Below are 57,671 nucleotides of genomic sequence, written 5' to 3'. Positions count from 1 at the left end.
GCCCATATCACAATGTGTTTTCCGTCCGGAGTCCAATCATAACTGGGATAGGTGCCAAAAATGGCCCAAGCTTCTTGTTGATCTTTAGACAAATCGTCGTAGATCGGATACATTTGGCCAGACTCAATATGATATTTATATAAGACGGTTTTATTGTCCACTCGTCGGATAAAGGCCAGATATTTACCATCGGGACTAATTTGTGGTCTAGAAGCACCGCCTGATAGGCTGATTAATGTTTTGGATTCCCCTTCTTCAAACGAGTATTGCTTGATGCAATAAATGGTTTTATTGACGTCTTTATTGTATTGAAAACTTCCTCCAGGGTAAACATCTTCACTGTAGTATAGGTATTTTCCATCTCGAGAAACACTGGGTTCGTTGACATCTTGTTGATCATTTTTTCTCGTAGTCAAACCGATACCTTTTCCGCCCTCTTTGTGATACAACCACATCTCTCCAGCACCCAAAGAACGACCTGATGTAAAATGTTTTCTCGCTACAAAATAATTGCCATCAGGCATCCATTCGCCATTGTTCAATAAGCGAAACGATTCCTTGGTAACCATATGTGGGTTTTTCCCATCGCTATCCATCATCCATATATTGTCCCCTCCACCGGCATCACTGGTAAAGAGGATGGTTTTTCCATCAGGACTGTATTTGGGTTGAATATCCCAAGAAAATCCCTCCCTAATCGGAGTGGCCTTGCCTCCTGATATAGGTAGGGTGTATATGTCGCCCAGAATATCGAAAACTATTGTGGATCCATCAGGACTAATGTCAATATCCATCCAAGTCCCTTCTGTCCATGTATAGGTATGAGTCGTTAAATTTAATGGTGGCTTATTGACATTCCATTTAGAAGTGTCTGATTGGGTATAGCCAGATTGGATGGATATCAACAACAACGATAAGAGTACTATATTCTTCATTCTGGTTTCGCTTAAAAAGTAAAAAAAACAAAGATAAAAAATATAAATCCATCCTCATCAATGGGAATCCTCTATTAGTTTTTCTTATTTCCCTATTATTCTACCTGCTGTTCCAACCATTCTACGTAAGAGCTATTTGCTTCCACTGTGTAGTTGAGGATGCAGGGAATATCATAGGGATGGAGTTCCCCAAGCCGGTCTATGGCTTTTTCTTTTAGGGGCAATATGGTTTTCATCCACAACACCCACTCTTTGTCAGAGATTATATCACCCATCCAATGGTATTGGCTATTAGCTTGGGTGGTCAATCCACAGCCTATTATTCTCTCATTCAATAAAGTACGAATCAATTCTTGACCAGTAGATTGACGGTCAATAGTCGTATAGATGATGAGGATGGTATTGGCTTTCATTACATGGATAGTATTTCAGCCATTTGAATAAGTGATTGTTTTGGTTTTTTGGCTTCGCTAATGGCTTTTTCAAATTCCGTATATACTACTTGATTATTGATAATGCCAACAGCTTTGTTGTATGTTCCTTCTAATAAAGCTCTAACTGCTGCAGCTCCGAGTCTAGAGGCCAATACTCTGTCGTGACATGAAGGTGCTCCTCCACGTTGTAAATGACCTATAATAGATACCTTGGTTTCTATTTCTGCATATAATTCATTCACTGCTTTTGCAATTTCTGTGGCTCCTCCATTTTTATTCCCTTCTGCTATTACCACTAAACTAAAGAGCTTACCTCTTTTATGACCTTTTTTAATTTGGGCCACTAATTCTTCAATGGTTTTATCTGCTTCGGGAATCAGTATTCCTGTCGCTCCACTTCCGATACCAGCATGTAAAGCTATATAACCTGAATGTCGCCCCATTACTTCAATAAAGAAAACTCTACTGTGACTATCTGCCGTATCTCTAATCTTGTCTACAGCATCTACTGCTGTATTCAATGCAGTATCAAATCCTATGGTAAAATCACTTCCGAAAATGTCGTTGTCAATGGTTCCAGGAATGCCCATCATGGGGAAATCGAATTCTTTAGAGAAAACATCTGCTCCAGTATAAGTTCCATTACCACCAATAACGATACAAGCATCTATGTCGTGTGCTTGAAGTGACTCATAGGCGCGTTGTCGGCCTTCTGGAGTATAAAAGTCCTTACTTCTCGCCGTTTTAAGCATAGTTCCACCGCGATGGATAATATTCCCCACATCATTGGTTTCAATACGCTTAATGGATCCTTTAATCATGCCCTCATATCCTCCGTATATTCCATAGACATGTTTATTGTGAAAGGCAGCTGTTCTAACTACACCTCTTATGGCGGCATTCATTCCCGGTGCATCTCCACCAGATGTAAGAACTGCTATTCTGTCTATATTTCGTGTTTTCATAAGCTATAAATCCTTTTTATGGTATGACTCCAGTTCAACCATTGGTTTTAGAATAATTTTCCCTACTTTATATCCTTTGCTTTCCATGACTTCTACTAAATACTCCTTAAAGTGCGTAGAAATAGAACCCACAAAATTAACGGGAAGTACGGCAATTTTAGGATATTTTGATAAATAATTTTTAATTAAACATGAAAAAGCATCTTTAATTTCATCACTTACCACTGGATAATTCCTATGACTGCCTGCAAATTTAGCAAATGTAGCCAAATATCGATTTGGTTTGGGATGATTATACAATTTATTAATAAACTTCGACCGATCTTGTAGTTCTTCGTCCAATTCACTGGCTATTTCTCTAGGCAATGAATTGCTATTGTATAGTTTTATCATTCGAATACCTAAATCCACACCACTGCCTTCGTCTCCTATAAGGTGACCCAAACCATTGTAGTTGGCTGCAATTTTTTCACCGTCAAAATAACATGAATTCGACCCAGTACCCAGAATACATACTATGCCTTCACTGTCACCAATCGTCGATCTAACCGCAGCTAGTACATCGTTGTTGATTTCTATCTGTACACCAGGTAGGAACTTGGCAAATATCGATTCTAGTATTTTTTGTTGTTCCTTACCCGACACTCCGGCACCGTAATGGAATATTTTGGCTATCGCTTTTGGATCTTTGATCTCCATTATTCCTGCACGAATATGGTCTTCTAATAATTCAAGAGAAAGAGTAGACGGATTGATACCATGAGTGGTAAAACGCTGTTCAAGTCCGTTTTTAGAAATTATACTCCAGTCACTTTTGGTTGACCCACATTCAAGAATAAGAATCATTTATTAATTATTTATGGGGAGACAACTTGTCTTTACCTGTTCTTAAAAACCAACAATATTAAAATAAAAATCAGAAATTTCGGCTGTTTTAAGTGGAATATTCCATTGGCCATGGTAAGAAATTCGAGATGGGTAGTACTTATTTTGATGTTCTGTAATATTTATTTTCATTTTTACATCGTATGAGTACAAAAGTGTTTTGTCCTTTAATTCTATTTCTCTGCCCATAATTTGATAATTTTTTTTATCAAAATGTGTTTTCAAGGAATGAATGGCTATTTGGTTAAATGGACAATCGACTTTGGGTTTTACGTGAAAAGTGTAGACTTCTCTTCCCTGTTCCAAAGTATCAACGTATAATATATAATCATAATAATCCTTTAGGGGGGCTGAAAATATAGTGAATTTGTCTTTAGTCAATGGTATATTGACCTCATGACCAGGCATGAATATCAGTCTTTTTAAAGATTCTATATAGCCTTCCATTCTAGAAGTTGAACTCTCTTCGCCTTTGGAATTATCGATATACACAGGAGTGGGAGAGGGCGTTAGAAAGAGTCTATTGTAGAGTACCGCAGTATAGTATCTGAATTCACCGTTTCGTTTATAATATTTGGGGTGGACGGTTTCTTTTAATATTGTATTTTGCCTTAAGGAATCTAATATTTCCTGCCTGCGCAATGAGTAATAAGTGGTTTTTGTTTCCCCTCGTTTACTGTAAAATAGGAGGTTGGATTCAAAATCATAGTTGGCAGTTCTCAAATTTTTAAAGGCGGAATAAAAAGTACTGTCTTCCATGCTTCGCCTAATAAAGGACGAAACATCTGTGGACGATGCTCGAATGGTAATGGAATCCATGATCAACACCGCTTGGATTTGTTCGATCATGGCTTCATCTACTGTCTGACTGTGGGTAGAATCAATCGAAAGATACTGAATGACAATAATAAATAGAATTGGGGTTAAAATTCGTCCCATCCCTTAAATTCATCTAAACTACGACGGTCTTTTTTGGTAGGTCTACCCAAGCCTTTTTCCCTAGTTTCTATTTTTCCCTTGCCGATGTAGTTGGTGTCAAATTTTCTTAATTCATCTTCTGGGGTAATATTTTTATAGCAATTCACTGCTATGGTGGCAGATACGCGTTTGTCAATTATTTTTTCGACTCTAAATTCGTAATTGTATCCATTTTTTTTAACCAATAATTCATCGCCTTCTTTGACCGTGGATGAAGGCTTTGCCTTGTCACCATTGAGTAATATATGGCCTTTTTTGGTAGCGGTATTGGCTTGTGTACGAGATTTGAATATTCTGGTAGCCCAAAGCCACTTGTCTATTCGGGTTTCTATCATGACCGGTTATTTCTTTCTATCTTTCAATGTAGGACGAACCATATCCAAACCTTGTAAGGTTTCCAAAATGGTTTTTGTCACCAAATAATTTCTGTACCAGGCGTTATCGGCAGGTATTATATGCCATGGAATGACACTTTCATTTATCGCATATTCATAAGCTTTGCGATATTCATCCCAATGCTTGGCTTCTTCCCAATCATTGGCATTGTGTTTCCAATTTTTACTCGGATCATCTATTCTCTCCTGCAATTCTTTTTGTTGTTCCTCTTGAGAGAGGTGGAGATAAAATTTTAAAATCGTGGTTTGATTGTCGTGTTGTAATAGAGTCTCAAATGCATTGATGGCTTGCATACGTTGATGAACCTGTTCTTCTGTGATCCATTTATGTACACGCTGGATTAAGATATCTTCATAATGGGATCGATTAAAGAGTTGGATATATCCTTTTCTAGGGACCTGCTTGTGTATTCGCCAAAGAAAGTCGTGCTGCAGTTCTTCTTCTGTGGGTGCTTTGAAAGAATAACTATCCACACCTTCTGGACTGCATTGTTCGAAGGCCGCTTTGGCAGAACTGTTTTTACCGCTGGCATCCATGCCCTGTAAGACCACCAATAGACTGTGTTTTTGTTCGGCCAACAAGGTGATTTGCAATTCAGCTATTTCCTCAGCCATTTTTTCGGTTTTCTCCTTTATCTTTTTTTTGCTGAGATCTTTGGGAGCTTCTGTAGATATTTTGTCTAAATAAATCATATTCTCGTTCTTTTTCGTTTTAGAAGAAATGCCCGTAAGACATCGTTAAAATCCGAATTGATGTCCGCCAATTGATAGTCAATCCCAAACTGAAGACATTTTAATTCTAGCTTTTTCATAAAAGACGTCATATGTTCATTGTATAATTCTTTTATTTCACCGGGTCGCAATTTTACTTTTTCACCGGTTTCATAATCCACAAATTGAATGGGCTTATTGGGAAAATCAAAAGCTACCTCTTTTTGTTTGTCCACTACATTGAAGATAATGACTTCATTTTTATTGTATTTTAAATGCTGTAGGGCAGCAAAAATGGGTTCCAATTCATCCATATGGTCAAAAAAATCACTGAATATTACGACCAGCGATCGTTTGTTGATTCGTTCAGCTATTTCGTGAAGAGATTTGGCTATATCGGTGGACTTGGATTTGACTGGTTCTTCTGAGAAGAATTTTTCAAGATAAGACAATAGCAATCTCGCTTGTTTTAGACTGCCTGAAGCAGGAGTGTGCTGACTGACCTCGGCATCAAATAAAGTAAGGCCAAAGGCATCTCGCTGCTTTTTCAAAAGGTAAATCATAGCGGCAGTTCCCAGTGCTGACCACTGCAATTTACTCAGTTTCTGCATGCCTTTGAGCCGATTGTCAAGTGCCATAGACGAAGAAATATCGATGACAAATTGACATCGAAGATTGGTTTCATCATCGTATTTTTTATTAAACATTTTGTCGGTTCGGCCATAGACCTTCCAATCTATATTTTTCGTAGTCTCACCAGGATTGTAAAGTTTATGTTCTGCAAATTCGGCAGAAAATCCGTGATAAGGACTCTGATGCAAACCAATGATAAAACCTTCAACCACTTGCTTAGCAAGTAATTCAAAGTTTTCAACACTGTGTAATGCGTATTTTTCTATTGATCCCATACTTTCAAATATATAAAAAAGCCTCTACATGAATCAACTGTAAGAGGCTTTTCTATATTTTACTTTTATCTCGATATTTTAAGATAAATGCTGTTCTACTTTTCCAGCTAATACTTGTTTCGTAGTTGCACCTACCAATTTGTCAACGATTTCTCCATCTTTCACAAATAAGATTGTAGGAATGCTTCTGATACCGTATTTAATAGATAAGTCAGGATTGTGGTCAACATTAACCTTACCTATCAGAGCTTTACCATCATAATCTGTTGCCAGTTCTTCAATGATTGGACCGATCATTTTACATGGTCCACACCATTCTGCCCAAAAATCAATAACGGTTAAGCCACCTTTTTCCAAAACTTCAGTTTGGAAGTTTGTATCTGTTAATTCGAAAGCCATTTTAAAATTTTTATTTAATTTCCAAAATATGTACAAATATCGAAGATTTAACGCATAATTTATCCAGAAGGTTTTCAAAAGATTGAATTATTCCTCGATGCTATAGTTTAAATAACTGTTATTGAGTAGTTTGTGTGTGTAATAACTTTATTTTTTTTATTCTAAAATTTACTGTATCGACTTTTCAAAATATAATTCATTGCCACAATTGTCTATGACGCGCAAGGTAAATAGATGTTGTTGTCCATCCACCAATTTATTTATTCCTTCGAGAATGAGTTGATTGCTTTTGTAAACTTCTCGCATAAGGGTCCACTCATCGTCTATTTTGGCATAATAGGTCAAGGAAGAAAAGGGAAATAAATTGTCTTTTAAAGTAAAAGTCCATCGATTACTCGTCGCGTGAAATTTTTCAATTGTGGGGGGAATAGTGTCCTGTACCAAGGTAAAGTCCCCCAATGACGAGGCTTGTGCTATAAAACTATCTTTTTTTCTAACGGTATGTATCAACGGTCGTATACTGTTTCCTTTGTATTGAGCTAATGTCCATTTTGCTTTTTCTTCCAAGCTGCGATTATCTTTGAAAGAGATTACAAAATCACGGTATAGGGGCATCTTGTCCTTGTCCAAATGCAAAAGCCATTGTTCTTCATTGTCTGTTATATTCATTTCTTCAAAAACATATAGTTTACTGGGATGAGTAAAGGTATTTTTGGGGAATATTATTTCATATAAATCTAATTTTATCTTATTGTTTTTCCCCGGTTCTATGAGGTAGTTATAGATCTTCTGGTAATCGATTTTTACAGGATCCTGCTGATGAATATCACAGGTATATGTAGAAGTATTGCCTTGGAAGTCAGTGGCAATCATTTTTATATTTTTAGGACGGTGTGGATTGAGTTTTATCATCTGATCGATCTCCGTATATTCTTTTAGAAGCAAAAGGGGAGTAGATCTTTCCTCGTTGGTTAAATAATCGATTTGGCTGGGATAATATTTTCGTTGGGTAGCGGTCAATGAATCAAATGCCGTAGCGAAATACAAGGAATCGTTGACATACATTTCCAAACTGTATATTCCATTTTTGTTATGGGTTAAGTTGTGTAAATCTATTACTTCTATGGCTAATGAAATTTGGAAAGCATTGACAGTAATATTGGTATTGGCATATTTTCCCGGGCTGGGATTGTTAATTCGGAGGGTTTTATCTTTGTATTCTCGACCATTGGCATCCAAGTAGTTAATTCGTAGATTTTTAAAAAATGGACTCTTATCGTCCTTTAATGCCGGGATGAGGTGTTGGGGATTGATGATGTCTCCCTCCCGATTATGTGCCTCAAAATGAAGATGTTGTCCAAAAGAATAGCCTGTGTTTCCCATATAACCTATTACATCACCCTGAGATACTGGTAGTACGGTAGAATCCAACTCCACATTGATGGCAAAACTAGTATCTCTTTGCTGTATAGACCGAGCTACAGAGTCTATTTTTTCTTCGAAATGATTCATGTGACCATATAGGGATTTCATCCCGTTTTTATGGGCGACGATAAGTCCATTGCCATATGATCCACCATTGATTTTTATGGTTTGTATATAGCCATCGGCGACAGCTAGTATAGGTTGATGTCCCCCAATATTGGGCTTGATATCAATGCCTCCGTGAAAATGACTTCCCCTCAATTCCCCAAAAGTCCCCGATAATAGTACTTGACCCTGAATAGGTGATATCCACGGAGTTGATTGACTATGGGCCGATACCTGAATAAAGATGAAGAATAAAGTAAAGCTTAATATTTTTTGAAACATGTTTGAATGAATTTTTCTTGGAGTTTAATAAGGGCATCGGTGTGGGATAATTCTCCGCGGTTAACTTGGTCGATGACTTGAGTTGAAATATCAGCTATTGCCGGATGATTAGTAAATTGTTCTAAGATCCATTGCTGCCATTGTTTTTTTAGCCAATACGAATAATCTTCCGTGTCTTTACTCTGTATCGAAGCAATGGATTTCGCTATAGGGGCAAAGCCCTCACCACTCAAGTTGGAAACCTTATAGATGGATTTACCTGTCTTGCCAGTACTGGATATTAGTCCTATTATATTTTTGAGTTGTTGTTGTGATTGATGAGCCAAATCCTTATCTAAATCGGATTTGCTGATTACAAAACTGTCGACTACTTCCATTATTCCTTTCTTAATTCCTTGGATTTCATCGCCAGAACCAGGTTGCAACAGCATAAATACATGGTCCACTAAATGGGTGATTTCTATTTCAGATTGACCAACCCCTACCGTTTCTACAAAAATATAATCAAAGCCAGCATATTCACATATTTTAACCGTTTCCCATGTTCTAGTATTCATCCCACCGAGATCGCCTTTAGACGGACTGGGGCGAATGAAAATGTTTTTCATGTCCATGACATCAGACATTCTGGTTTTATCTCCCATAATACTTCCTCCATATAAACTGCTGGAGGGATCTACAGTTAAGACGGCAACAGTCTTGTTCATAAAGTAGGGTTGTTGCAAGAGGGTATTGAGAAAACTGCTTTTGCCCACACCAGGAGAGCCAGTAATGCCAATTTTCACGCTTTGCCTCCTGACATCAAGCAGTAAATCGAACAGCTGTGCTACGGAATCCCTATCCTTGGACAGACTGCTTTCTACCATGGTAATGACCTTGGATAGAGCTTTGCGATCTCCACGGATTAGTTTTTCTTTTATGTCGATAATTGCTTGCCGTTTCATTTAATTACAAATATTATAAAAATATACTATATGAGTAATGATTCCACGAAATTTATTTAATACGGGTATTGGGTTTTAACTCTTGTTTTTCAATTTGTTTTTATGGCAATTGAGTAGGTAATTGTATTGGATTATCAACGGATTTTGAATCCTATAAATTCTTGAAAAACATTGATTTTTGAAACTCAAGTTGTTCTCAATTAGAATATTTTGTTTTAATAATTAGTATTTAATGCCTTAGCTGCGTAATTAATCATTAATAAATATGGTTTTAGTCAAAATTTTTTACTTTTGCAGCTTGGATTTTTAACCTTTTGATTAGAAGACCCTAATACATGGTATTTAAAGTGAAATTTAAATATAAAAATAACCTAAAATTAGGTCTAAAATTAAGAGGGTCAATAAGGTAATTTAATATCGTTTACAGCAATTATTAAAGATGAAAAAAGTTTTAAACTTATTCGATTTTTCTCAAAAAGTAGATTACAAAATTGAGATATTAGCGGGACTTACCGTTGCATTAGCATTGATCCCTGAAGCCATAGCCTTTGCTTTTATGGCTGAACTATCTCCATTGACGGGTTTGTATGCCGCTTTTATGATGGGATTGGTGGCTTCTATTCTCGGTGGACGTCCAGGTATGATATCGGGAGCAACTGGTGCTGTGGCGGTGGTTATAGTTTCATTATCCATCAGTCATGGACCGGAATACATATTTGCCACTGTGATTTTTGCAGGTGTTTTGCAAATTTTGGCTGGAGTGTTTCGACTGGGTAAATTTATGCGATTAGTGCCCCAGCCTGTAGTCTATGGTTTTGTCAATGGATTGGCTGTCATCATTTTCATGTCTCAGCTCGATCAATTCAAAAACGAAGAAGGCGATTGGTTGACTGGTAGTCCGCTCTATATAATATTGGGATTGGTATTGGTTACTATGGTTATTATTTGGGCATTGCCCAAATTGACTAAAGCTGTTCCCTCTTCTCTAGCAGCTATATTAGTTGTTTTCGGTATAGTGATGTTTTTTGGTATTAATACCAAGTCTGTTGGAGATTTGGCTTCCATAGAAGGAGGATTTCCACCGTTTCATATTCCAATGGTTCCATTTAATTTGGAAACGATAATATTGATTGCACCCTATTCCTTAATTATGGCCGGAGTAGGTTTGATTGAAAGTTTATTGACTTTAAATATTATTGATGAAATTACTGAGACACGGGGTCGCGGCAATAAGGAATGTGTGGCTCAAGGTACGGCTAATATTTTGTCTGGATTTTTCTCTGGTATGGGAGGATGTGCTATGTTGGGACAGAGTTTGATTAATATTTCTTCTGGGGCTAGAGCCAGGTTGTCCGGTATTGTGGCAGCTATTATGCTATTGGTATTTATAATGTTTGGTTCTAGTTTAATAGAAAAATTACCTATGGCGGCATTGACCGGAGTAATGATCATGGTTGCAATAGGAACCTTTGAATGGGTAAGTTTTAAAATGATAGGGAAAATACCGACGGCAGATCTATTTGTTGGAATTACTGTGGCGGTAGTCACTATATTCTTGCACAATTTAGCATTGGCTGTATTAGTAGGAGTCATTATTGCCGCATTGGTATTTGCATGGGATAATGCCAAGCGCATTAGAGCCAGAAAGTATATTGACGACAATGGCAAAAAACACTACGAAATATATGGACCATTATTTTTTGGTTCTACTGCTATATTTGCAAGTAAATTTGACATTTTAAATGATCCTGAGGAAATCGTAATTGATTTTTCAGAGAGTCGAGTAGTAGACATGTCTGCTATTGACGCTTTAAATAAATTGACAGAACGGTATTTAAAAGTAGGAAAAAAGGTACATTTAAAGCATCTAAGTAATGATTGTCGCAAGCTGATCAAAAATGCAGACGCATTAATAGACGTTAACGTGATAGAAGATCCTACCTACAAGGTCATGGTCGATAAAATCTAATTTCATAAAATATATTTAGGTTATGTCTTGTCCACTTTGTTTAGAAAAAAAAGCCATCCAGCCGGTTGTAGGTAAGGATAAGAGAAAATACTATTGGTGTAAAAACTGTTTTTTGATATTTGTTGATAAAAAACATTTACCGGACCAAGAAAGTGAAAAAGAAAGATATTTGTCTCACGACAATGGCCAAGAATTTCCCGGATATGTAGAGTTTTTAAATCGGGCCATTCAACCGAGTTTGGATTATATTGACGATTCCATGAATGGACTAGATTACGGATGTGGTTACAGGCCTACGCTGTCCAAATTGTTAACTACATACGGAATTAAAACCTATGATTATGATCCTATATTCTATCCCAAGGGGATAAAATTAAAGGAATATGATTTTATTTTTGCTACGGAGTGTTTTGAGCATTTTTTCAAACCGAAGAAAGAGCTTAAAATTATCGATAAATTGGTTAAGCCTGGGGGCTATATTGTTATGATGACAGCACTTTGGGAAACTCCTAAACAGTTTAAATCATGGCATTATACTCGCGATTTTACCCATGTTGTCTTTTATCATGAAAAGACTTTAGACTATATAGAAAAACGCTATCACTGGAAGCGACTAAAGACCGACGACGAGCGCGTATTTATATGGAAGAAAAAGCGGAATAGCTAATTCCATATCGATTAAGAAAATTATTGATTAAAATGCAATCCCTGTTTCAATAAATCTTCCATTACTCTATTGGTTCTAGTAGCCGATTCACCCGTACTTGGACATTGACCTTTGCCGCGCAATTCATCGACTATGGTTTCGATCAAAGGTTGCTGTATATGTTGAGGTTGGTCGAATGATTTACGACTCACCTCACCGTTTTCACTAGTTAAAATCACTTCAGTGGTAGAGAAGTAAGAAAATGATATACTGCCTTTGCTACCGACAATGGTGGTAACATCTTTTTGTGCATTTTTTGAGGCAGTAAAGCACCAAATGCCTTGACCGATAATATTTTGATTCCATCCAAAATGTCCCGATACGATGTCTTCCGCTGAATATAGACCGGCTTGATTGCTGTGTAACCCCCTAACTTGATGAATGGGGCCCAATAAATAATCCAAATAATCTAATTGGTGAGAAGCCAAATCATAGAAATAGCCTCCACCGGCAATATCTGGGTCGATTCTCCAATTTTTTTCTAGTTTGCCTGGATCTAAATCATTTTCATTGATGGATTGAATTAATTGAATTTGCACATATCGAATATCGCCAATAACTTGGTCATCGATCAGTGATTTTACATAGAGATAATGGGGTAACATTCTGCGGTAGTATGCGACAAATAAAGGAAGGTCGTATTGCTTGCAGATATTAGTCATGGCTTTACATTCTTCATAGGTTCGAGCCATTGGTTTTTCAACATAAACTGGCTTTCCGGCTTTTGCGGCAAGCTCGGTATAGTGAAGATGCATGTGAGGAGGAGTGGCGATATAGATGGCATTGATGTCGGGATGATGGATCAATGCGGCTGCATCGTCAAACCACATGGGTACATTATGTCTACGGGCATAGTCTTTAGCTAAGTCTCCATTGCGACGCATAACGGCAACTAAATTGGAATGCGGAATTTTTGAAAAGGCAGGTCCGCTTTTTACTTCACAAACATCACCTACACCTATAATGCCCCAATTTACAGTTTCTAATGTCTTCATGTGGTAAAGAATTGGTCTTGATTAAATTAATATACTTTGGTTACCACCCTTTATATGAGGGGGGCTTCAATTGATTGAGCCTGAGATAAACAATGACTTGACCTCGGTGATGGGCTAGATGGTCATTCATTAAAAAAATGATTTGTCTTCTTGATTTTGGACCAGCAAAAAAGTTATTTGCCATTTTATTTAAACTAGTCTCATCTTGACTCTCTATCGCCGATCGGGAAAACGAATAAGCGGCTTTTAAATACTGTTTTACCTCACTGGGATCGGCATTTTCAGCCTTTATTCTTTCTGGTGGTTCTAACTCGGAAAAGCTGAGGTAAGCATGTGATAGCCTAACCATATTGCCAGCCATATGAATGAGTTGCTCTTGAAAACTCATTTCTTCTCCAGTAGGTCGAAAATCATACAATTCATCGGGCATGATTTCGGCAATTTCCATGATGTATTCATAACTATTGTCCCATTTAGTCGTTGCATCAGCAACAAAATTTTGTGCATTTACCATGTATGTGGAAATAAAAGAAATAAAAATAATGAGTCTTAAAATCATATTGTCTTTAGTTTAAACCTAAAACTATATTCTTGTTGGGAAGCTTTTGATTCGCTTCAAATCCTAAAAGTAAGATAAATATTTTAGCCAAAAATGAATTTTATAAAGATATATACATCACTGAATTGATTGTTAAGGACTTAAATAGTTGTAATTTAATTTGTATATTGTAATAACTGGTCGTTTCGTTTAAAAAAATGGATAGTGCTATGGCCAATTGTTTACAATGTGGAAAAATTCTAATAGGGCGTGCTGATAAAAAATATTGTGATGCGGATTGTCGGTCTACCTACAACAATCAACTCAATAGAAGCCAAAACAATCTAGTACGTCAGATTAATAGAATCTTAGGTCGGAATAGGAGGATATTGAAATCCCTCAATCCCACAGGTAAAACAAGAGTTCATCGTAAAACCCTGCTTAAAGCTAAATTCGATTTTAATTACTTTACCAATATATATAAGACTCAAAAAGGACATATATATTACTTTTGCTATGATCAAGGATATATTTTATTAGAAAATGACTATTGTGCCTTGGTAGAAAGACAAGATTATGTTCAATAAGTGATGATAATGGAAAATATATTTGGTGATAGAGTAATGACATTTTACAATAACCTCCATCCTCCTCAAAATTTGCCCTCTGAAATTGAATGGATAATGAATATTCGACAGCCTGAGACACAACGCGTCATGAAGTTGTTTTACGATAAATACTATGGGGATACTGAACGGCGATACTTTTGGTTTGGTATTAATCCAGGTCGCTGGGGTTCTGGTATGACTGGAATTGGTTTTACAGATCCTCTAAATTTGGAGATAGCCTGTGGTATTTCCAATTCCTTTCCCAAAAAACATGAATTATCTTCTCAATTTATCTATACTGTCCTGGAAGAATATGGTTCGGTTGAAAATTTTTACAAACAACATTATTTTACTGCTGTCTGTCCACTGGGTTTACTGAAGAATAATAAAAATTTTAATTATTACGATGATAGTGAGGTTTTTAAAGAAATAACCCAATTTGTGATGACAACTTTAGACAGTCAAATTAAGGGTGCTGCTTATTCTTCTGCTGCCGTATGTATAGGGCAGGGAAAAAACAATAAAATATTAAAGGAATGGAATAAGACTCACCAATGGTTTGACCAGATCATAACATTGCCTCACCCTCGGTGGATAATGCAATACAAGAGAAAAAATTTAGGAATGTATATTGATATGTATTTAACCTGTATCGACGACCTTTGTCGATAGTTTGACGTTTTTATTTATTAATATAAATTCTTGATTGTTTTTTATGAAAACAATTTCCTTGTACATCGATTAAATACCTTTAGAGAAAATTGGATTAAGATGGTTATAGGCTTTGTATTTGCTTTGATAATTGGTTTTGTACTTGGAATTATTGGAGGGGGAGGTTCTATTCTAGCTGTTCCAGTTCTCGTCTATTTTATTCAATTAGATCCAGTTTTGGCGACGGCCTATTCTTTATTTATTGTAGGAACCAGTTCATTGGTTGGAGGAATTAAATATGCCATGCGCGGTGGGGTTGATTTTAAGACGACTATTATTTTCGGCATCCCCGCTGTGATTTCTGTGTTTTTCACCAGATATAAATTGATACCCTTACTGCCAGATCATTTGTTCAATATTTTCTCCTTCCATATCACTAAAAATTTTGCAATAATGATATTGTTTGGCGGTCTTATGATAGCTGCCGCCTACAGTATGATAAGAACTCCTTCGAAATCAAAGGTTGGAAATTTACAAGATTCCCCCTATAAATATTTTTTTATTTGGTTGGAAGGGATATTGGTCGGCATATTGACAGGATTAGTGGGAGCAGGAGGAGGCTTTCTCATTATTCCAGCATTGGTAATTTTAACCAATATTCCTTTTAAAAAGGCTATCGGAACTTCTCTATTTATTATCGCCGCTAAGTCTTTAATAGGATTTCTGGGCGATGTGAGTCACCAGAATATTCAATGGTCTTTTCTAATACCATTTACTGCAGTAGCAGTATTGGGAATATTTCTCGGCTCTAATCGCGGCAAAAATTTGCCGGGAAAAGTGCTTCGCAAAGGGTTTGGATGGTTTACTTTGGTGACGGGATTGTTGATTTTTATGAGTGAATTGTATTTTTTATCTCATTAAGATGTGTTGTAAAATATTGGTTGTTAGAGGGTTGCATGAAGCTAATCTCTGTGATGTCGATAAATTATTAAAAAAATTTTAAAATAAAAAAATAAATTATATAAAAGGAACTATGAAAGTCGTTTATATATTATTATTGGTAAATATGATAGACAGTAATAATATTAAAGATTAGTTCTAGTTTGGTACTCTCTAGCAAGTTTTAAACCATGAATTATTGTAGTCCATCAAAATTCTCACAGTTTCTGTGGGAATTTTTTTTGCGATTTTCACATCTTTTTTTAATTTTTTATGTTAATTCATTTTTAAACTATCATGGAATTAAAGATCATGACAGAGAAAATATTAACTTTGCACCGTTGATGAATCATGGAATGAATAGAATTGTGAAATTTGGAGGTAAATTCTTCGCAGCCACTATGGCTTTGGTTTTGGTCAGTCAGGCCATTACCTTTTTCTACCTAACTCTAAATGTCAGTAACAATTCAAATAATACAGAGTTCGTATTTTTAATTGCCGATGAAGAAGTAGAAGAATTAAATCTCTTTGCTTCTCTATTAGCGGCAGAGGAAGAGTTGCTACATGACTATGTAGATCTCGAAGCTCCTGCTTATGTTTCGGGAAAAATCTTATCCTCTAATTTTTTTGATTTTAGTCCATTCTGTGAATTTGTAACCCAAGTACTCCTACCACCTCCTGAATATATAGGATAATTCCGTTTGGTTTCATACGTGTAGGCTGCACTTTAAATGGTGTTGGCTCTATGTGCCTATTATACCTCTCTAGGTATACCTTCTAATTATATATATCACTAACCACAATGGCTATTTATTCATTGAGCCATTGTCATTAAAATACATAAACTATGAAAATTTTCAATTTTAAATATATTAAAGACGATATTTTTGGTGGTGTTACTGCCGGTGTTGTTGCTCTGCCTCTAGCCTTGGCATTTGGTGTGCAATCCGGTATGGGAGCAGAAGCTGGATTATATGGAGCTATTATTTTAGGGTTTTTGGCCGCATTATTTGGAGGTACGAATACTCAGGTTTCTGGGCCTACCGGGCCAATGACAGTAGTTTCTGCGGTATTGGTCGCTACATTAATTAGTGAAAATGGTGGCTTGGAGCAAGCTCTGGGACTAATCTTACTCACGTTTTTGTTGGCTGGATTATTTCAAGTCTTGTTGGGTGTGCTGAAAGTGGGACAGTATATTAAATATATACCTTATCCTGTAGTTTCTGGCTTTATGACGGGGATTGGTGTAATTATTATATTACTACAAATATTTCCATTCTTTGGCAAGAGTTCTCCCAAAAAGATAACCGATATTATTCTCAATATTCAAACAGCAGTAACCGATATTAACGTGTCTGCAGTTATAATTGCCGGTTTAACCATTGCTATCATTTACTTATTTCCCAGAATTACCAAAAAAGTACCTTCTACACTTGTAGCTATCATTGTGATGCCTATTGTAACTATATTTTTGGGATGGGAGGTCCCTAAAATTGGTAATATTCCCAGTGGATTACCTCAAGTTCAATTAGGATCTTTTTTGAATATTGGATTAAGTGATTTGAGTTTAGTGATTGTTCCAGCTATAACATTGGCTGCACTGGGAGCCATCGATTCCTTACTTACTTCTGTGGTTGCTGATAATATTACTAAGACGAGTCACAATTCCAATAAGGAATTATTAGGACAAGGTATTGGTAATATGGGTGCAGCATTATTTGGAGGTATCCCAGGTGCTGGAGCTACAATGAGAACTGTGGTGAATATCAATGCAGGTGGAAAAACCAGAATTTCAGGTATGATGCATAGTGTGTTATTGTTGGTTATTATGTTGGGCTTAGGATCATTCGCCTCAGAAATTCCATTGGCTGTTTTGGCTGGTATTTTGATTACTGTAGGAATCGGTATCATTGACTACAAAGGATTTAGACACCTTAAGGATGTGCCTAAGTCTGATGCTGTCATTATGTTAATAGTATTGGTGGCCACTGTATTTGTAGATTTACTTCAAGCTGTTGCCATAGGTATGATTCTAGCTACTTTCTTGTTTATGAAGAAAATGAGTGAAATATCAGAAGAGGAAACTACTGTGGAGAATTTAGATCAAATGGAAGCGGACAATAAAATAGAGAGGGTTTGGGAAGACGAGAAACAGTTGAGTTCTGAGTTTTTAAATAAGGTTTACATAAAACATTTATATGGCCCCATCTTTTTCGGATTTAGTTCTACCTTAAAGAAGTTTTTAGATGAAGTCAAAGGAATTGATCATATGATATTTAGGTTTGAGAAAGTGCCTTTTGTCGATCAATCTGGAATTTATGCATTAGAAGATATTATTGCTGAAATAAAGCGTAAAGGAGGTAAGGTATACTTTACAGGGATGAACGATAAAGTGGCCGATCAATTGAAACGGATAAAATTGTTTCCAGAATTGCATTTGGAAGACAAAATGTTTATCCATTTTGAAGATTGTGTTGAGTTTATTAAGCAACAGGAAAAATCTAATATGTTGTTAGAGCACGCATAAAGTTGTATTTCTACCGTGGTATTTTCCTAATATTTAGGTAGGAAGTTGTATTAATTTGATAAAATATTGAAAAGAGAGGGGATGAGAATCTCCTCTTTTTTTATGTACCTTTGCTAGACTTATAACAGAAATCATACTATGATAAAGACTACGGAACAATCCTCATTGCACCATGACTTGGAAAAAAAGTCGGTATTAGAAGTATTACAAATCATTAATAGTGAAGATCAGAAGGTTGCATTGGCTGTAAATAAGGTACTGCCTCAGATAGAACCTTTGATTTCCAAGATTATTGAAAAGATGAAGCAGGGGGGGAGATTATTTTATATAGGTGCAGGAACTTCAGGGCGATTGGGAATATTGGACGCCAGTGAATGTCCTCCAACCTATGGAGTGCCGAGAGATTATGTTATTGGAATAATTGCTGGAGGAGAAAAAGCTATCCAAAGTTCTGTAGAAAGTGCTGAAGATGACGTGATGCAGGCATGGAATGATTTAAGTGAATATCAAATATCAGACAAAGATGTTGTGGTAGGTATTGCTGCGAGTGGGACTACACCATATGTGGTGCACGGTTTAAAGATGTGTAGAGAAAATAATATTGCCACCGGTAGTATCTCTTGTAATATAGGCGCACCTATTTCTGAAAATGCTGATTTCCCTATAGAAGTGGTGGTCGGGCCGGAAGTGGTTACAGGAAGTACTCGGATGAAGTCAGGTACGGCGCAAAAGTTGATTTTAAACATGATCAGTACTACAGTGATGATCGGGTTGGGAAGAGTGGTAGATAATCGAATGGTCGATATGCAGTTGAGTAATGATAAATTGGTGGATAGAGGGGCAAAAATGATTCAACAAAGCCTCAACATAGATTACAAGGAAGCATTGCGATTATTGGAATTGCACGGTAGTGTTAGAAAATCTATTGAATCTTATCAATAAATAAGATGGCTATTTATTTATAGGAGGGCAGGGATCTTTACCAATGCAGTATCATTGGATCTTATTTCTTTCTTTTGATTGAACATAAATTTTCTTTCTGGCTAATATCTTTTGTGACCGACCATGACCGAATATAACTGAATGAAGTCACGTATTGACCAAATACCTTTAATGGATGACCGAATGCAGTCATGTTCAGTCATGCTCGTTCACCCCTTGTGGCATGACGACGCTTCATTATAATTAGTTAAATTATTGCTATCATAAACAAAATAATAAGTCTCAATCTAAAATATTTATGATGCAAGCCAACCCACCTACGATAACGGTGTGAACGAGTGAAGTGCTTGCACAGTAAATCTGCAGATTTTTACTTAATAATGTTATGTCGTCCCTTTAGGACTCAATTTCTTGGTAACAAATCCTAAGACAGGACTTCGTCCTGCCCTGACATATTTCGTCCCTTCACGACTATTGTATAACATTGGTATTTACACCCATGGTCATGTGTATTCACTACCGTGGCCACCAAGATCCACACACAGGTCATAATTAGCGTAACGGCTATAAAAACAGACCATCGCAGAGACGTATAACTAGTGAGACTCAAAGACGAAGTTAAAGGAATGATTTGAAGGACTTTTTGCAATATCAAAGGCCTGAACCAGAAAGTTTTCGTATTAAAAATATCCTTATCAATGTATTGTCATTGAGTTCCCTATGGTTAAAATTGTTTTTCAATATTATGTTTTAATTCTAAATTATTGCAATTATAGCAATGTATATATGGATGTGATAGGGATTATGTGAAGGAATAATTCTTTTATTGTATTAAAAATAAATTATAATATTTGACATAATATGGTTATATTATTCCGTGTAAGAAACTAGGGTAGTATTGAATTTGTGATTTCGAGGGAAATAAAAATCTAAATCAGTAGGTGTTATTTTTTTCATAATCGGATGTTTTTGTAGAAAGAAAGAATTTAATTTTACACAGTTTTCTATAATGTATGGTGCAATTCCAAAATCTAGTTGTGGTAGATGGAGAATCTTCTTCGATCTCTGTGGTTTGTTTAATTAACTTACCGAGTTATACTATCGCTATAGATGTAAAGAATACATATCTAAGTAGTGAGTATTATCAGGTGAAGATGGAAGAATTCGAATTTGAAAAATCAGCTAGCCACTTTTTTCTATCTGGTATTTATGATTTGTTTTTTCTTGATCCAATTATATCTATTTTACAATTTGATCAGCTATACTATGATAATCATGGTTCAAAAATTTATTTTGACGACTATAATATATCTTTTATAGCAATTAACTTACTTATAATTCAACCATATATTGATTACTTGGATATCGCAGGTGGATTGAGATTGAATTATATCATAAAGCAAACAGAAATTTATCGAGGTAAATCCTTTCAAGCATTGTTTTCTTATGTTTATTATCAGTTTCATATTACCACTATTTATACTGAAGGAGACGGGCCAAATTTATTAAAATTTTATCCTAGCTGTACCGATAAAACCGATGATTGTATTACCCTTAAGGATTGTGTTGATGGTAGATTTTTAATTCCAACGAGATTTGAAATACTTGATTCAGATGGTTTAAGGAATAAGAATCTTGAGACAATCAATGAAAAAATAGTATGGCTTATAGAGGGAGAAATTAAGTACGATGGAATTGTAACTATGTCTACTGAAGTCAATGGTTTTGTCGACCATTATCTCTGTGTCATAGGCAATAATTATATACAGAGTAATACATTATTCCAGCCTTTGAATTTGAGATATAGATTATAAAGTGAAAATGTAATTAGGCCATTTTATTATGCGGAGTTGACATTGTCTAGGTTTGAAATTTCAACTAGATTAAATTTCAGGTAATTTTCTTCATCACCTATAAAGAATTCAATATGAAAGAGATTTTTGATAATGTAAGTTATGATGTAGGCCGGGTAATTACCAGGTCTTACAGTACTTCTTTTTCTATAGGTATACGAATGTTGCATAAATCAATACAGCCTTATATTTATACCATTTATGGTTTTGTGAGGTTGGCTGATGAAATAGTAGATAGCTTCGATGAATTCGATCAGCGTCAACTTTTATTGCGTTTTGAAAATGATTATCGGTCAGCTCTAGAAGAAAGGTTTAGTTTAAATCCGGTATTAAATGGATTTCAACATATAGTGCACCAATTCGATTTAAGTAATTTGGTGGATGACTTTCTATTAAGTATGAAATGGGATTTAGAGAAAAAAACCTATTCTTGTGACGAGGAATACAATCAATATATATACGGTTCTGCTGATGTAGTAGGACTAATGTGTTTAAAAGTTTTCGTCGATGGAGATCGACAACAATACGACATGCTTAAGCCCTATGCAATGAGTTTGGGATCGGCTTTTCAAAAAGTAAATTTTTTAAGAGATATAAAAGATGATTTTCAGAAATTAGGCAGGGTTTATTTTCCCGGTGTTGACTTTTTAGCTTTTTCAAATACAGAAAAGGATAGGATAGTAAGTGATATTCATCATGATTTAGAAATTGCTTTGATGGGGATAAAAAAATTGCCTATCAGTTGTCGATTTGGGGTTTATATATCGTATAAATATTATTTATCTTTGCTCAATAAGCTTTCTAAGAAATCGTCTGAGCAAATTATAACCCATCGAATAAGAATATCTAATTACAGAAAACTGTTTTTATTAAATAAGGCTTATATAAGATACCAAATGAATGTATTATAAAATAATATTGCTTCTTTCTGTGTGGATGATGTCAAATATTGACAATTGTGAAGATATGAATACTTTAAGAATGTCTTATCATGAAGTGAATTCTAAATTAGAATTGAAAGAATTTATAAAAACATATCAAAATATTGAATGTTCATATAGTCTGCCGTATTTGGCTTCCGCCCATATGCAGCAAGCAGAATTTACTATGATGCCTCATCTAAAGTTGAAGTATTTTAAGGAGGGGAAATTGGAATTAGAATCCTATATAGAAGAATATCCCAATGATATTGAAGGTAGATATGTACGATTTTTAATTCAGAGTAATCTGCCTTCTTTTTTGGGTTATAGCGAAAACATCAGCTCAGACAAGGAATTTATCATGCGAAACTTAAATTCGTCGACATTGTCTGAAGAATACAAGGAGGTAATTAGGGATACTATAAATAAAATCGATAAGGAATGATGATATTGAATTATATTTTACTGACATTATTGGTCTTTCTAGCAATGGAAGCAGTAACTTGGCTTACTCATAAATATGTTATGCACGGTTTTCTATGGTATTTGCATCGCGATCATCATCAGCCACGACAAAATGCGATATTCGAGAAAAATGATTTGTTCTTCGTTCTTTTTGCCATTCCCAGCATTTACTTGTTTTACGTTGGGATTAATCCTGAATTAAATTATAAGTTTTTTATAGGTTTAGGTATTTTACTCTATGGTATTGCATATTTTTTAGTTCACGATGTGTTGATACATAGACGGTTTAAATGGTTTGATAAGATTAAATCACCATATCTACGAGGACTGCGCAAAGGACATAAGGTGCATCATAAACATTTAAATAAGGAAGATGGAGAATGCTTTGGAATGTTGTATGTGCCTTTGAGGTATTTTAAACAATATATGAAATGAGGTCATACCTGTATTTAATTATCGATATTTCATGTATACTTATTCCTTTTTTAGCTAGTTTTTATTCCCCACGAGCCTTTTATAAAGAATGGAAATCTTTTTTTTTAGCAAATTTTATCGTTGGTCTTCCTTTTTTAATTTGGGATGCCATTTTTACAGATCTTGGTGTTTGGGGTTTTAATCCAGATTATTTAACGGGTTGGAATATAGGTAATCTCCCAGTTGAAGAAGTATTGTTTTTTCTTTGTATCCCATATGCCTGTACCTTTACCTATTTTGCCTTAAAATATTTGCTTCAAAAATTTCAGTTTAACAGGTCTCATACTTTGACCCTAACTTTACTATGGTTATCGGCTTTGACTTTTTTAATATTGGGTTACGACCAATCCTATACCTTTTACACCGGGCTATTTGGCTTTCTACTTGCTCTTTATTTTTCTATAAAGAAAGTATCATTGGGGTTGATAGGAATAACTTACGCAGTGATTTTCCCATTTTTCCTAATAAGTAATGGTTTGTTGACAGGAAGTTTTTTGGCAAATCCCATTGTTTGGTACAATGATATCGAAAACTTTGGCTTGCGAATTTTCACTATTCCCATCGAAGATAGTTTGTATGGTTTTATATTAATAGCTTTAAATATCCATATTTGGGAAGTGGTTAGAAAGGTAAGCGACCAAGCAACTACGTATAAATTCTACAATGAGGATTCTCCAGGCAAAAGTTCATGAATTCGATTCACAGGATAAGATGAGATTTTCTCTAACGTATTTTTTAGCCATTCCGCTGGGTAGATGTCATATAGTTTACACTTTCCTAGCAAAGAATACATCTTGCATCTTAATAGCTCCTTTTTTTGGAATTTCTCCCAATCAATCAAGGATATCCAAAGTGGGATAACACTTCCAACCGTGGTAAATATTTTACGCTTGAGTCGGCTGGTAAACTGACGTCAAGGTTGGAGGGATGATTCTAATTTTTCCTAAAGCGTAAATAAAGATCCTTGAACTCTTCATATGTGCGCTGCTTATTTTGATAGCTCAAGGAAGACTGGCTCGGAGCTTTTCTGACACCCAGATGATTTAGATTGCCTGTTGCACTCCGGATTCCATTACTAATATCCCTCAAGGAGCTTACATCAGCCTACTACATAAACACCATACATACAAAATGAGTCCACGTATCAATCCCTTTTCTAAACTTGACCGTGTTATGATTTTTGACTACTCTCGCAAATTTGGATGGAACAATTAATCCTAACATTTGAGCAAAAAGTCTTATCTTAGGTTTAGACGTGGGTGTTGTTTTATTTTAACCCTAAGATAGGGAAAACTACACCATGTCCTTTCTATTTATTTTTGGACGCTTTTGATAATAACTACAAACAATCACTTCTAAAAATAAAATAATTATGATCATTTCAAATTCAAAAGCACCACAAATCAAATTCGACAATTACGTACAAGACTACTGGACTGAGCGAGAAGTCAAAAACGTAAAAGTAGTAGTCGATTTTTTTCAACACTTGATGAATGAACACGATTTTGAGTACACCTTAAAAACATTTGGTGGAGGTTCTTACATTCAGCATAACAGAGCCATTCCTAATGAGATTGAAGGATTGGTGAGATATGTAAAAACAATGGTTAAACGTTTCCCTGAATATTCATTTGATGTGAAGAAAATTTTTGCCGATGGAGATTTCGTCATCTTACACAGTCATACTACAATGAAAGCAAAACATAGGGGCAATGAAAATAAAGGCTTTATCATAATGGATGCTTTCAGGTTAGAAAACGGTACATTAGCAGAACACTGGGATGCCATACAGCCAATCGACTTTTTTTCAAGATTTTTGATGCTAGCAACAGGCGGAACAATAGGTAATAACAATCCAATTTTTTATACTTGATTAAAATAACTGTCTACAACAATTTATATAAAATTATAGCACCATGCGGGATGCTACGACACCATACACATGGTCGTTATTTACCAAATAGAAAAAATGAATCAGAATAAACTATTAACTGATATATGCCTCATATTTGGGAATTACTCTAGAAACATTAAGCAGAATTAGAAGTCCATAAAACCGAATTTGTTCTATATCAAATGTGAATTTTTCTATTAGATATACCTTTACATAAAATATTAATAATGGAAAAAAAATCCGTATTGGGAGCATGGTGGGATTCTATATGTGGATATTCCGTACAAAGCTGACCCAATAAATCCGGAACGCAAAAGAGCGGATATATTTCTTTGCAAACGCAAATTACTCAAACAGAGAGGCCAATTAATACTCCCAATAATGTCAAGAGTAGAATTGTACTTATGCCTAATGAATTTATACATGACAGTAATATTGCGATTTATACAAAGTATGTCAATAAAATCAATGGTCAGCGACCAAGCAAATACGTCTTTAAGCAGTAATTAATCGAGATCAACTTTTTGTAAAATGAACAGCTTAATTAATTTTATAATAGAATACTCAGTCATGGCGGTCATTTTTATATATTATTCCTGAAAGAACCAAGGCATTCATTACTATCGGCAGGAATTATCCATACCTTAGTTTGATTCGCGAATATTAACAGATTAAATGATATGAAAGGATTTGTCACACTTTTTGTCCAAATTATCTTAATATATCATTACAAGGAATGAAAAGATATGATCTCTTCGTGTCAGCAGATTGACAATGCAAAAAGTCCGCCAAATCAACATTGTTTGATGCCAATACCGTGGTTTTTCAAACCACGGCTATGACATATCATCCCTGACTGAACGTAGTTGCCCGAAGGATGACTGAATGAAGTTGCTCGAAGAGCAACCAAAGGTCGTAAATCGACCTTTGATGAGGGAACCGAAACCTCCGTGTTTCGGGTGGGTTAGCCTGAATGAAGCTCACGACCGAATGTAGTTCGAAGAACCGTAGACCTTAAATAGGTCTACGATGAGGGAGCCACGACCACTGTGTCGTGGGTGGGTAGACTTCATCTCGTCATCGAATATAATGGAATCTCGTCATGCCACAGTGGGCATGACTTCACTCGCCAGAGCCCCATTTACGGGCTCTGGTGCAAGCACCTTGCTCGTTCACCTCCGTGTTTCGGGTGGGTAGGCCACTGTGCTCCGGCGTGACTGCCCCGTAATTCGAAAGATTTTATCCACTGGCTTCGGCGTGACTGCAATGTAAATCGTGAGGATTTCCCCTTAATCTTTTATGTCGTCCTTTCAGGACTTCTTTTCAAGATGACAATTAATTCATAGGGTTTCACCCTATGCTGACATATTTCGTCCTTTCAGGACTTTTTTATCAAGCTGATTTGGCGTAATTACACTTCAATTCGGCAGCGAATTTTCACTGCGTCTACGCGTGATATTTTAATGCATTTTGACGACGTAGAGCCCCAATGTCTTGCGTCTCAATTAGGTGGTTTTGGGAGACGCAAGGCATTGCGTCTCTACGTTAAAACGTGACTGCCCCGTAAATCGATTGGATTTTAGTAAATGTGCTCTGGCGTGACTGCCCTGTAATTCGTCATCCGATAATCTATGGCTTTGATCTGAATCACTGATGTATTTACATTGATTTGTCATGATATTTGCAATTAGATATTGTGAAAACCATGGTAATATTATCTGTAGATCTAAAAATAATTAATTTCAACTCGGTGGATATTACGGATCGTTTTGTGCCATTTTTGGGGTTCAATTCATTCCATAGCGGTTCGTTTTGTGCCACCGGCTGACCAGTTTTCCCGGCCACTTTGAAAGATCAAGTACAAGTATCTTGTCGCAAAAAAGCGGTTAGATATGGCAAATACACTTGATCTTATTGGACCTTAAACAAATTATCACATTACACTTAGGCGGTCACAGTAATCGTAAAATAAGCGACATTCTAGGCATATCCCGGAACACGGTGAATACCTACATGAAGCGTTTCTGGTAGTAGTATGTTATATAGAGGACAGTCTTAGACACGGATTAATTTATAAGGATAAACTTTATCAGCATTCCATTGACAGACATATAAATTCTCATCATTGTCGATACAAACGTCGTGGCAGTGTTTAAATATGGGTTGATCTTGAAGCACTAGCTTTAGCTTTCCATTTTTATACCTTGGTTTACTTCCCCCAGGATTGGATACCACCACGTTGTTTTGGTCTAAAATAGTGACAAATCCTCGATTGAGCTGCATTTGATAATTGTCTTCTGTCATTCCAAAACATACACCGGCATATAACATTTTATCGTGGATTACCGGTCGACTAACAAAAGCACCGGGAATATAATAGGATTCTATGTATTCCCCGTCGAGAGAGAATCTTTTAAATTCATTTTTAATTCTAGCGCTACACAGTAAAGTAATATTGTCGGTATCTCTGTCATCGATAGCTACTCCGTGAACTTGTTTGAATTTGTCCGGTTGCAAAAAACTACTGCCTCCAAATTTACTTATAAATTCACCTTGTGCATTATATCGCAGTACAAATTGATCTCCATAGCCATCAGCGATATAAATATCACCATTGGGAGCGATAGCGGTTTCAGTCGGGTGGAATATGCCATTTTCGGGGTAGACTCCAGATTGACAAGGATGTTGAATTTCCATAACCATCCTGCCTTTTAAGTCAGTTTTGACCACTTTTCCACTTCCAGCATCGGTGATATATAGATATTCTTCTCCTCCTTCATCTTTTAGGGTTAATCCATGTCCTCCGGGAAAATTTAAAGTCCAACTATCTATGTATTTTCCTGATTTATCGTAGATCAGAATATTGTTTTTGGGATGATCAGTGAGAAGAATCAAGCGATGTTGACGATCCATGACCATTTCATGACAGTTGTTTACCGGAAATTTTGCAACATCAATTTTACTCCATTCCCTATCTACCTTATACTTATAATCTCCGTGTCCAATGGTAGGTCCAGAGGGAGGATTGACCGTCGTGATAATATTGAATGAAGATGTAGTAAGAGCAATACTGCCCAACACTGAGGTTTGCTTAATAAAATTTCTTCGGCTTGGAATATTAGACATCTCGATAATTTAAAGTGAAGAATCGAAGATAGGTATTTATATGGTTATAGCTGTTTCGAGATATTATTTTTATTATTACAAACATCTGTTTCCAATTAATTGCAGTGTGTTTTTGCAATTTTGGAAATATAAATCTGAATATATGTATTTGTATCGATGTAAATATCGGTATGGATATTGCGGAATCGCTGGTAATGATTTATTATATAAAAAAAGCACTGCCTTGTGATAAAGCAGTGCTGTGAACATGTTTTAAGTAGCTTAATTCTTACAGTAGTAATTTATCAATACTGGTTACAACGGAAGCAATCCGTATGGCATCGAAGATTCTTTGTTCTCCTGAACCGAAACTCTTTACAGATTTTTCATGTGATTTAACGCACATTTCACATCCATTGGCAGCGGATACAGCTAGACTGATAAGTTCAAAAAATTCTTTACCCAAAACTGGTTTAGCCATAATATTCATTCTAATCTTAGCGGGAATAGAATCGTATTTATCGGAATCTACAAAGTGGCGGAACCGATAAAAGATATTATTGGCACTGAGTAAAGAAGCACAGGCAATGACTTCAGCGATTTCAGCTTCTGTAGCTTCCAATTCAGCACATTTCTTCTGAAAAAAGCTGATTAGTTTACTGCTCTTATTATTTACAGCAATTGCTAATCCTGTTAGGTGGGCCTCCTTGGCCGTCATATGTTCGACATCTAAAGCCGTCTTAAAGTTGAGCTTAATGTCTTTGATGTATCTACTTGAACCATCTACTAAGAAATCCAACAAATCGTTTTGTTGGTCCAAGCCCAAATTTTCTATAATGTCATTTTTTACTTCTTGTAACATAGTCTTATTTTAAATTACTAGTTAGCAGCCAATGCAGCTGTCAATGTTTCTTCTCCCTTTTCCCAATTACAAGGACATAATTCATCAGTTTGAAGGGCATCCAATACACGGATTACTTCTTTTACATTTCTACCTACATTTAAGTCATTAACAGCTACCCATCTGATAATGCCTTGAGGATCTACGATGAAAGTGGCTCTTAAAGCAATCTTTTCTTCGGCTTCCAATACACCCAATTCTTCAGCTAGTGATTTGCTGGTATCGGCAATCATTGGAAATTTAAGACCTCTTAAATCGTCGTGGTCGTTTCTCCAAGCCAAGTGTACAAATTCAGAATCTGTAGATGCTCCCAACAATTGAGTGTCTCTATCTCTGAATTCTTCATAAGCAGCATTGAATTCTGCGATTTCAGTTGGGCATACAAAGGTGAAATCTTTTGGCCACCAAAACATTACCATCCATTGGTCATTTTTTTGATGGTCTTCGTTGCTTACATTTGCAAATTCTTTACCTTTTTCTAAGCTTACACAAGCGATTTTGTTGAATGCTGGAAATTTGCTTCCCACGTTTAATACACGGTTACTCATATCTGTTTTTTTTATTTGAAAATTTGATGGTGCAAATATGATTAAATATCTTTATAAACAATATTGATTATTTTGATATTGTTATAGATATTATATATACCAACTATGTTTTCATTTGCACAATTAGAATACGTCATCGCCTTACACACCTATGGTAATTTTCAATTAGCCGCAGATAAGTGTTTTGTTACTCAGCCTACTTTGTCCATGCAGATTAAGAAGTTGGAAAGAGATTTGAATATTATTTTGTTTGACCGGTCCAAAAAGCCGGTTAAACCCACGGATATTGGTTTGGCTTTTATTCAACAAGCACGGATAATTCTTTCTGAACGAGATCATCTTCACGATGTCTTAGATTCTTTTCAAAATAAGATTGAAGGGGTGCTTGAACTCGGTATTATCCCTTCGGTATCTCCTTATTTACTGCCCCTCTTTATTGTAGAATTCAATAAAAAATTCCCCAAACTCGTTATCAATGTTCACGAAATGATGACCATGCAGTTGATAGAAGCTTTAAAAAAGGAAACCATTGATGCTGCAATTTTAGTGACACCCATCCACGATGACCAAATTGAATGCGATGCTCTATATTACGAAGAAATTGCTGTATATGTTTCGGAAAATCACGAGTTTATGGATTTGGAAAAAATTCCACAAAAGGATTTAAATAGAAACGATATTTGGACATTAAAAACTGGACATTGCTTTAGAGATCAGACTCTAAACCTCTGTGGTCGCGATAGTTTTCATTCTGAACATCGTCAATTTACCTTTGAAAGTGGAGCCATTGAAACCCTAATCAAGATGGTGGATTTACAAGGAGGATTTACTTTGATTCCAGAGTTGTTAATCGGTAATATCCAACCCGAACATCGAAATCGGGTCAAATGGATTGCTGGTGATGCGCCAGTGAGGGAAGTGAGTGTGGCCACTTATAGAAATTATGCCAAAAAACGATTGATTGAGTATTTGCGAAATGAGATTCGGAAGTCACTGCCGGATTTTATGTTGAAAAAAAATAGGGGGAAGGTGGTCGAATGGATGTAGACTTTTATCAAAAATGTCAAGCTCATTATTGAAAAAATTATGAATATACCAACGGATTCAAATTTATCTTCGTCTTGTATTTGTTAGATATATTTTTTTAATCAACTTTTAATTTTTAAAAGATGTATAATTATTTTTTTCTGTTTTTAGTATTGATTTTTACCGCATGTGACAAAAACCAGACCAGTGAATTAAGTGTACAAGAGACTGATCTAAAGCTCTTAGTCGAACAATTGGAAGAAGTAGACAATCTCGTCGATAATCAAGTTTGTGACAATGAGGCCGATTGGCAGTTTCGACCTATAGGGTCTAAGGCCTGCGGCGGTCCAGCTGCATATATTCCCTATTCGATAAAAATGGATACCGCAACTCTTTTTGCTCTAGTAGAAAAATATACGGAAGCTCAAAGAAAATACAACATCGAATATGGAGTTTACGATGACTGTGCTGTAGTTACACCTCCTTCATCGGTGATATGTGTAGATGGTAAACCAGAGTTGTTTTATGAATAATTGGTAGTTAAATTGATTTTATTTAATGTGAATCTCTGGTGAATTATATTTTTATAGTGTTTTAATATTTCAGTATGACAGAAATATTGCTTATTTTGAGTGTATTGAATATATTGAAATATGTTAGTTCAATCAGAAATTGGATCTTTGAAAATGGTGTTAATTCACCGGCCAGATAGTGGAATAGCTCGTGTTAGTCCCAAGCAATCCGACGATTTACTTTTTGATGATATTGTATTTTATCCTCAAATGTTGGAAGAGCATCGGGTTTTTGTAGATGTATTGGCATTGTTTTTAGGACTTGAAAATGTTATTGAGATTGAGGATTTACTATGCGAATCCTTGGTAAAAGAAGGAGATAATAAGCATTTATTTTTAGGTGAAATACTACAGTCTGAAGGACTACCTCCTTTGTATTTGACTTATTTGGAGGAATTATCCGATGTCGATTTAGCTCAAACTTTGATCACTGGTTACCATAAGAAGAGAGACCATTTTCTATTTGATCCTATTCCCAATTTTATATTTACCAGAGATATTGCCGTCATGGTCAATGATCATTTAATATTGACCAAAGCCGCTAAGAGGGCTAGACATAGAGAGAATCTTATAGTAGAATTTATTTTTTACAATCATGAAATTTTTAAACCCCTAGTCAATACCGATAAGATTATAAATTTAAATAATGGGGAATTGTTTATGCCTTCAAAGATGGGTGAACCAATTGCCATAGAGGGGGGAGATATTATGATGCTGGATACCGACACATTGCTTGTGGGCTGTAGTGAACGATCCAATGCATACACCATTGGACGATTAAAACAGGAATTGTTCAAACGAAAAGTGGTTGAAAAGGTTGTCCAGATTAATATTCCTCCTAGCCGAACCTATATGCATATTGATACGGTGATGACATGGGTTTCAGATGATGTATTGGTCAATTATAAACCCTTAATCTATGAGGGTATTGGTTCCAGTGTGCAAGTAAATTATAGGAATGGAAAAGTATTGGACTTCGGTTCAGTAAAAGAATATATTTTAAGACAGGTCAATCCACACACCCAGTTTGTTTTTTCTGGAAATGGCTTGAGTCCGTACCAAGAGCGGGAACAATGGACAGATGGTTGTAATTTAGTGGTGATTAAACCAGGAGTAGCCCTTACCTATGATAGAAATACACATACTGAATTAGGATTTAAAAAGTTGGGTTTTAAAATAATGCCGGCTAGGGAATTATTGAAACAAGCACAAAGTCCTAATTTTGACATAGACTCGATTGAGAGGACAATCATCACCTTACCTTCCGCTGAGTTATCTCGAGCTCGTGGTGGCTCTCATTGTATGACTTGCCCACTGCATCGGGAGATCTTACCTGAATAAAATACCCTTGTATAAGAAGTAGACACTAGGTCATTAATCTGGTTGTCAATATTAAATCACCAACATTAAGATTTTCTAATGATATTTTAATGTTTTGTAAGCTATTATTTATCAATCAAAAATATAATTTTGTCGCTTTCTATTTTTGTTTAATAAACACATATAAATATTTTATCATCTCTATGTCTGAAACTGTATTACTTATAGAAGATGAACAAAATGTAGCTGCTTTTATCCAGCAGGGTTTGCAAGAAGCAGGATATGAAGTTTTTCTTGCATACAATGGTCATCAAGGTCTTGCCCTATTGGAACAAAAAAATATAGATATCATTATTCTCGATATCATTTTACCTGGAATGGATGGTATTGAAATCTTAAAACATATTCGTTCCTCGAAATTACACGAAATTCCTATTCTTTTACTTACTGCATTGAGCAATACCGATAGTGTGGTTAGTGGTCTTGACAATGGAGCTGATGATTATCTTACAAAACCGTTTAAATTTAAAGAACTTATTGCTAGATTGCGCGCATTGACACGGAGGAGAGGCAATGGTGTTCAGCAATCTGATATCTTGGATATAGCCGATCTCGAATTGGATCGAAATGCAAAAAGTGTTCAGAGAGCAGGCCAAGAAATAAAATTGACATCAACAGAATTTAGATTACTCGAATATTTGTTGATCAATAAAAATAAAGTCATGTCTAGAATTGATATTTTGGAAAATGTATGGGATATCAATTTTAATATGGGTACTAATGTTGTTGATGTTTATGTAAATTATTTGAGAAACAAGGTAGATAAAGGATACGACAACAAACTAATTCAAACCGTTATTGGAATGGGGTATATTATGAAAGAATAACATAGTCTATGAAACTTCAAAATAAGCTTACTTTAGTCTTTGTTTTATTGACTACCCTGATTCAAATTCTAGAATTTTTACTGATCTATCATTTTGCCCGTCAATACACTGAGAGGGAATTTTATAATCGATTGCAACAGCGAGTGACCATTGCCGCCCAAACCCTATTGGGAGAGGATGAATTAAGTGTAGAAATTTATGAAGAAATCAGAAGAAAACATTTTCAAACATTGCCCTTCGAAAATGAAGTAATCTTTCAACTGGATTCCAATAATAATGTGATTCACGAGGAGTGCCTAAATTCCAATTACGATCCTGTATTCATTGATGAAATTATGAATAAGGGAGAATCGAATGTTCGGATAAAAGATACCTTTTTCTCCGGTATATATTATCATGATAATCAAGGTGATTTTATCATTATTCTATCAGCTCACGATGTATATGGTAGGGGGATGTTGTTGAATTTAAGGAAGATATTGACAGTGAGCTTTATGTTTAGTTTGCTGATAACTTGGCTATTGGGTAGAAATATGGCCAATCAAGCATTGTCGCCCATCAGTAGGATAGTCCACAAGGTCAATACAATTAGCGCTACAAATTTGCATTCGAGACTAGAAGAACCCAAAAATAGAGATGAAGTAGGTGAGCTCACCGTTACATTTAACGATATGTTAGATCGCCTCGAAACATCATTTGAATTGCAGAGTAATTTTGTCAATAATGCTTCCCACGAACTCAGAAATCCCCTAACTGCAATTTTAGGTCAAATTGAAGTAGCTCTTAATAAAGAACGCAGTGGGGAACATTACGTCGATGTATTAAAAGGAATAGAAACCGAAGCCTTGAGACTCGATAATTTGGTTAATGGATTATTGAGGTTGGCTCATACCGATTATGAAAATAAAGGTTTTCCCGTAAGTCCAGTAAGAATAGATGAAGTCATAATTGATGTGAAACAGCGATTGGATCAAGCCAATCCCAATAATAAAATTTCTCTGGGCTTCAATGATTTGCCAGCCGATGAATCCAAAATTATTGTCATGGGCAATCGCAAACTCTTAGAAGTGGCCTTTCACAATATTCTCGACAACGCTTGTAAGTTTTCAAACAATGAAAAGGTTCTAATCAAACTGGTTAGTCAAGAGAAAGGGTTACGCGTCATGATATCTGATGACGGTATCGGTATCCCCCCAGATGATTTGAAAAATATATTCGAACCTTTTTATAGAGGTTCTAATGCCAGAGGCATAGGGGGATTTGGTTTTGGACTGCCATTGGCCTATCGAATTATAAAAATGCATCACGGTCAACTCCGTCTGAGTTCCCAAGTGGGCAAGGGTACAATTGTCAAAATTTTGCTCCCCAATCAGTTTACTTAGAGGGTCTTTAGAATTTTCTAATTTCATTCTAATATCAATCTTCTTTGTTGAAATAACAAAATGTAGATTGAATATGGCCTCATTTTCAATTATTAAACGAATAATTCTTAATTTTTGAAATTCACAAAAAATACAAACCTGAGTTGAATTTTCTAATTTGACTCTAATTTTCCTCTTATTTCTCTCTAATGGTTGGCCAGTAATTTTGACATCAAAATAAACAGCCACCATGGAGAAAATCTTAATACCCAGTGATTTTAGTAACCAGTCTTTGCAGCTGATTGAATATGCAGTTTTAAACCACCCCAACAAAGTATTGGATATTGTTCTTGTTCATGGATATTCAATGCCAGTAAACTATTGGGATCAGATTAATTTTTCACAAAAAGCCGTCATTCAAAACCTAACTGATGAAGGCTTTATGGAACAATTAGATATACTGTTGTTGGAGCACGATTCGGAAATCAACACTATAAAAATTGAACTCTTTTTGGGAACCAACAATCTTGCTTTCAAGCGTTTTGTCGAGCAACACAAGATAGTGTCAGCTATTATCCCCACAGAAAGATTGGGCAACTTTAATCGAAAAGGAAGTTTCGATCCGACCAGTTACATCGTAAAGTGTATAGACAATACCCTTGAGGTATGTCTTTCTGAAAATGAATTCGATATTTCAAATCTTCAATTTTCAATTTCAGATCTATTCTAAAAATAAGATAGTAATCCATTGATAATAAATCTTTTAGTAATTCATATAAAAATATAAAAAATGAGTTTATTTAGCACAAAATATCTAAAATCTGATCTGCTTTCTGGATCGGTCGTTTTTCTCGTTGCATTGCCCCTGTGTTTAGGTATAGCACTGGCTAGTGGGGCGCCATTATTCGCTGGGATTATTGCCGGTATAGTTGGTGGAATTGTGGTTGGGAGTTTAAGTAATTCTCAACTTAGTGTGTCAGGACCAGCGGCAGGATTAACGGCGATTATTCTGACGGCCATCGCAACTTTAGGATCTTTTGAAGCCTTTTTGCTTGCCGGTATAATTGCAGGGGGAATTCAATTATTATTGGGATTTGCCAAAGCCGGTATTATTTCAAATTATCTTCCCTCAAATGTGATTGAAGGGATGCTAGCTGCCATTGGTATTATTATTATCCTTTCTCAAATACCACATGCTGTAGGGTATAATTCCATTCATGAAAATCAATTTTTCAACATCGGTTCCAGTGGCGATATACCTGTCATCGGATCTATAGTTCAGAGTATCAATTTTATGCATCCAGGAGCCTTGGTTGTTGTATTGGCTTCCTTGGCTGTAATTATTCTATTTCAGAAAAACAAGACTTTACAAAAGATCAAAGCTATTCCCGGAGCACTTGTTGCTGTATTAACTGGAGTATTGATCAATGAAGGTTTTAGAATAACTGGTTCAAGCTTATACATCAGTGAAAGATTTTTGGTAAGTCTACCTGTGCCAAGTTCATTCTCTGAATTTTTGGGTCAATTTGCAGTTCCCGATTTTACAGCTATTTCAAATCCACAAGTTTGGATAGTGGCATTGACTTTGGCTGCAGTTGCCAGTATAGAAACTCTTTTATGTATTGAGGCAGCGGACAAAATGGATCCATTGAAAAGATATACCAACACCAATACGGAGTTGAAAGCTCAAGGTATTGGAAATATGGTTAGTTGTTTTATAGGTGGACTTCCTGTAACCTCTGTGATTGTTCGTACATCAGCAAATGTAAATTCTGGTGGTAGAACAAAATTGGCAGCCATTTCACACGGTTTTTTCCTATTGATTGCAGTGGTTTCCATCCCTCATTTGCTCAATAAAATTCCATTGGCTTCACTTGCGGCTATATTGTTCTCTATAGGATTTAAATTAGCCAGTCCAAAGGTATTTGTTCACATGTGGAACAACAGTAAAAAATTCCAATTTATTCCCTTTGTAGTCACTGTTGTAGCCATTATTGCCACAGACTTACTCGTTGGAGTAGGGGTTGGACTAGCCGTAAGTATCTTCTTTATTCTTAAAGGTAATCTCAAGTTGGCTTACTTCTTCAAAAGAGATGAATTTAAGGAGGGGGAGACCATTCATATGGAATTGGCACAAGAGGTATCTTTTTTAAATAAAGCTGCCATTAAGCAAACTTTTGCTCACTTGCCTAAGTCCAGTAAATTGGTTATTGATGCTTCTAATACCATATATATTGACCACGATGTATTGATGCTCATTAAGAATTTCTACAATTTTGGTTCCAAGGATATGGGAATTGAGGTAGATTTGGTAGGTTTCCGAAAGGAGTATAAAATGGAAAATACAAGACATTATGTTACTTCAGTAGTAGATCCAAATGCTAGTATTGTCTCACCAGTGGAAGTAGAGAAAGGACAGCGAGTTCCCAATCACATTTTGTCGATGAAGTCGTTTACCATGGCTGAAAATTAATATACCCTAGTATTAAACAGTTCGAATTGAGAATAGCGAGTACATTTGTATTCGCTATTTTTTTTATTAGGTATATAATTTTTTTTTATGTGGCGATAAATATGGTTTGTCCCACTTTTGAATGAGGATTTATGTTGAATATTGTACGACATACAAATGTTAATTGTTCAATATTTTTTGATTTCATCCTCCACTTTAGTCTATAATTTTCTCTCCCTCTATTTTACCAAATGTATTAGTTTGTATTCCAGTTTTTGCTATCATCGTATAGTTTGAAATAAAGATTCTAATCCGCCTAATTTCTATCCTTGATCTTGATAATTATTCTGGTAAATCATGAAATCCTATAGAATAAATATTTTATTTGTTTGCATTTTTTAAAAATTGCACCCTTTTCTCGAGGTGATTATGCCAAATATCATGATTTATTAAATGTTGTATGTATTTTAATATATACATTAATATATGTATTTTTAAATAAATTAATTTAACTTAATGATCTTGTATTGTAAATTAAAATACTGATCTTGTTGAATTTGCTTGTTTTCAGGGCGGAAGTTACTCCATTTATTCTTTTTTATATAAATATTGATAGGCGTAACTATGTTTAGACTCGAGTATTGAAGAGCTAGTGAAGTTTATCTAATTTTTTACTAGTTTATTTAGTTTATTTTGTCTTTTTTAATTAGTTTTTAAAAAATATTAAATATAATTGTTTGCATTATTGAAAATATAATTAACTTAATGTTTTTAATTATTTAAACTTGAAATTATGTTTACAGTCAAAAAGTCAATTAGGCTATTGCGTTCAAGTGTTTTACTAGCTTTATTCCCCTTGTTTATGGGCTGTAGCAAAGAAGGTCCTTTACTGAAATCGTCAAATTCTACAACAACTTATCTAAGCTTTGAGAATGAAGAAGCCATGCAGTCTTTCAATAGACAAATGCAAGTTGGCGAAATAACTGGTCATGATATAAATCCAAGATTTATAAGTGCAAGTCAAGCATTTGAAGACAAAATTAAAGTTTTGAAAAGTATAGAAGAACAAGGTGACGGTGAAGCCTATTGGAATTTTATCGATCTCCATGAAGATGAAATATGGTATTTTGATACACAAGAGCGGATGCATCCAGTATATGCATTTGAAGGTTTTTCTTCCATAGCCAACGATAAAGGCTTGGTCAAAGTGGGAAATGAATTATTGAAAATATACAAAAATAAGCTATATCTATTCCCTTTAGAAATGGAGAATAAAGTAACGAATATAGACGAAAGTGAACTCGGACAATATTCAGATTATTTAGATGCTGATGGCAATCAATCTGAATTTACATTAAGAGGAAATTGTTCCACCAGCTATACCGCTCGAGCTTTCAATCCTGACATTACAAGAGAAGTTGAATTTAAAGTGAGCTTAAATGATATTAGGGATTCGCAGAGAGGGCTTTATCGACCACAAGTTTTATTACAAACAGTAACTCGTAAAAGGAAGGGCAAGCTATTTGGTGGCTATAAATGGGTAAATTATAGCAATGTTCACTACCACCAAGCAAGCAATATTGAGACAGAAGATTTTAATCTAGTCTTTAATGGTCAAACGATAAAATCCAAAGTTAAAATTTCATTTAGTAAAAAAATAGTGAATTATGGAAATAGCATCGCAAAACAAACTTTTGAACCCGAAGATGCTGGACACATTGTACTTAATTCTTATAATCCAAATCTTGGAATTCCAGATTTAAAATTGGTATATGCGGGGGGAACTTCGCAAGGGGTTATTACTGGTAATCCAGAAATATGGGCCCAACTTTGGCAGTCTTGTAATTAATTAAAATATCGTGGCTGGGTTCTGCCCAGCCATTTTTAAATATATAATAATCATGAAAAAATTAATAATAGTTATTGGGTTAATGATGATGTCACAGCTATCTCAGAGTCAATCTCGTTTTGAATTTAGTCTCGCATTGACGGGAAGCGATGTTGAACCTTATCTAGATGGGGTAAACAGCCCTAATCAGTTTATACCTAGGATATGGGACAATTACCGTAATAATATATTACCCATGGCTATAGGGGTAAATCTTGGAGCTGATTTTGCCATTGTTCAGAATAAATGGTTATCCATTCACACTGGGCTTAAGTATAGTTTAGTGGGGAGTAAGGTTGATGCCAGAATTGGCTCATTTGGTGAAGAGATTAATAAATCAATATATAACCATTACGCGCAGGTTCCATTGAAGATTACCTTAGAAAAAATGAATCCCTTCTACTTTTATGCAGGAGCATCGTTTAATTACGCCCTTCATTTCGACAAAGATTTTGAGAAATTATATGGAGGAAATCAAATTAGACAGGATTGGCGGTATATGACTGGATTGGGATGGCGATTGAATCATTATTCTGTCTTTGCTCAATTTGAGGAAAGTCTTATGGATTTTGGAAATAAAAAACTTATGAACAATCAAAACTGGAGTAAACCTAAGAATACAATCATAAGTCTTGGGCTTACTGTTAATATGGATGGATTGAAAAAGGAGAGTGTGGTGGTAAAAGAGTCAAAGTGAGACGAGATAAGCAAAGTAAACAATAAGGTGATGTTGAAATAAAATGGAAATAGTCTGTACGGCTAGGACCAATGTTGAAATAAAAAAAATAATATTATATATAGTATGAATATTAAACGATGGCTAATGACGATCGCAGGTATGGTCTTGTCATTCTATGGTCTAAGTCAAAATATGAAGATGTAGGCATCAATAGTTGATGGTTGTCAGAGCTAGGTTATAACTATTTATACCAAATTCATTTGTAACAGTCGGTTATATTTTTATTTATCATAGAGAAACAACTGAATGAAGTAGTCTTTTTTAAGGCTAGTCAGTTGTGTCTCTATGGTGCTGTACACTATTCTCATTCACATCCACTGCACAGTAGTCGTCTTCCTTCACTTTGACTGCCACAATTCAACTGCGCTCATCAGTGTAAAGACTTAGAATGCAGCGACTCAAATGCCTATTTAAGGTATTTGGATCTTCACTCGGTCATATTATGAACCCCAAGGTCTAGGGATATGACAAAAGAAAGAACATTTAACCACGCTAGATAAAACACGGATACATAAATTGTAACCATTTATACATTAAACCTGAAATGCATTACATCTCCGTCCAATACTACGTATTCTTTGCCTTCAACACCCAATTTACCAGCTTCTTTAACTGCCGATTCTGATCCATATTGCATGTAGTCTTCATAATGGATAACTTCAGCCCTGATAAATCCTTTTTCGAAATCAGTATGAATGACAGCTGCAGCTTGCGGAGCCTTGGTCCCTTCTAAAACCGTCCATGCACGAACTTCTTTTACCCCTGCGGTGAAATAAGTGATTAGATTGAGCAACTGATAGCAAGATCGAATCAATCGATTGACGCCGGGCTCAGTTAATCCCATTTCTTCTAGAAACATCATGCGTTCTTCCTCATCATCCAATTGGATAATTTCGGCTTCAATTCCAGCTGATATAAGGACGACTTCCGCTTGTTCATCGGCTATACTCTTCATAAAAGCTTCGGTAAACTTGTTTCCCGTTTTTACCGAATTTTCATCGACATTGCAAGCATAGAGGACGGGTTTTGCTGTGAGTAGCATTAATTCATTGAGAAATAGGTTTTGGTCTTCTGACAATTCTAGGGTTCTTGCCGGTTTGCCACTTTCCAAATGTTCTAATATCAAGGTAGCCGTATCCACCAATTTAACGGCATCTTTATTTCCTGTTTTAGCATTTTTCTTAAGGCGGTCCATTCTTTTTTCGACCGTCTCCATATCTTTAAGCAACAATTCTGTATCGATAATTTCTTTGTCCCTAACTGGATCTACATTGCCATCTACGTGAATAATATTGTCATTTTCGAAACAACGTACAACATGGACTATGGCATTTACCTCCCGAATATTGGCTAAAAACTGATTGCCCAATCCTTCACCCTGGCTGGCTCCCTTAATTAATCCAGCTATATCTACGATCTCTACTGTTGTGGGCAGTACGCGTTCTGGATGAACGAGTTCAGCCAGTTTATCCAATCGGGGATCAGGTACTGTAATAATGCCCACATTGGGGTCTTTGGTTGCAAAGGGAAAATTCGCTGCCAATGCTTTTGCATTGGTTAATGCGTTAAATAAAGTTGATTTTCCTACATTTGGTAATCCGACGATGCCACATTGTAATGCCATGGTTGCTTTTGTGTTTTGATATTATCGCGCAAATATATATTTATTACATCGATATTCACTAACAGAATGAATTACTTAGCCCATTTATTTTTATCAGATAACCAAGACGACTTGCGTTTTAGCAATTTTCTCACCGATATGATGACGATAAAAGAGGTGCGCGCATTGCCAGAAAAATTTCAGAAAGGCGTTAATCTACATCGCTTTATTGATGAGTTTACCGATCAACACCCTATTAATAAAGAATTGGTAAAACAAATGCATCCCTATTTTAAAAAATATGCCAGTGTGGTTTTAGATGTTTTTTTTGATTATTTTTTATTTGAAAATTGGTCGAATTATTCTACCCTTAATTTTTCAGAATTTTCAACCATGCAGTATGATGGCATATTAAATCACAAAAAATATATACCCATTCGACTCGAAAAAACGGTAATGTCTATGGTCCAGCATCAATTTCTCAACTCTTATACCAGTGTGGAGGGCATAGATCGGACTTTTGAAAGGATTGATAAGCGGGCGAAGTTTGAAACAGGATTCTATCAGGCTTCCAACGTAATGATGGAGATGAAACAAGATTTAAATAGGGAATTTAATTTATTTTTCCCGGAATTACTAGAAGCATGCCATCAGTTTATAAATATAGAAAAACCATAAGGTTATTACTACCTATCTATGCTTTTACCCAATGAAAATATCTAACTAGCCCTCAAAATGAAGTGAAAGCGTCAGCATTTGCGACAGGGCACGTTGAAGTAATCCAGCATCTTGTCCGGGGATATTATTGATTAGGATATTGGATATGCCTCTAGAAATTTTGATTTCAGGAGAAAGTATAAAATAGGGAAAGAAAAACTGAAATCCTATTCCACCTTCAAGGGCATAATCCGATGCTGAGATATTGAGTTCATTGGCTTCACTTTGGGTCCTCGATTTACTCGAGATGTCAAAGCAATATTTTGCTCCAGCAAATACATACACCCTCATATCTTTATAGGGATGAGATTTGTATCTGATGTGAAAGGGAAGTTCCCCATATACATATTCCAGGCTGACAGGTGCTTCTACTGCGGTTTGGTTTTTTTGATACATCAATTCCATTTGTCCAAAGGAAAAGCCGGGTAATAGTCTAAAGTCCCAATATTCTCCGACCTTGAGATTACCTATAACCTTGATATCGTAACCGGGATTTTCATAGGATTCTATGAGTTTAACCCTATTTTGATCTTGAAACGATGAACCGTGCAATACTTTTAAGTTGGATTTATGTAGTCCGAACGAAATCCCAAAATAATAATCCTTGAATTGCTTGTTGCGGTAATTGCTATGGCCATTTTGTGCTTTACCTGATGCGCATACAAAGCTTGAGACCAAAAGGACAAAGGCTATTTTTTTCCAAAGTATATATGACATATTCCCCAAGTGAGTTCTTTTAATTGAACATTGTTAAATCCTACTTCTTGTAGAATGGTTAAAAAGTTTTCTCGATCTGGAAAAGCCTGTACCGATTCGTATAAATAAGTATATGCTTTTGGATCTTTGGATTTTAAACGACCGATTGTCGGAAGTATTTTTTTAAAATAAAAATTATATCCCTGTTTGAGTGGAAATATTTTTGGTTTGGAGAATTCTAAGACGTATATCATACCTCCGGGCTTGGTTACTCTATACATTTCAGCCAGGCCTTTCTTCAGGGTTTCAAAGTTTCTTACCCCAAAAGAAGCCGTGGTAATATCGTAGCTGTCGTCTGCTTCATCTAAATTTTCAGCGTCGGCTACATTTAAGGTAATTCGATTCCCCAAATTTTTCTTGTCAACCTTAATTTGACCATATTTCAACATGTTTTTTGAAATATCTACACCTTTTATACTAACCGTCTTCGATTTTTCTGCCAATGTTAAAGCGACATCGGCTGTACCTGTAGCAACATCTAAAATCTTTTCCGGATTGTGGGAAAGGATGAGTTGGGTCAGGGTATTTCGCCATTTTACATCGAACCTTGCAGAGAGGAATCGATTGAGGAAATCATATCCACCAGCAATATTATCAAACATTGTAGTAACTTGTTCTTTTTTACCGCTAGGGACAGAATCGTATGGTTTAATTTGTTTTTCCATGGAAAAATTTATAATTCTTTGGATATTCCGTAAAGAAAGTCAAAAATATTCAACTTGTAAACAAATCAAGTAAGTTATATATATTAGATACTATTTATTTTTAATACATTTGCATCGCTTAAATAAACATGAATACCATTTAAATGGCAGATACACAAAAGATTATACCTATTAACATAGAGGATGAGATGAAAACAGCCTACATTGATTATTCAATGTCGGTTATTGTTTCAAGGGCTTTACCGGATGTTAGAGATGGTTTAAAGCCAGTGCATAGGCGGATACTGTACGGTATGCAAGATTTGGGCTTGGTTTATTCAAGAGGTCACAAAAAATCCGCTAGAGTAGTAGGGGAGGTTTTGGGTAAGTACCACCCCCATGGAGATTCATCGGTGTATGAAGCTATGGTGAGGATGGCTCAGGATTGGTCATTGCGATATCCATTGATTGACGGTCAAGGTAACTTTGGCCATATTGATGGTGATAGTGCTGCGGCCATGCGTTATACCGAAGCCAAGTTGGCTAGAATAGCCGATGAAATGCTTTCAGACATCAAGAAAGAAACCGTAGACTTTGCTTTTAACTTTGACGATTCACTGAAGGAACCGACGGTTTTGCCAGCTCGGATTCCCAATTTGTTGATCAATGGTGCCTCAGGGATAGCCGTGGGGATGGCGACGAATATGTTGCCCCATAATTTAACCGAAGTTGTCAATGGCGTTATCGCGACTATTAAAAATCCCGATATTGATACCGAAGGGTTGATGGAGCACATCAAGGCTCCGGATTTTCCGACTGGTGGTATTATATATGGATTGGAGGGCGTGAAGGAAGCTTTCGAAACGGGACGAGGACGTGTCGTTGTAAGAGGTAAAGCGGAAATCATTACCGATGGCAAAGGCCGTGAAACCATTATTATTACTGAAATTCCTTTTCAAGTCAATAAGAGTTCACTGGTTATAAAAATGAGTGAGCTGCGTCGCGATGAGAAAGTTGAAGGAATTTCTGAAATAAGAGACGAGTCGGATCGCGAGGGGATACGTATCGTGGTAGAAGTCAAACGAGACGCCATGGCTCAGGTTGTATTGAGTAAATTGTATAAATACAGCCAATTGCAGAGTTCTTATGGGGTCAATAACGTGGCATTGGTCAAAGGACGACCTCAGATATTGTCTCTTAAATCCTTGATCGAAGAATTTATTGAGTTTAGAATAGAAGTTATCGTTCGACGAACGAGATATGATCTTCGCAAAGCTCAGGAACGGGCTCATATTGTCGAGGGATTAATCATTGCCGTAGACAATATCGATGAAGTAATCAAAATAATTAGAGGGTCCAATACTGTAGATGAAGCCAAGACTGCTTTAATGGAACGATTTGGCCTATCTGAACTTCAGACCAAGGCTATCTTGGAAATGCGTCTTCAGAAATTAACAGGTCTGGAGATCGAGAAGTTAAGAGCGGAATACGATGAATTGATGAAGAAAATTCAATACTTCCAAGAAATTTTGGCCAGTGTGGAATTGCAAAAAGAAATCGTAGTAGAAGAGTTACATGAAATACGCGATAAGTTTGGTGACGAAAGACGTACTCAGATTACTTTCGCCGATGGAGAAATCAGTATAGAAGACTTGATACCCAATGAAGAGATGATGGTTTCTATATCTCATCTCGGTTATATTAAGAGGACCAAATCAGATCAGTATAAGGTTCAAGGCAGAGGTGGAAAAGGATCCAAGGGCAGCAAGACTCGGGACGCCGATTTTATCGAACATATTTTTGTAGCCAATGCACATAATTATTTACTCTTGTTTACCGAACAGGGTAGGTGTTATTGGTTGCGGGTATTCGAGATTCCGGAAGCCAATAGAAATGCTTCGGGACGAGTGATACAGAATATTCTTCAAATGCCGAAAGAGGATAATGTAAAAGCTTACATTATTGTTCAAGATTTGACCGATAAGGATTTCTTAGAAAATAATTTTATTGTATTTTGTACAAGAAATGGTTTGATTAAGAAAACCTCATTGATGGCTTATTCTCGACCTAGAGTAAACGGTATCAATGCCATTACCATTAACGAAGGTGATCAATTAATCGAAGCCAAATTGACCGATGGCAATAAGGAAATTATTATCGCCAATAAATTGGGACGAGCTATTCGATTTAACGAACAAAAAGTTCGATCTATGGGTCGAAATGCTGCAGGGGTGAAAGGTATTACTCTGGCCAATGATGAAGATCAAGTGGTAGGTATGGTATGCGTAGATTCAGACGATTCCGAAACATCGATTTTAGTTTTGTCTGAAAATGGTAACGGTAAAAGAACTGGAATCGAAGAATATCGAATTACCAACCGGGGAGGAAAGGGTGTAAAAACCATGAATATTAATGAAAAGACCGGGTTGCTAATCACTATTAAAGCAGTTGTGGATACCGATCATTTAGTTATTACCAATCGATCTGGACTGACCATAAGATTGGCTCTAGATGTGGTAAGAGTAATGGGACGAGCGACTCAAGGAGTTCGATTGATTTCATTGAACAAAGGCGATAAGATAGCCGATGTAACCGTTATTCAACCAGATGAGGACGAGGAAAGTGATTTGATCACCGATGTGGACTTCACTGAGAGCGAAGAGTAAAATTTAACATAGTCGTAACAATATATTTTTAAATCTATAACCATTATTAGTATATTATTACGGTCAAATAAGTGAATTAATCAAAAATATTATCTACATGAAACGATTATTAGTTGTTCTATTTTTAGCAGTGGTTGGTTTGGTTACCGCCGATGCACAGGAGACCAATCCAAAGAAGGCCTTTAAACAAGCAAAGAGAAATCGAAGCGCTTTTGAATTGGATAATGCAAAAGTAGACGAATTGAAAGATGCGGTCAAGTTAGTAGGAGTAGCTGCTAGAGACCAAGAAATGGGAGAGTTGTCTGAAGTATGGATAGAGATGGGAGACATCTATAGTGCATTCTTAGAATTGGATTATAAAAATTCATTAATGGATGAAAACTATAAGTCTCAATATTTACAAGAGGCCAATAAGGCTTATATGGCTTATAAGAAAGGGTTTGAATTGGCGGATAAATCAAGAGATTCAAAATTGGCATTAGAAGGTATGGCTGGTTTGGTACAATCCATGAGTAATTCAGGGATAACCGTATTACAAGCCGGTGATGCAATGGGGGCCTACAATATATTTAAAAATGTTTTGGATATAGATGCCCTTTTATCTGAAAACGGAATTGATAGTCCATTACAAGGTGAAGAAGCCAAAAATAACCAGTTGTTTTTAGCGGGATATTCTGCACTGATTGGAGAGCAGTTTTCTTTGGCAAAACCGTATTATACGCAGTTAAAAGACAACAACTATGACGATCCTTCTCTCTACGAAGGTCTATACAAGATTGCTTTGAGCGAATCCCCTGAAACAGCTTCAGCTATTTTGGAAGAAGGAAGAGAAAAATATCCTGATGATTTATCGCTTTTGTATGCTGAGATCAATCACGCATTACAAAATAATGAAATCGGTACATTGGAGACTAAATTGAAAGAGGCGATTAAAAAAGATCCTAAAAACGTTTCATTGTATTCCACTACTGGATCGGTATATGACCGTTTGTTTCAAGAAACCATGGATACTGATGCAGCTAAAGCAAATTCGTATTTTGACAGTGCTAAAGTATATTTTGAAAAAGGATTGGAATTGGATCCTGACAATGTAGATGCTATTTACAGTATTGGAGCACTATTCTATAATAAAGCGGCTCAAGGTACACAGCAGTTGCAAGAATTGGCTGATGACTTGAGTTCTGCAGGTATGAAAAAATACGATTCAACTAAAGCAGAAGTAGATAAAATCTTTGATCAAGCACTTCCTTATTTTCAAAAAGCAGAACGTGTAAATCCAAGTGATAGAAATACCTTGATTGCACTTAAAGAAATTTATGCTAGAAAAAACCAAATGGATGTTTCTGATATCTTCTCAGCTCGATTAGAGCAAATTGAAAGAGGTGAAACCATAGCTGAGTCCTATTTTAAATCTCAGGACTAATAAATAAGTAAAATTTTATTTTGCAAAAAAGCCCCTAATTGGGGCTTTTTTTTGTATATATGTTCAAATTTTTATTGGTAAATGATTAATACCCAGACCGGACTTAAAAAGTTTGATGCCGTATTTATGTTTTGTGGTAAGATTGCGAGTGTATGCAATATCTTACTGGTTTTTATTTTAGTGTTAGATGTAATATTGCGTTATTTCTTCTTTCACTCTGAAGCTTGGTTAACCGAATTGGAATGGCATATTTTTGCCTTAATATTTCTAATCGGAGGGGCCTATACTTTTCATTACGACGGACATGTACGGGTAGATTTAATTTACAACAATCTATCCAAGAAAGTTCAAGCTTGGATTAACCTTCTTGGTACGGCTGTTTTTTTAATTCCATGGACTTATATAGTCATACGGTCTAGTTACAAGTATGCCATGTATTCTTGGGCCATCAATGAAGGTAGTGCTGATCCTGGAGGACTGGCGATGAGGTATCTTATTAAGTTTGCAGTTGTTCTCGCATTTGTTATTCTCTTGTGTTATGCCTGTTTATTGATCTGGAAATGTATTCTAGTGATTCGCGGCAAAGACATATCATTGTTTCATTCATCTAATACCAGCGCTTAATGGAGTCCATAGCACTTTTGATGGTAGTTATCATTTTTGTTTTATTGTTGTTGGGCTTTCCTGTAGCTTTTACACTAGCTGGAGTATCGAGTATAATTGGATATTTCACCCTAGGTCCGGATTTCTTTAATTTTCTTCCATCGCGGATGATGGGTATTTTAAGTAATTATGTTTTATTAGCTGTGCCTCTATTTGTGTTTATGGGCATCATGCTAGAAAAGTCCGGGCTCGCGGCTACGCTATTGGAAACAATGGCTCATTTCTTCGGAAAGGTTCATGGAGGGTTAGGAGTCAGTGTAATTGTGGTTGGAACCCTTTTGGCGGCTTCTACTGGCATCGTAGGAGCGACGGTAGTGACCATGGGATTGATTAGTTTACCGACCATGATAAAGGCCAAATACAATATCCCACTTTCAACCGGCATTATTGCTTCTTCTGGTACACTGGGGCAGATTATTCCGCCATCGATAGTATTGGTTCTTTTGGGTAGTGTATTGAATATCACCGTTGGCGACTTATTCAAAGCGGCATTACTTCCTGGTGGATTGATTGTATTGTCTTATATAATATATGTGTTGATCATTGCCAAAATCAAGCCAGAGTGGGCTCCTGTTTTGGAGCAGAAGGAAGATGAAACTAAAATCAGTACCAAAAAAACGATAATAGCCCTTGTCATGCCTATATTGTTGATGGTCATAGTTTTGGGTAGTATATTTGCTGGAATCGCTTCTCCTACAGAAGCTGCAGCTGTGGGTGCTTTTGGGGCCATAATATTAACTATGTTGGCCGGGAAATTTTCTTGGAAGACGCTTATGGTTACTGGACAGGAATCGACTCGATTGACGACTATGGTATTCTTTATTTTATTGGGTGCCACTACATTTTCTTTAGTATTTAGGGGATTACACGGTGATGATTTAATTCTAACTTTAATTCGAAATGCTGATCTAACCTCTATTCAATTGGTCGCATTTATTTTAATGATCGTTTTTATTCTCGGATTTTTTATTGATTTTGTTGAAATCATATTCATCATTGTTCCTATTATACTGCCCATATTAAATGCATATGATATCGATTTAATATGGATTGGAATCTTATTAGCTCTCAATCTACAGACTTCGTTTTTAACACCACCATTTGGGTTTTCCCTATTTTATCTCAAAGGCGTAGCACCTCCACAGGTTAAAACCACCCATTTATATCGAGGAATTATTCCATTTATTTCGATTCAATTGGTCATCTTATTGTTGGTGTTTTTCTTTCCCGAATTGGTGTCCATGTGGTTGTAATCGAAATTTTGGTTTATAAACAATACGGCCTGTCTAAGATTTAAAGGAAGACGAACTTAGGTAAGTTTTACTGAAGAAGATTCTATTCTTCAAAGGGATTCTAAGTAAAGTATTTATAATTCTACGAAATGCAATGATAATTAACGGTAATCTTTGGATGTTTTAAAGTTTCACATCGTTTAAAGTTTCACATCGCTTAAAGTTTCACATCGTTTAATATTTCAAATCGTTTAAAGTTCCATATCGTTTGAATATTCTTAGCCTTTTCGATGATACTTAAATACTAATATCATAAGTTTCTTTTTTAGTACTATGGAAAAGTAGAAAATTCTAGAGGTATTTAAGAGGAGACCGAGGTAGTATTGCTGCCAGAGCCTTAAAGTTAGTCAACGAAGAAATGATCGAACCATGGCATGACAAAAGCTATAGTCGCTACGCTATTTCTGTCCTTTGTACAAATCTTTGTGGCCACAGTGGTGAAAAACCCTGATCAAGGACGTAAGACCAAATACATTCACAAATCACGGTCATCTTTGGATTTATTAGAAGGTGTACTTCGTTTTAAGTATTTAGCCTTTACGATGATGCTTGATACTTAAAATCTAATATTTCTTTTTTAGTACTATGAAAAAGTAGAAAAAATTTATGGTATTTAAGAGGAAATCTAGGTAGTATTGCTGCCAGAGCCATAAAGTTAGTCAACGAAGAAATGGTCGAACCATGGCATGACAAAAGCTATAGTCGCTACGCTATTTCTGTCCTTTGTACAAATCTTTGTGGCCACAGTGGTGAAAAACCTTGATCAAGGACGAAAAACCAAATACATTCACAAATCACGGTCATCTTTGGATTTATTAGAAGGTGTACTTCGTTTTAAGTATTTAGCCTTTTCGATGATGCTTGATAATTAAAATCTAATATTTCTTTTTTAGTACTATGAAAAAGTAGAAAAATTTTATGGTATTTAAGAGGAGATCTAGGTAGTCTTGCTGCCAGAGCCATAAAGTTAGTCAACGAAGAAATGATCGAACCATGGCATGACAAAAGCTATAGTCGCTACACTATTTCTGTCCTTTGTACAAATCTTTGTGGCCACAGTGGTGTAAACCTTGATCAAGGACGTAAAACTAAATACATTCACAAATCACGGTCATCTTTGGATTTATTAGAAGGTGTACTTCGTTTTAAGTATTTAGCCTTTTCAATGATGCTTGATACTTAAAATCTAATATTTCTTTTTTAGTACTATTAAAAAGTAGAAATATTTATTGGTATTTAAGAGGAGATCGAGGCAGTATTGCTGCCAGAGTCTTGAATTCAGTCAACGATGAAGATGACCGAGCGAAGTGCGAAGCACCATTGATCCTAAATGGATCAATGGCGAGGGAACCGGAGCCACTGTGCTCCGGCGTGACTGCTCTGTAGTTCGTAAGGATTTTAGCCACTGTGCTCCGGCGTGACTGCTCTGTAGTTCGTAAGGATTTTAGCCACTGTGCTCCGGCGTGACTGCCCCGTAATTCGAAAGATTTTTAGCCACTGTGCTCCGGCGTGACTGCCCCGTAATTCGAAAGATTTTTGGCCACTGTGCTCCGGAGTGACTGCTCTGTAGTTCGTAAGGATTTAGCCACTGTGCTCTGGCATGACAGCAATATAATTCTATAGTCATATTCCCCTCCTGTGGAGAGGTGACAGTTTACTGTCGGGGTGAATAGGAAATTCTGCAGGAAATAATAAAATTTAATTTTTTTCAATCGATCCACCCCGTCTGACAAGTCAGCCCGTCCTCCAATGGAGGGTAATTTCGCTGTCGAATTGAAGTGTAATTACGCTAAACCAGCTTGATAAACAAGTCCTGAAGGGACGACATAGCTTTAAATTTCTAGCTTTAGATTGATGATGTAGTCATGTATCGGCATGGTAGCCAATCCACCCACGTCACAGTGGTCGTCTTCCCTCAATGGAAATATATTATTACAGCAATTGTAGTTTTGACTTGTCAAATTAAAAGCAGTATTCAATAAACTAATTTTACTTATTTATGCGGTAGCTGATCGAGATGAAGCATTTGTAAAATTATCGGAATAACAATTTGGTTTTATCTTAGAATACTCAATTATTAAACCTAAGGGATTACCGATTAAAATGAAACCTCAATCTCAACTACCGTAGGTTTAACTTTAATAAGACTGCTGTTGTTGGAATAAATAATTTTATCCCCTTGAAGAAAGGGATATACAGAAATATCACCGTGGTGTTCAAATGACAATTTCAACCTGTCGTCTAATTTACCTCCCTGCCAGTTAATGACCCGACCTGAATAGTCCCACTCAAATCCCATTAACTGAAATGTTTGATCGTTAATAGCATTAATTTTTTCTATGGACATTCCTATTTTAATACCTTCGGCCGTTTTCCAATCTCCATCAGGATTGCGAATGACAATCTGATTTAAATTGGTGAAATTTTCATTTTCCCAATAAACAAATAATTCGTTATCTGTTCCTGGGTAAACTATATTGCCCATTACTTTCTCGCCTTCACCTATGTTCAGTTGGCTGCGCTGAATATTTTCTCCACCTATTTTTTCGATCAAAGAAGCCTCATTGTCTTCTGCAGTAATCATACCTACTCGTTCGCCAGGGATTATAAGGTGGTCATTGATGGCTTCTAAGGCAATGTTGTCATGTGTAATTATTTCCATACCTCCTCCGTAAATCCAACCAGTATCGCGATTGAATATGATTTGGTACCAGTGCCTCGGCTCGGAAACACCTCTGATAGATATAGATTCCTTTTCATGTGATTTCATCCCAGTTAGGGGTACGATTTGCCCTTCTGGAATTTGAGCTAGTTGCTGACCCTGTAAATCTGGAGTAGTCCGCATTCTTAAATTATTTACCAATATTTTTGCGTATTGAGTTGTATCAACTTCGACTTCAGCTGCAACTGTGTTTTCTTCTGGTTCTGATCCGCTGTTCTTACATTGAATAAAGATAAGTAAGGAAAAAATTGAAATTAAAAGATTAAATCTCATCTGATTTGTTGTTGTGGTTTTTTTATGGCTTAGTTGCTACAAAATTGATAATATTTTTTAAAATAAGAAAGGTATTTTGTCCAATATAAATTTAAATTTGTGTTTTAAACAACAATTCAACCATGAACGAAAAATTTAAGGGCATTACTGAGTCAGAATATCTTCAATTGATCAAGGCAATATCAGATATAACTGTGTTGATCGCTGGAGCTGACGGAAAAATTGAAGATAGTGAAACGGAATGGGCTAATAAAATTACCAAAATTAGATCCTATAATTTGCCCAAAGCATTAAGTGAATATTATAAGCAAGTAGGACTTACTTTTAGTGATGATGTAGATCAATTGGTCTCTGAGTTTAGAGCTGATAGTGAAAAGACTTCAAATCTCATTAAATTGAGATTAGCACATTTAAACGACATCTTCTCTAAAATCGAAAATAAAACTTTGGCTTATGAATTATACCAAAGCTTTCTAAGTTTTGCTAAACACGTAGCTCGTTCTACTGGTGGATTCTTAGGTTGGGGTGCTATTGGATCTAAGGAAGATCAAGTAGTTGACTTAAAAATGATTCATACTGTTGAACCTCCGAGCATTGATGAAGAAATATCTTAAATGTTATAGATTTGTTAAAGCTAATGAATTTTGTATCATTTAGTGGAATTCATTCTTTATAAGGAGTATTGAATGAATAAATACTCACATTATGAAAATCAATTTATTATTTTTCTTAGTTTTTACATATTCTTCGCTAATGGCCCAGGTAGATTTTAATAAATGGGATCTTATTCTTACAAAATCTGTATCGAGTACAGGAAAAGTCAACTATCAAAAGATAAAGTCTGAGTATAGTGGTGATCTAAAACAATTATCTGAAGATTGGTCCAAGGTTAATGCAGGTAGCTTGAATACCAACGATGAGTTGGCATTTTGGATAAACCTATACAACCTGTCAACCGTTCAGTTGATCGTTAATCACTGGCCAGTTAAATCGATAAAGGATATCGAAAATGGCAATCCTTGGGAAAAGAAATGGATTAAATATAATGGAGACCTAATATCTTTAAATCATATTGAACACGAAATCATTCGCAAAAAATTTAAAGATGCTAGGATTCATTTTGCTGTAAATTGTGCTGCAAAATCCTGTCCTCCTTTATTGAACAATGCCTATGTAGGTAATAAAGTCCAAAATCAATTAGAAAGTCAAACTAAGAAGTTTATTAATAATCCCAAATTCAATACCATAACTAAGAATTCTGCAGAAGTAACACAATTGATGAATTGGTATAAAGAAGATTTTGGTGATGTGTTATCCTATATCAATAAATACTCTTCCACCAAGGTAGATAAAGGCACGACGATAACTTTCAAAGAGTATGATTGGGCACTTAATAATTAATCAATCCACTTTTCAGACCTCTTTATCATTAGAGATATAAAGTGATTGTTGATTTCAAAATACATTATGGCTGTACTTGATTCTTTTAATAGAAATCCAGTATGGCTTTTAATGTTTTGGTACTGATGATTATTGAATTTCCATACTTTAAGTTGTTATATAAACATATTTATATAAGAAATTTCTTAGTCTCAGTAAAAACTTCACTATATTATTCAAAGTATATTAGGCTGATTTAAGAACATGGCCATAGAGTATCCTTTTCGCTAAATATAATCCTTAGATATTGGTATCAATACTTCATTGTGTTGATTTTTAAAAGATAAACCTTCGATATATAATTTTTTCTATTATGTGATTAATACATCGTAATGGTATTGTATTTTCCCCGCGTAGTTTGAAAAATCTTTAGCATGTATTTTTCGTGTTATTCAAAGATTATTGGTTTAACATTTTAAATATGTCAAGGGATAATATAACTGGTTCAAAATCTGGGAATAATGGTATGTGATTTATTAAAATAATTATCCATGAATATTGAATATAGAGGGACTTATATTATAAAATTGTAAATATTATTGAAGATTTAATGGCATATGTGTATCTTTCCCATCAAATAGATTGAATTAAATATGCCTAAAATTGTCCTTTTAGAATCCGATACAGTAACCACTGGAGATATTAATTTGCAAGATATATCTGTGTTAAAGGATGCTGTTATTTTGAATTCTACCGATGTATCTCTATTGATTAAAAATCACCAAGATGTTGAGATATTACTCATTAATAAGTATAAAATAACCAAGACAGAATTAGATCAATTGCCCAATCTAAAAATGATACAAGTATTGGCCACTGGATATGATAACGTTGATTTAAATGCCTGTAAAGAAAGGGGAATAAAAGTCTTTAATGTATCGGGTTATTCTACCCATAGTGTAGCACAACATGTATTTGCCTTGATATTAGCTATAACCAATAAAGTTCATTACCATTGGCAAATGTCTCGAGATGGGATTTGGTCGAATGAACCCAAGTTTTGTTTTTATGCTCCTTCTATGATGGAGTTGCGAAATAAGCAAATGGGCATCATTGGTATGGGTAATATTGGAAATACTGTGGCAGAAATCGCTCATGCCTATGGTATGGATGTCTGCTCCTATACTAGGAGTCCTGAGAATATTAAATATCCATGGATAGAGTCTGTAGCTTTATTAGATTTAGTTGAAAAATCAGATATTATTTCTCTTCATGTCCCTTTAACTGAAGATACGTCTCAAATGGTGGATGAAGGTTTTTTGTCTAATATGAAGTCATCGGGCATATTGATCAATACCGCTAGGGGAGGATTAATAGATGAGGATGCATTGTACAACAGTTTGAATAAAAAGGAAATTAAGGCGGCAGGCTTAGATGTATTACAAGTAGAACCCCCAGAACAAGATCATCCTTTGTTGAGTTTGAACAATTGTATAGTTACCAGTCATATGGCTTGGGCTACCTTAGATGCGCGTTTACAACTTCTGGGAACGGCTAACAATATCATCAGTGATTATCTAGCTGGGAAGGAACAAAATTATTCTCTAGTTTAACAAGTATATTCTTTCATATATCGAAGGTTAGGACATTGCTATAGAGATTAAAATGATATTTTTTACGAAATAGATTTGTAATTAACGGTAATCGTTGGACTTGTTTGACGTTATACTTCGCTTAAAATGTTTTGGCTATTGGTTAATACTTGAAAATTAGAATCCTATGTCTTTTTTTTAGTGCTATGAAAAAGTAGAAAAATTTGCAGGTATTTGATTGGATACTCAGTCCGTAATTCTGCCAGAGTCTTGAATTCAGTCAACGATGAAGATGACCGAATGAAGCTCGAAGAGCCAAATGCCTTAAATAGGCATTTGATGAGGGAACCGGAGCCACTGTGCTCCGGCGTGACTGCACCGTAATTCGATGGGTTTTAAGCCACTGTGCTCCGGCGTGACTGCTCTGTAGTTCGTAAGGATTTTAGCAAATGTGCTCCGGTGTGACTGCACCGTAATTCGATGGGTTTTAAGCCACTGTGCTCCAGCGTGATTGCCCTGTAAATCGATAGGATTTTAGCCACTGTGCTCCGGCGTGACTGCACCGTAATTCGATGGGTTTTTAGCCACTGTGCTCCGGCATGACAGCAATGTAATTCGATGGGTTTTTAGCCACTGTGCTCCGGCATGACAGCAATGTAATTCGATAGTCTTAATCCCCTCCAATGGAGGGGTGTCAGTTTACTGACGGGTTGGTTTGGAAATTTTGTAGGAAATAATAAAATTTATTTTTATCAATCGAACCACCCCGTCTGACAAGTCAGACAACCCCCCATTGGAGGGTAATTTCGCTGCCGAATTGAAGTGTAATTACGCTAAACCAGCTTGACAAAGAAGTCCTGAAAGCGGTGCACTGAGCTTGGTCGAAGTGGACGTAGTTTAATAGCATAGGGTGCAACCCTATGAAAAGGATGCCTTCCTAGAAAAAAGTCCTGAAGGGACGAAGGAATTCATTTCTGTCGGCAGGAATCATCCATACCTCAGTTTAAATCACGGACATGAACAGATTGAATAATTTGAATGGGGGGGAGATTATGATGATTCTGGATTTGTCACACTTTTTGCCCAATTTTTCTAATTAAATAAGGGCAGAAAATTGAAAGAGATAACTGCTTTATATTAGAATATTGACAACGCAAAAATCCCGCCAAATCAATCTTTTAAATTCTTCTTCGAGCCGCACTAGAATTGCGGTTTTGCAATGGTCTGTATTTATAGCCACTAAACTATTGTAAGCCATCAACTAACTACGTATTGATCAGGGTATAAAAAGGCTATAAATTTGCTTCAAAAGAAGTAAATGAATAAATACGAAGAATTTGCTAGACGATATGAAGAATCTGGATTAACACGTAGGGAGTTTGCACAGAGTGAAGGAATATCATTAGAATCAGTAATCTATTATTTAAGGCGTAATCGCGAGTTGTCGAAAGGTAAAAAGTCAACCTTTGTACCACTATCGATAAAAAAGAAAGAGACCGTTAATCGAGAGATGATCATTAAGATTGGCGAAGAACTAGAGATCCGTATACCCATATGATAGGTTTAACACCACAACATCAATTTTATCTGCGTAAACACCCTACCGATATGCGCAAAGGTTTTGATGGATTAAGTGGTATTGTGATTAATGAGTGGGGGAAAGATCCAATGGATGGCAGTGTATATATATTTGTAAATCGACGACGAGATCGGATGAAGATGTTGGTATGGGAATCGGGAGGCTTTATGTTGTATTATAAACGCTTGGAAGAAGGTACTTTTGATCTTCCAAAAAGTGATGGAAAAACTACTGCATTAGAAGTGGACTGGGAGTTGTTGGTGCTAATGATAAGTGGTATAAAATGGGATGGAATTCAACGAAAAAAACGCTACAATAAGGTTGGAAAAAAGTAGAATTTTGCGTATTTTAAAGGTGTGAACGAAGCCCCAATTATAGCAGAATTAAGAGAAGAAAATACCCTTCTAAAACAAAAGTATGAATTAGTTAAACAAGAGTTAGCTCAATTAAGGCGACTGATTTATGGCAGTAAATCGGAGCGATTTAAAGAAGAATCCCCCGACCAACTCTCCCTGTTTGCCAGTGCTGTTAAGGAAGATCCTGCCCCAAATATTGAGGCAGAAGATGAAGTTTTACCTGAAGAAAAGAAAAACCATCCAGGACGCGGAAAATTACCAGAGCACTTGCCAGTAGAAGAGGTCATTTGTGAGCCTTCTGGAGTTTTATCAGATTGGGAGAGATTAAGTGATGTTATCACAGAGACTTTAGATTACAG

The 57,671-nt window shown here is 35.8% G+C and carries 59 protein-coding genes (1 of these 59 running past the window's edge); 36 read left to right on the top strand and 23 right to left on the bottom strand.

From position 1 onward, the window contains the following. The 11 genes from LVD51_RS15870 to LVD51_RS15820 form a co-directional block, all read right to left on the bottom strand. Positions 1-935, bottom strand: partial view of an amidohydrolase family protein gene (locus LVD51_RS15870; RefSeq protein ID WP_236972342.1) — the beginning only. The gene continues 2,335 nt to the left of window position 1, outside the view; 935 of the gene's 3,270 nt are visible here — the first part of the coding sequence; it begins with the start codon at positions 933-935; the stop codon falls past the left edge of the window. Positions 936-1,030: 95 nt separating this feature from the next. Continuing rightward, positions 1,031-1,348, bottom strand: coding sequence for a divalent-cation tolerance protein CutA (gene cutA, locus LVD51_RS15865; protein ID WP_236972341.1), 318 nt, complete (start codon positions 1,346-1,348; stop codon positions 1,031-1,033). Next, complete coding sequence (gene pfkA, locus LVD51_RS15860) at positions 1,348-2,334, bottom strand: 6-phosphofructokinase (RefSeq protein WP_236972340.1); 987 nt, start codon at positions 2,332-2,334, stop codon at positions 1,348-1,350. Before pfkA ends, cutA begins: the two co-directional genes overlap by 1 nt. 3 nt (positions 2,335-2,337) lie before the next feature. Continuing rightward, on the bottom strand, positions 2,338-3,180 hold the full coding sequence (locus tag LVD51_RS15855; RefSeq protein WP_236972339.1) for a hypothetical protein: 843 nt from the start codon (positions 3,178-3,180) through the stop codon (positions 2,338-2,340). A gap of 42 nt (positions 3,181-3,222) precedes the next feature. Next, positions 3,223-4,158: a hypothetical protein gene (locus LVD51_RS15850; protein ID WP_236972338.1), complete on the bottom strand. Its 936-nt coding sequence runs from the start codon at positions 4,156-4,158 to the stop codon at positions 3,223-3,225. After that, positions 4,143-4,532, bottom strand: coding sequence for an RNA-binding S4 domain-containing protein (locus tag LVD51_RS15845; protein ID WP_236972337.1), 390 nt, complete (start codon positions 4,530-4,532; stop codon positions 4,143-4,145). Before LVD51_RS15845 ends, LVD51_RS15850 begins: the two co-directional genes overlap by 16 nt. A gap of 6 nt (positions 4,533-4,538) precedes the next feature. Then, entirely contained in the window at positions 4,539-5,285 is a 747-nt protein-coding gene (locus LVD51_RS15840) for a PPK2 family polyphosphate kinase (protein ID WP_236972336.1), read from the bottom strand. After that, a complete protein-coding gene (locus LVD51_RS15835; protein ID WP_236972335.1) occupies positions 5,282-6,211 on the bottom strand; it encodes a DUF58 domain-containing protein in 930 nt (309 codons plus the stop codon). Before LVD51_RS15835 ends, LVD51_RS15840 begins: the two co-directional genes overlap by 4 nt. Positions 6,212-6,289: 78 nt before the next feature. Beyond that, positions 6,290-6,610, bottom strand: a complete 321-nt coding sequence (gene trxA / locus LVD51_RS15830; RefSeq protein ID WP_236972334.1) for a thioredoxin — start codon at positions 6,608-6,610, stop codon at positions 6,290-6,292. A 168-nt stretch (positions 6,611-6,778) separates the two neighbouring features. Continuing rightward, a complete protein-coding gene (locus LVD51_RS15825) occupies positions 6,779-8,422 on the bottom strand; it encodes a M23 family metallopeptidase (protein WP_236972333.1) in 1,644 nt (547 codons plus the stop codon). Beyond that, positions 8,404-9,366: an ArgK/MeaB family GTPase gene (locus LVD51_RS15820; protein ID WP_236972332.1), complete on the bottom strand. Its 963-nt coding sequence runs from the start codon at positions 9,364-9,366 to the stop codon at positions 8,404-8,406. Before LVD51_RS15820 ends, LVD51_RS15825 begins: the two co-directional genes overlap by 19 nt. A gap of 439 nt (positions 9,367-9,805) precedes the next feature. On the opposite strand from LVD51_RS15820, the gene LVD51_RS15815 reads away from it, so the two are divergent. Both LVD51_RS15815 and LVD51_RS15810 read left to right on the top strand, forming a co-directional pair. Continuing rightward, positions 9,806-11,335: a SulP family inorganic anion transporter gene (locus LVD51_RS15815; protein ID WP_236972331.1), complete on the top strand. Its 1,530-nt coding sequence runs from the start codon at positions 9,806-9,808 to the stop codon at positions 11,333-11,335. 22 nt (positions 11,336-11,357) lie between these two features. Beyond that, positions 11,358-12,002 carry a class I SAM-dependent methyltransferase gene (locus LVD51_RS15810; protein WP_236972330.1) on the top strand — a complete coding sequence of 215 codons (645 nt, stop codon included), beginning with the start codon at positions 11,358-11,360 and terminating at the stop codon, positions 12,000-12,002. 20 nt (positions 12,003-12,022) lie between these two features. On the opposite strand, the gene LVD51_RS15805 is transcribed toward LVD51_RS15810, so the two are convergent. Next, positions 12,023-13,036: a Gfo/Idh/MocA family protein gene (locus LVD51_RS15805; RefSeq protein WP_236972329.1), complete on the bottom strand. Its 1,014-nt coding sequence runs from the start codon at positions 13,034-13,036 to the stop codon at positions 12,023-12,025. A 40-nt stretch (positions 13,037-13,076) separates the two neighbouring features. After that, entirely contained in the window at positions 13,077-13,595 is a 519-nt protein-coding gene (locus LVD51_RS15800) for a DinB family protein (protein ID WP_236972328.1), read from the bottom strand. A gap of 209 nt (positions 13,596-13,804) precedes the next feature. Here LVD51_RS15800 and LVD51_RS15795 point away from each other — a divergent pair, with 209 nt between their 5' ends. The 11 genes from LVD51_RS15795 (at position 13,805) to LVD51_RS15745 (ending at position 23,645) form a co-directional block, all read left to right on the top strand. Continuing rightward, complete coding sequence (locus tag LVD51_RS15795; RefSeq protein ID WP_236972327.1) at positions 13,805-14,161, top strand: hypothetical protein; 357 nt, start codon at positions 13,805-13,807, stop codon at positions 14,159-14,161. A gap of 9 nt (positions 14,162-14,170) precedes the next feature. Then, on the top strand, positions 14,171-14,854 hold the full coding sequence (locus tag LVD51_RS15790; protein ID WP_236972326.1) for a uracil-DNA glycosylase family protein: 684 nt from the start codon (positions 14,171-14,173) through the stop codon (positions 14,852-14,854). 99 nt (positions 14,855-14,953) lie between these two features. After that, positions 14,954-15,754: a sulfite exporter TauE/SafE family protein gene (locus tag LVD51_RS15785; RefSeq protein ID WP_236972325.1), complete on the top strand. Its 801-nt coding sequence runs from the start codon at positions 14,954-14,956 to the stop codon at positions 15,752-15,754. A 374-nt stretch (positions 15,755-16,128) separates the two neighbouring features. Continuing rightward, entirely contained in the window at positions 16,129-16,467 is a 339-nt protein-coding gene (locus LVD51_RS15780; RefSeq protein WP_236972324.1) for a hypothetical protein, read from the top strand. A gap of 152 nt (positions 16,468-16,619) precedes the next feature. After that, complete coding sequence (locus LVD51_RS15775; RefSeq protein ID WP_236972323.1) at positions 16,620-18,299, top strand: SulP family inorganic anion transporter; 1,680 nt, start codon at positions 16,620-16,622, stop codon at positions 18,297-18,299. Between the two features lie 138 nt (positions 18,300-18,437). Further along, entirely contained in the window at positions 18,438-19,241 is an 804-nt protein-coding gene (gene murQ, locus LVD51_RS15770) for an N-acetylmuramic acid 6-phosphate etherase (protein ID WP_236972322.1), read from the top strand. Between the two features lie 1,013 nt (positions 19,242-20,254). Then, the gene (locus LVD51_RS15765; protein WP_236972321.1) at positions 20,255-21,055 is read left to right on the top strand and encodes a hypothetical protein; all 801 of its coding nucleotides are present in this window, start codon (positions 20,255-20,257) and stop codon (positions 21,053-21,055) included. 113 nt (positions 21,056-21,168) lie between these two features. After that, positions 21,169-22,005 (top strand): phytoene/squalene synthase family protein, encoded by an 837-nt coding sequence (locus LVD51_RS15760; protein ID WP_236972320.1) that lies wholly within the window; start codon positions 21,169-21,171, stop codon positions 22,003-22,005. A 55-nt stretch (positions 22,006-22,060) separates the two neighbouring features. Further along, on the top strand, positions 22,061-22,459 hold the full coding sequence (locus tag LVD51_RS15755) for a hypothetical protein (RefSeq protein ID WP_236972319.1): 399 nt from the start codon (positions 22,061-22,063) through the stop codon (positions 22,457-22,459). Further along, a complete protein-coding gene (locus LVD51_RS15750) occupies positions 22,456-22,914 on the top strand; it encodes a sterol desaturase family protein (protein WP_236972318.1) in 459 nt (152 codons plus the stop codon). The genes LVD51_RS15755 and LVD51_RS15750 overlap by 4 nt, the downstream gene beginning before the upstream one ends. Further along, positions 22,911-23,645: a lycopene cyclase domain-containing protein gene (locus LVD51_RS15745; protein ID WP_236972317.1), complete on the top strand. Its 735-nt coding sequence runs from the start codon at positions 22,911-22,913 to the stop codon at positions 23,643-23,645. Before LVD51_RS15750 ends, LVD51_RS15745 begins: the two co-directional genes overlap by 4 nt. Here the strand turns inward: LVD51_RS15745 and LVD51_RS20250 are convergent. After that, positions 23,612-23,746: a transposase domain-containing protein gene (locus LVD51_RS20250; protein ID WP_394803184.1), complete on the bottom strand. Its 135-nt coding sequence runs from the start codon at positions 23,744-23,746 to the stop codon at positions 23,612-23,614. The two genes, LVD51_RS15745 and LVD51_RS20250, sit on opposite strands and share 34 nt — an antisense overlap. 314 nt (positions 23,747-24,060) lie before the next feature. Beyond that, entirely contained in the window at positions 24,061-24,177 is a 117-nt protein-coding gene (locus LVD51_RS20245) for a hypothetical protein (protein WP_394803183.1), read from the bottom strand. Positions 24,178-24,325: 148 nt separating this feature from the next. On the opposite strand from LVD51_RS20245, the gene LVD51_RS15735 reads away from it, so the two are divergent. After that, positions 24,326-24,826 carry a nuclear transport factor 2 family protein gene (locus LVD51_RS15735; protein ID WP_236972316.1) on the top strand — a complete coding sequence of 167 codons (501 nt, stop codon included), beginning with the start codon at positions 24,326-24,328 and terminating at the stop codon, positions 24,824-24,826. A gap of 1,526 nt (positions 24,827-26,352) precedes the next feature. Here the strand turns inward: LVD51_RS15735 and LVD51_RS15730 are convergent. Continuing rightward, positions 26,353-26,523, bottom strand: coding sequence for a hypothetical protein (locus LVD51_RS15730; RefSeq protein ID WP_236972315.1), 171 nt, complete (start codon positions 26,521-26,523; stop codon positions 26,353-26,355). 229 nt (positions 26,524-26,752) lie between these two features. Between LVD51_RS15730 and LVD51_RS20240 the strand changes: the two genes are divergently transcribed. After that, complete coding sequence (locus LVD51_RS20240; protein WP_394803182.1) at positions 26,753-26,878, top strand: sigma factor-like helix-turn-helix DNA-binding protein; 126 nt, start codon at positions 26,753-26,755, stop codon at positions 26,876-26,878. Positions 26,879-26,902: 24 nt separating this feature from the next. Here LVD51_RS20240 and LVD51_RS15725 read toward each other — a convergent pair whose 3' ends face one another. The 3 genes from LVD51_RS15725 to LVD51_RS15715 all read right to left on the bottom strand — a co-directional run bounded on the left by LVD51_RS15725 (position 26,903) and on the right by LVD51_RS15715 (position 29,401). Further along, a complete protein-coding gene (locus LVD51_RS15725; protein ID WP_236972314.1) occupies positions 26,903-27,973 on the bottom strand; it encodes an NHL repeat-containing protein in 1,071 nt (356 codons plus the stop codon). A gap of 268 nt (positions 27,974-28,241) precedes the next feature. After that, on the bottom strand, positions 28,242-28,814 hold the full coding sequence (locus LVD51_RS15720; protein WP_236972313.1) for a carboxymuconolactone decarboxylase family protein: 573 nt from the start codon (positions 28,812-28,814) through the stop codon (positions 28,242-28,244). 17 nt (positions 28,815-28,831) lie between these two features. After that, the gene (locus LVD51_RS15715) at positions 28,832-29,401 is read right to left on the bottom strand and encodes a peroxiredoxin (RefSeq protein WP_236972312.1); all 570 of its coding nucleotides are present in this window, start codon (positions 29,399-29,401) and stop codon (positions 28,832-28,834) included. A 105-nt stretch (positions 29,402-29,506) separates the two neighbouring features. On the opposite strand from LVD51_RS15715, the gene LVD51_RS15710 reads away from it, so the two are divergent. The 9 genes from LVD51_RS15710 (at position 29,507) to LVD51_RS15670 (ending at position 39,604) form a co-directional block, all read left to right on the top strand. Then, positions 29,507-30,448: a hydrogen peroxide-inducible genes activator gene (locus LVD51_RS15710; RefSeq protein ID WP_236972311.1), complete on the top strand. Its 942-nt coding sequence runs from the start codon at positions 29,507-29,509 to the stop codon at positions 30,446-30,448. Positions 30,449-30,570: 122 nt separating this feature from the next. Further along, complete coding sequence (locus LVD51_RS15705; RefSeq protein WP_236972310.1) at positions 30,571-30,960, top strand: hypothetical protein; 390 nt, start codon at positions 30,571-30,573, stop codon at positions 30,958-30,960. Positions 30,961-31,080: 120 nt separating this feature from the next. Next, positions 31,081-32,340: an arginine deiminase family protein gene (locus LVD51_RS15700; protein ID WP_236972309.1), complete on the top strand. Its 1,260-nt coding sequence runs from the start codon at positions 31,081-31,083 to the stop codon at positions 32,338-32,340. A 182-nt stretch (positions 32,341-32,522) separates the two neighbouring features. After that, a complete protein-coding gene (locus LVD51_RS15695; protein WP_236972308.1) occupies positions 32,523-33,206 on the top strand; it encodes a response regulator in 684 nt (227 codons plus the stop codon). Positions 33,207-33,214: 8 nt separating this feature from the next. After that, positions 33,215-34,588, top strand: coding sequence for a sensor histidine kinase (locus LVD51_RS15690; RefSeq protein WP_236972307.1), 1,374 nt, complete (start codon positions 33,215-33,217; stop codon positions 34,586-34,588). Between the two features lie 229 nt (positions 34,589-34,817). Continuing rightward, positions 34,818-35,297, top strand: a complete 480-nt coding sequence (locus LVD51_RS15685) for a hypothetical protein (protein ID WP_236972306.1) — start codon at positions 34,818-34,820, stop codon at positions 35,295-35,297. 60 nt (positions 35,298-35,357) lie between these two features. Then, a complete protein-coding gene (locus LVD51_RS15680) occupies positions 35,358-37,040 on the top strand; it encodes a SulP family inorganic anion transporter (RefSeq protein ID WP_236972305.1) in 1,683 nt (560 codons plus the stop codon). Between the two features lie 772 nt (positions 37,041-37,812). After that, on the top strand, positions 37,813-38,868 hold the full coding sequence (locus LVD51_RS15675; protein WP_236972304.1) for a hypothetical protein: 1,056 nt from the start codon (positions 37,813-37,815) through the stop codon (positions 38,866-38,868). Positions 38,869-38,920: 52 nt separating this feature from the next. After that, positions 38,921-39,604 carry a hypothetical protein gene (locus LVD51_RS15670; protein ID WP_236972303.1) on the top strand — a complete coding sequence of 228 codons (684 nt, stop codon included), beginning with the start codon at positions 38,921-38,923 and terminating at the stop codon, positions 39,602-39,604. Positions 39,605-40,172: 568 nt separating this feature from the next. Here the strand turns inward: LVD51_RS15670 and ychF are convergent. Further along, positions 40,173-41,270, bottom strand: coding sequence for a redox-regulated ATPase YchF (ychF, locus tag LVD51_RS15665; protein WP_236972302.1), 1,098 nt, complete (start codon positions 41,268-41,270; stop codon positions 40,173-40,175). Between the two features lie 66 nt (positions 41,271-41,336). Here ychF and LVD51_RS15660 point away from each other — a divergent pair, with 66 nt between their 5' ends. After that, on the top strand, positions 41,337-41,927 hold the full coding sequence (locus tag LVD51_RS15660) for an acyl carrier protein phosphodiesterase (RefSeq protein ID WP_236972301.1): 591 nt from the start codon (positions 41,337-41,339) through the stop codon (positions 41,925-41,927). 45 nt (positions 41,928-41,972) lie between these two features. On the opposite strand, the gene porT is transcribed toward LVD51_RS15660, so the two are convergent. Together porT and ubiE are read right to left on the bottom strand one after the other, a co-directional pair. Further along, entirely contained in the window at positions 41,973-42,683 is a 711-nt protein-coding gene (porT, locus tag LVD51_RS15655; protein ID WP_236972300.1) for a type IX secretion/gliding motility protein PorT/SprT, read from the bottom strand. Beyond that, a complete protein-coding gene (ubiE, locus tag LVD51_RS15650; RefSeq protein ID WP_236972299.1) occupies positions 42,656-43,387 on the bottom strand; it encodes a bifunctional demethylmenaquinone methyltransferase/2-methoxy-6-polyprenyl-1,4-benzoquinol methylase UbiE in 732 nt (243 codons plus the stop codon). The genes porT and ubiE overlap by 28 nt, the downstream gene beginning before the upstream one ends. Positions 43,388-43,530: 143 nt before the next feature. Between ubiE and gyrA the strand changes: the two genes are divergently transcribed. The 5 genes from gyrA (at position 43,531) to LVD51_RS15625 (ending at position 49,970) form a co-directional block, all read left to right on the top strand. Continuing rightward, complete coding sequence (gene gyrA / locus LVD51_RS15645; RefSeq protein WP_236972298.1) at positions 43,531-46,032, top strand: DNA gyrase subunit A; 2,502 nt, start codon at positions 43,531-43,533, stop codon at positions 46,030-46,032. A gap of 97 nt (positions 46,033-46,129) precedes the next feature. Then, entirely contained in the window at positions 46,130-47,455 is a 1,326-nt protein-coding gene (locus LVD51_RS15640; RefSeq protein ID WP_236972297.1) for a tetratricopeptide repeat protein, read from the top strand. Positions 47,456-47,536: 81 nt separating this feature from the next. After that, a complete protein-coding gene (locus LVD51_RS15635) occupies positions 47,537-48,079 on the top strand; it encodes a TRAP transporter small permease subunit (protein WP_236972296.1) in 543 nt (180 codons plus the stop codon). Continuing rightward, positions 48,079-49,371, top strand: a complete 1,293-nt coding sequence (locus LVD51_RS15630; RefSeq protein ID WP_236972295.1) for a TRAP transporter large permease — start codon at positions 48,079-48,081, stop codon at positions 49,369-49,371. The genes LVD51_RS15635 and LVD51_RS15630 overlap by 1 nt, the downstream gene beginning before the upstream one ends. Positions 49,372-49,784: 413 nt before the next feature. Continuing rightward, positions 49,785-49,970 carry a hypothetical protein gene (locus tag LVD51_RS15625; RefSeq protein WP_236972294.1) on the top strand — a complete coding sequence of 62 codons (186 nt, stop codon included), beginning with the start codon at positions 49,785-49,787 and terminating at the stop codon, positions 49,968-49,970. Between the two features lie 1,538 nt (positions 49,971-51,508). Here LVD51_RS15625 and LVD51_RS15620 read toward each other — a convergent pair. Beyond that, positions 51,509-52,405, bottom strand: a complete 897-nt coding sequence (locus LVD51_RS15620; protein ID WP_236972293.1) for an SH3 domain-containing protein — start codon at positions 52,403-52,405, stop codon at positions 51,509-51,511. 122 nt (positions 52,406-52,527) lie between these two features. On the opposite strand from LVD51_RS15620, the gene LVD51_RS15615 reads away from it, so the two are divergent. The 6 genes from LVD51_RS15615 to LVD51_RS15590 form a co-directional block, all read left to right on the top strand. Beyond that, positions 52,528-53,019 carry a hypothetical protein gene (locus tag LVD51_RS15615; RefSeq protein WP_236972292.1) on the top strand — a complete coding sequence of 164 codons (492 nt, stop codon included), beginning with the start codon at positions 52,528-52,530 and terminating at the stop codon, positions 53,017-53,019. Between the two features lie 91 nt (positions 53,020-53,110). Next, positions 53,111-53,806 carry a DUF547 domain-containing protein gene (locus tag LVD51_RS15610; protein WP_236972291.1) on the top strand — a complete coding sequence of 232 codons (696 nt, stop codon included), beginning with the start codon at positions 53,111-53,113 and terminating at the stop codon, positions 53,804-53,806. A 632-nt stretch (positions 53,807-54,438) separates the two neighbouring features. Further along, positions 54,439-55,398, top strand: coding sequence for an NAD(P)-dependent oxidoreductase (locus LVD51_RS15605; RefSeq protein ID WP_236972290.1), 960 nt, complete (start codon positions 54,439-54,441; stop codon positions 55,396-55,398). Between the two features lie 1,297 nt (positions 55,399-56,695). Continuing rightward, entirely contained in the window at positions 56,696-56,935 is a 240-nt protein-coding gene (gene tnpA / locus LVD51_RS15600; RefSeq protein WP_236972289.1) for an IS66 family insertion sequence element accessory protein TnpA, read from the top strand. After that, a complete protein-coding gene (tnpB, locus tag LVD51_RS15595) occupies positions 56,932-57,291 on the top strand; it encodes an IS66 family insertion sequence element accessory protein TnpB (RefSeq protein WP_236972288.1) in 360 nt (119 codons plus the stop codon). The genes tnpA and tnpB overlap by 4 nt, the downstream gene beginning before the upstream one ends. A gap of 21 nt (positions 57,292-57,312) precedes the next feature. Continuing rightward, positions 57,313-57,671 (top strand): IS66 family transposase (locus LVD51_RS15590; RefSeq protein ID WP_449566875.1); only part of this gene is annotated, 359 nt, incomplete at its 3' end.

It is taken from the genome of Membranihabitans marinus (assembly GCF_021729155.1).
Classification (GTDB): Bacteria; Bacteroidota; Bacteroidia; order Chitinophagales; family Saprospiraceae; genus Membranihabitans; species Membranihabitans marinus.
This window is presented reverse-complemented; position numbering and strand designations above follow the sequence as displayed.

What these genes read in the sequence shown, in the direction of transcription:
- LVD51_RS15765 (WP_236972321.1), top strand. Translation starts at nt 20,255, where the DNA reads ATGGTGCAATTCCAAAATCTAGTTGTGGTAGATGGAGAATCTTCTTCG.
- LVD51_RS15635 (WP_236972296.1), top strand. Translation starts at nt 47,537, where the DNA reads ATGATTAATACCCAGACCGGACTTAAAAAGTTTGATGCCGTATTTATG.
- LVD51_RS15670 (WP_236972303.1), top strand. Translation starts at nt 38,921, where the DNA reads ATGAAAAAATTAATAATAGTTATTGGGTTAATGATGATGTCACAGCTA.
- LVD51_RS15745 (WP_236972317.1), top strand. Translation starts at nt 22,911, where the DNA reads ATGAGGTCATACCTGTATTTAATTATCGATATTTCATGTATACTTATT.
- LVD51_RS15735 (WP_236972316.1), top strand. Translation starts at nt 24,326, where the DNA reads ATGATCATTTCAAATTCAAAAGCACCACAAATCAAATTCGACAATTAC.
- trxA (WP_236972334.1), bottom strand. Translation starts at nt 6,610, where the DNA reads ATGGCTTTCGAATTAACAGATACAAACTTCCAAACTGAAGTTTTGGAA.
- LVD51_RS15855 (WP_236972339.1), bottom strand. Translation starts at nt 3,180, where the DNA reads ATGATTCTTATTCTTGAATGTGGGTCAACCAAAAGTGACTGGAGTATA.
- pfkA (WP_236972340.1), bottom strand. Translation starts at nt 2,334, where the DNA reads ATGAAAACACGAAATATAGACAGAATAGCAGTTCTTACATCTGGTGGA.
- LVD51_RS15775 (WP_236972323.1), top strand. Translation starts at nt 16,620, where the DNA reads ATGAAAATTTTCAATTTTAAATATATTAAAGACGATATTTTTGGTGGT.
- LVD51_RS15810 (WP_236972330.1), top strand. Translation starts at nt 11,358, where the DNA reads ATGTCTTGTCCACTTTGTTTAGAAAAAAAAGCCATCCAGCCGGTTGTA.
- LVD51_RS15840 (WP_236972336.1), bottom strand. Translation starts at nt 5,285, where the DNA reads ATGATTTATTTAGACAAAATATCTACAGAAGCTCCCAAAGATCTCAGC.
- porT (WP_236972300.1), bottom strand. Translation starts at nt 42,683, where the DNA reads ATGTCATATATACTTTGGAAAAAAATAGCCTTTGTCCTTTTGGTCTCA.
- LVD51_RS15605 (WP_236972290.1), top strand. Translation starts at nt 54,439, where the DNA reads ATGCCTAAAATTGTCCTTTTAGAATCCGATACAGTAACCACTGGAGAT.
- LVD51_RS15760 (WP_236972320.1), top strand. Translation starts at nt 21,169, where the DNA reads ATGAAAGAGATTTTTGATAATGTAAGTTATGATGTAGGCCGGGTAATT.
- LVD51_RS15755 (WP_236972319.1), top strand. Translation starts at nt 22,061, where the DNA reads ATGAATACTTTAAGAATGTCTTATCATGAAGTGAATTCTAAATTAGAA.
- LVD51_RS15705 (WP_236972310.1), top strand. Translation starts at nt 30,571, where the DNA reads ATGTATAATTATTTTTTTCTGTTTTTAGTATTGATTTTTACCGCATGT.
- gyrA (WP_236972298.1), top strand. Translation starts at nt 43,531, where the DNA reads ATGGCAGATACACAAAAGATTATACCTATTAACATAGAGGATGAGATG.
- ychF (WP_236972302.1), bottom strand. Translation starts at nt 41,270, where the DNA reads ATGGCATTACAATGTGGCATCGTCGGATTACCAAATGTAGGAAAATCA.
- LVD51_RS15750 (WP_236972318.1), top strand. Translation starts at nt 22,456, where the DNA reads ATGATGATATTGAATTATATTTTACTGACATTATTGGTCTTTCTAGCA.
- LVD51_RS15690 (WP_236972307.1), top strand. Translation starts at nt 33,215, where the DNA reads ATGAAACTTCAAAATAAGCTTACTTTAGTCTTTGTTTTATTGACTACC.
- LVD51_RS15615 (WP_236972292.1), top strand. Translation starts at nt 52,528, where the DNA reads ATGAACGAAAAATTTAAGGGCATTACTGAGTCAGAATATCTTCAATTG.
- cutA (WP_236972341.1), bottom strand. Translation starts at nt 1,348, where the DNA reads ATGAAAGCCAATACCATCCTCATCATCTATACGACTATTGACCGTCAA.
- ubiE (WP_236972299.1), bottom strand. Translation starts at nt 43,387, where the DNA reads ATGGAAAAACAAATTAAACCATACGATTCTGTCCCTAGCGGTAAAAAA.
- LVD51_RS20245 (WP_394803183.1), bottom strand. Translation starts at nt 24,177, where the DNA reads ATGTTAGGATTAATTGTTCCATCCAAATTTGCGAGAGTAGTCAAAAAT.
- tnpB (WP_236972288.1), top strand. Translation starts at nt 56,932, where the DNA reads ATGATAGGTTTAACACCACAACATCAATTTTATCTGCGTAAACACCCT.
- LVD51_RS15680 (WP_236972305.1), top strand. Translation starts at nt 35,358, where the DNA reads ATGAGTTTATTTAGCACAAAATATCTAAAATCTGATCTGCTTTCTGGA.
- LVD51_RS15610 (WP_236972291.1), top strand. Translation starts at nt 53,111, where the DNA reads ATGAAAATCAATTTATTATTTTTCTTAGTTTTTACATATTCTTCGCTA.
- LVD51_RS15660 (WP_236972301.1), top strand. Translation starts at nt 41,337, where the DNA reads ATGAATTACTTAGCCCATTTATTTTTATCAGATAACCAAGACGACTTG.
- LVD51_RS15790 (WP_236972326.1), top strand. Translation starts at nt 14,171, where the DNA reads ATGGAAAATATATTTGGTGATAGAGTAATGACATTTTACAATAACCTC.
- LVD51_RS20250 (WP_394803184.1), bottom strand. Translation starts at nt 23,746, where the DNA reads ATGTATTCTTTGCTAGGAAAGTGTAAACTATATGACATCTACCCAGCG.
- LVD51_RS15700 (WP_236972309.1), top strand. Translation starts at nt 31,081, where the DNA reads ATGTTAGTTCAATCAGAAATTGGATCTTTGAAAATGGTGTTAATTCAC.
- LVD51_RS15695 (WP_236972308.1), top strand. Translation starts at nt 32,523, where the DNA reads ATGTCTGAAACTGTATTACTTATAGAAGATGAACAAAATGTAGCTGCT.
- tnpA (WP_236972289.1), top strand. Translation starts at nt 56,696, where the DNA reads ATGAATAAATACGAAGAATTTGCTAGACGATATGAAGAATCTGGATTA.
- LVD51_RS15835 (WP_236972335.1), bottom strand. Translation starts at nt 6,211, where the DNA reads ATGGGATCAATAGAAAAATACGCATTACACAGTGTTGAAAACTTTGAA.
- LVD51_RS15825 (WP_236972333.1), bottom strand. Translation starts at nt 8,422, where the DNA reads ATGTTTCAAAAAATATTAAGCTTTACTTTATTCTTCATCTTTATTCAG.
- LVD51_RS15630 (WP_236972295.1), top strand. Translation starts at nt 48,079, where the DNA reads ATGGAGTCCATAGCACTTTTGATGGTAGTTATCATTTTTGTTTTATTG.
- murQ (WP_236972322.1), top strand. Translation starts at nt 18,438, where the DNA reads ATGATAAAGACTACGGAACAATCCTCATTGCACCATGACTTGGAAAAA.
- LVD51_RS15785 (WP_236972325.1), top strand. Translation starts at nt 14,954, where the DNA reads ATGGTTATAGGCTTTGTATTTGCTTTGATAATTGGTTTTGTACTTGGA.
- LVD51_RS15850 (WP_236972338.1), bottom strand. Translation starts at nt 4,158, where the DNA reads ATGGGACGAATTTTAACCCCAATTCTATTTATTATTGTCATTCAGTAT.
- LVD51_RS15795 (WP_236972327.1), top strand. Translation starts at nt 13,805, where the DNA reads ATGGCCAATTGTTTACAATGTGGAAAAATTCTAATAGGGCGTGCTGAT.
- LVD51_RS15715 (WP_236972312.1), bottom strand. Translation starts at nt 29,401, where the DNA reads ATGAGTAACCGTGTATTAAACGTGGGAAGCAAATTTCCAGCATTCAAC.
- LVD51_RS15625 (WP_236972294.1), top strand. Translation starts at nt 49,785, where the DNA reads ATGACAAAAGCTATAGTCGCTACGCTATTTCTGTCCTTTGTACAAATC.
- LVD51_RS15820 (WP_236972332.1), bottom strand. Translation starts at nt 9,366, where the DNA reads ATGAAACGGCAAGCAATTATCGACATAAAAGAAAAACTAATCCGTGGA.
- LVD51_RS15675 (WP_236972304.1), top strand. Translation starts at nt 37,813, where the DNA reads ATGTTTACAGTCAAAAAGTCAATTAGGCTATTGCGTTCAAGTGTTTTA.
- LVD51_RS15730 (WP_236972315.1), bottom strand. Translation starts at nt 26,523, where the DNA reads ATGACAAATCAATGTAAATACATCAGTGATTCAGATCAAAGCCATAGA.
- LVD51_RS15815 (WP_236972331.1), top strand. Translation starts at nt 9,806, where the DNA reads ATGAAAAAAGTTTTAAACTTATTCGATTTTTCTCAAAAAGTAGATTAC.
- LVD51_RS15805 (WP_236972329.1), bottom strand. Translation starts at nt 13,036, where the DNA reads ATGAAGACATTAGAAACTGTAAATTGGGGCATTATAGGTGTAGGTGAT.
- LVD51_RS15780 (WP_236972324.1), top strand. Translation starts at nt 16,129, where the DNA reads ATGAATAGAATTGTGAAATTTGGAGGTAAATTCTTCGCAGCCACTATG.
- LVD51_RS15710 (WP_236972311.1), top strand. Translation starts at nt 29,507, where the DNA reads ATGTTTTCATTTGCACAATTAGAATACGTCATCGCCTTACACACCTAT.
- LVD51_RS15620 (WP_236972293.1), bottom strand. Translation starts at nt 52,405, where the DNA reads ATGAGATTTAATCTTTTAATTTCAATTTTTTCCTTACTTATCTTTATT.
- LVD51_RS15845 (WP_236972337.1), bottom strand. Translation starts at nt 4,532, where the DNA reads ATGATAGAAACCCGAATAGACAAGTGGCTTTGGGCTACCAGAATATTC.
- LVD51_RS15685 (WP_236972306.1), top strand. Translation starts at nt 34,818, where the DNA reads ATGGAGAAAATCTTAATACCCAGTGATTTTAGTAACCAGTCTTTGCAG.
- LVD51_RS15725 (WP_236972314.1), bottom strand. Translation starts at nt 27,973, where the DNA reads ATGTCTAATATTCCAAGCCGAAGAAATTTTATTAAGCAAACCTCAGTG.
- LVD51_RS15720 (WP_236972313.1), bottom strand. Translation starts at nt 28,814, where the DNA reads ATGTTACAAGAAGTAAAAAATGACATTATAGAAAATTTGGGCTTGGAC.
- LVD51_RS15800 (WP_236972328.1), bottom strand. Translation starts at nt 13,595, where the DNA reads ATGATTTTAAGACTCATTATTTTTATTTCTTTTATTTCCACATACATG.
- LVD51_RS15640 (WP_236972297.1), top strand. Translation starts at nt 46,130, where the DNA reads ATGAAACGATTATTAGTTGTTCTATTTTTAGCAGTGGTTGGTTTGGTT.